Source organism: Aeromicrobium sp. SORGH_AS_0981 (assembly GCF_031453195.1).
Lineage (GTDB): Bacteria > Actinomycetota > Actinomycetes > Propionibacteriales > Nocardioidaceae > Aeromicrobium.
On record NZ_JAVIZD010000001.1, the window covers coordinates 392,347 to 445,502 of the forward strand.

The window sequence follows — 53,156 nt, forward strand, 5'->3', positions numbered from 1 at the left end:
ATGATCGCCTACGCCGGGCCCCACCCCAGCCCGGACGTCCCGGGCCGCACCTGGATGACGGACCTGTCCGGGTACGGCTACTACGACGAGCTCGAGGACGCCCGGTGCGAGGGGCACGAGTCGCTCGACGGCGCGCACATGGGCGAGAGCGTGTTCTGCGACGGCTCCTGCCAGGTGCGCCTGTGAGCGCGCAGGGGCGTGAGGGGACCCTCGTCGAGCTGCACGTCGTCGAGGCCGTAGACCACACCACGGTCGACGCCGTCCTCGTCCGGCACCGCGACGGGTCCATCGGGCACATGAGCTTCGAGACCGCCATCGCTGCGGGCATCGCGGCCAAGGCGCAGATCGACGCGAACGCGCTGGCCCAGATCGACCCCGCGACCACCGGTGCGGCGGTGCTGCCGTGAAGCGCCTCTTCCGCCGCTACGTCGACCTCGCCCGCGAGCGGAACGCCGCACGCCGCCCGCGCAGCTACGGCATCGACTCCGACCAGTGGGTCACCGTCCGCGCGGACGCGGTCCGGGAGGGCGACACGATCCGCGTCGCGTCGATCGCGACCGCGCGCGTCACATCCGTGACCACGAGGGCCTGGGACTCCGACGCCTGGCTCTGGCCCATCGTCACCAACCCTCGCGACGCGATCGTCGTGCGCGGCCTGGTCGGCTCCTCGAGGTACGTCCAGTACTTCAACCCCGACAGCCAGGTCGAGGTGATCCGAGCGTGAGCGCCCGTCGTCGCGCGCGCCTCGCGCTCACCCTCGCGTGGCTCGTCATCGTCCTCGCCGTTGCGGTGCTCGCCGCGGCCGTCCCGGCGACCTGCACCGTCGCCGCCGCGGGAGTCCACTCCCTGGCGCTGCTCGGCGCCTTCGCCTCCCTCACCGCCCTGCTCGTCGGCATCGCCGTCGCCGCATGGTCCATCACCACCCACACCCACAGGAGCAACTCATGAGCTCGAACACCACGACCAGCACCAAGGCCGCGAAGACCGACGACAAGAAGCCGACCGGCCGCCGCCGCCAGGTGGCGCACGTCCTGTACCGCGAGCACGAGACCGGCGTGGGCTACGCCGACGCCGTCTACTTCGGCAACGAGGACGCCGCCCTCCGCGCCCTCGCCCGCACCCACAAGGGCCGCGACGGCTGGGAGTACATCGACCTGGCCGCCGGCACCTCCCTCAGCGACGCCATCCAGGCCACCAAGGTGGCCTCATCGTGAGCGAGGCCCTCGACCTGTTCGCAGGCGCGGGCGGCTGGGACCTTGCTGCCCGCGCGCTCGGCATCGAAGCGCACGGGGTGGAGATCATGCCCGCCGCCCGGGCCACTCGAGACGCCGCTGGCCTGTCGACCATCCACGACGACGTCTGGACCCTCGGCGAGGTGCTTGACGCGCTCGAGCACGCGGACCCCGACAGCATCGCGTTCGCGCGTGCTCTGCAGATCGCCAGCCCGCCCTGCCAGACGTTCTCTCTCGCTGGCAAGGGCGCGGGCAGGAGGGCCCTCGTCGACGTGCTGAGTGCGATCGACGAGGAGCTTTACCTGGACATGGAGGCGCTGCGCGCGCTCGGCGCCGCCTCCGGCGACGAGCGGACGGCACTCGTGCTGACCCCCCTGCACTTCGCTCTGCGCTACCTGCCGACGTCGATCGCCTGGGAGCAGGTGCCCACCGTGCTGCCCGTTTGGGAGGCGTGCGCGATCGTGCTGCGTCGGTACGGCTACGACGTCTGGACCGGGGTCGCGCGATCCGAACAGTTCGGGGTACCTCAGAGCCGCCCGCGCGCCCTGCTCCTCGCCTCGCGACGACGCACCGTGAGCGCACCCGCACCGACGCACTCTCGCTACTACTCCCGTGCACCGCAGCGCCTCGACCCGGGCCTGCAGAAGTGGGTCAGCATGGACGAGGCTCTCGGCTGTCCACCCGGCCTGGTCGGCTTCCCTCGGCGTGCCGACAACGCCGACCGGGTCACCCTCAACGGCGTCGACTACCGAGCGCGCGACTTCCGGGCCACCGATCAACCGTCGTTCGCGGTCACCGAGAAGGCCCGGTCGTGGACGCGCTACGTCGTGACCGGGCAGAACAGCCGCCAGGGAGGTGGCCGAACCAAGCGCTACCAGCGTGCGACCGACCTCCCGGCGCCGACCGCCACCGGCCAGGCCCGGTCGTGGCGCATTGTCGACGTCGACACGTCCCAGAGCGTCCGCCTCGAGCTGCGAGAGGCGACGCTCTTGCAGACCTTCCCCGAGGACCATCCCTGGCAGGGAGGCCGCACCGCGCAGTTCCTGCAGGTCGGCAACGCCATCCCGTTCCTACTCGCGCTCCACTCGCTCGCCGAGGTGCTCGGCGTCAGCCTCACCGGACGGCTCGCGGCATGAGCGCCCCGGCGTGCGAGAAGTGCGGCACCACCCGCGACGGCAAGAGGCGTCGGGGCCGGTGCTGGCGCTGCTACACCGGCGCGATGCGGCGTGGCGAGCTCGTCCGCATCGAGCACCGGACCGCCGACGTCCTCGAGGAGCTCGAGCACCTCGGGTTCGACCGTCGCCTGCCCCGCAGACCGCAGTTCCGCGTCCTCGCGCCACGACTCGGCATGACCGTCGCCGCGCTGGAGCGGATGTGGCTGCGACACCAGGCCCGAGGGAGGAGCGCCGCATGAACCGCAACCTCAACCTCACGCCCGACCTCTCCGCCCAGCGTCGCCCGGCAGGCGAACCGATCATCACCGAGAGCGGCAACGTCATCCACGCCGGCAGGCTCGTCGGCAAGACGATCCGGCTCAAGTCTCGTCGGTGGGTGCATGCCCGGCCCGGTGGCCACTACAGCGGCTCCACCTACCCGACGCAGCTCGACGCCGCGCTCGCCCTCGTCGAGGAGGTGCAGCAGGAGTGAGCCGTTCACCCACCTTCGCCGCCGCCGTCGAGCAGTGGCGCGAGCTGAACACCGAGTGGCGCGACGTCATCGAGGCGCAGTTCGTGGCCGCCGAGGAAGCGACCCGCGGCAACCTCCTCAACCCCCGGGGGAAGGAGCGACGCGTCGACGCCTTCTCGCTGTTCTACGGGCCAGACGCCAGAGCCCGCGCCTACGCCTCCGAGGAGCTCATCGCGTTCTGGTCGACCACGCCCCGCGTCACGTTCGCCGACTACGAAGCGGCCGCCGGCGTCAGGCACGTCTGCCAGCACTGCGGAGAGGCCGCCAGCGCATGACCACCGACCACCCCACCCCAGCCCCCGGAACCCGCGTGCGGACCGCTGACGGCCGCGAGGGCGAGGTCTGGGCCGACGCACCCCGCAAGGCAGAGGTCTGGGTCCTGTTCGAGGACCGCACCACCGAACGCCACCACGCCATCACCCTCCGTCCCGCCGAGAGGAGCACCCCGTGAACGTCAACCCGTGCAAGCACTGCCGGCGCCCAATCTCCTGGGTCCGGCGCGCCACGAACCGGAAGTTCGTCCCCATCGACTCCGCCCCACTCAAGGGCCGGCGACCGCGTGGCGACTTCCTCATCGTCGACCGCGGCTACGGCTACACCCAGGACGCGATGACCGATCGCCTGCGCAACGCGCTCGCGATCGACCGCGAGCGGAAGACGGTCGACGACTTCCCCTGGCACACCATCCACGTCTGCCCCGCCAAGAAGGACCCCCGCTGATGCCGAAAATCCGAGGCGTCAAGCCCGACTTCTGGACCGACGACGCCATCGTCGAGCTGTCCGCCCACGCACGCCTGCTCTACATCGGCATGTGGAACTACGCGTGCGACAACGGCCACCTCGAGGACCGTCCCCGCCAGATCAAGATGCGCGTCCTCCCGGCCGACGACGTCTCGGTCGACGACCTGCTCGACGAGCTCACCGCGGGTGGACGTATCCACAGGGAGGACGGCTGGTTGACCGTCCCCAACCTCGCGATCCACAACCGGATCGACAAGCGCTACTTCACCACCTGCAACAAGCCCGGTTGCAACAAGCCCGCTGAGGTCGAAATCAGTGGTTCCAGGGCAGAACCACGTTCGCCCAAGGGGCGCACGACGGGTGCCCGTAGTGCGCACGCGGGGCGCTCGTTGGGGCCACTCGTTGATGGTGAGGGTGATGGTGATGGTGATGGTGAAACTGCTGCTGCCGCAGCAGAGACCCGCGGCGGCGGCAGCCAGGCCGACGACCTCCCCGGAGACCTCGCGGTGCTCCGCACCCGCATGGCGCACTACTCCGCGCTCTCCGCGCTCCGCTGGGACAGCCTCACCGCCGAGCAGACGCGCACCATCTCCGACCTGATCGCCCGCCACGGCGACCAGGCCCTGGTCGACTGCGCTCTGCGCACCTGCCGCGTCCAGCCGCCCACCTTCGTGGCCGCGTTCATCGGCACATGGAAGGCCCTCGGCGCACCCAAGGTCGTCGGCCCGCCCGAGCCCCGCTGCACCATCTGCGACCGCCGAGAGTCCGCCTGCAAGGCCGCCAACGACAACGCCCACGAGTCCGTCCGACACGAGTTCCAGGAGTCCGCATGACCGACCGCATCACCTACGCAGCGCTCGAGGACCGCGACTGGCTCCGCCCGTCCGTCGATCGACGCAACAGCCTGTTCTCCGCCGCCTGGTCCGACACGGCCAGCAAACTGTGCGCCGAGGTCGACGCGATCTCCGACGAGCGCGGTGGACTCATCACCATCGCCCTCGACGTCCTACCCGGCCAGCTCAAGGTCAACGGGACCGGCCTCAAGGCCAACCAGGCGCCCAGCACGCCCGCCGTCGAGGTCACGTTCGACACCCAGCACGGACCCGTCCGCTTCCGCGCCGACGCGTACACCCGCACATGGGGCCGCATCCCACCGTGGCGCGACAACGTCCGCGCCGTCGCGCTCACCCTCGAGTACCTCCGCGCCGTCGACCGGCACGGCGCCGCCGACCACGGCCAGCAGTATGGCGGCTTCCTCGCCCTCGAGGCCGGCACGGGCGCGGTCGCCACGGGTGGCATGACGCGCGACCAGGCCGAGCAGGTACTGACGGAGTGGTCTCACTTCTCTGGCGATCGACTGGACGTCAACCGTCTGCGCATCGCTCGACGGAACGCACACCCGGACCGGAACGGTGGCGACCAGTCCGGATGGGACCGCGTCGAGCAGGCCGCGCGCGTGCTGGGACTCGACTGATGACCGTCACCGAGCACACGCCCTGCGGCACCTGCGGCGTCCCGGCCGGCGAGCACGCCTCCGACGAGCGCGGACACCTCATCTGCCCCCACCGGCCCGCCACCGCGTTCCAGCCGGTCGAGCCGTGAACGACGACGACGAGTGGCGCTCCGCGCAGTACGCCGACCCCGGGCCTGAGCCACTCCCACCAGACCCAGCCGACTACCTACCCACCACCCGAACCCAGGGCCCTGGACGGGCCCCAACCCCACCGAGAGGAACGAACGATGAGCAGCACACTGGAAGCCCCCGTCAGCATGACAGCGATCGCCGGAGGGACTGAGGACGGCATCACCTGGGCGACGGTCAACGCGCCCATGTTCGGCGCCGTCAACGGCTACGTGAAGATCCCCACCGGCAACGTCCTCGCCGGCCTGTCCTACAGCGAGGTGCAGGACCGCCTCGACCTCGACGACCTCCTCGGCGGCGCGCGCGAGCTCACCTTCGGCAGCGACCAGTGGATCGGCTTCGACACGCTCCACTCCGGCGACTACTGGCCCGAGGCACCGGACCACTGGCGCACCGACTGGTCACTCGACTGGACAGCCGAGCTGGTTGCCGACCAGACCCGCGCACTCGCCCGCAAGGTCGCCGCCGCCCGCCTGGCCCGATACGTCTACGTCGCCTCCTCCTGGAGGAACCCGCTCCAGGACAGCGTGGTCCAGACGCTCCGGGCCCACGACGTCGACTGCTACGACTTCAAGAACCCTGACGGCGGGACCGGCTTCTCCTGGTCCCAGATCGATCCGAACTGGCAGGCGTGGAGCGCCGAAGAGTACGTCCGCCTCCTCGACCACCCCATCGCGCAGGCCGGCTACGACAGCGACTTCAACGCCATGGAGCGTGCCGACGCCTTCGTGCTCGTCCTGCCCTGCGGACGCTCCGCCCACCTCGAGCTCGGCTGGGCCGTGGGGAAGGGGAAGCGGACCTGCATCCTCACGCGCGACGGCGAAGAGCCCGAGCTCATGGCCAAGATGGTCGACCACATCGCCACCAGCGAGCAGGACCTCCTCGCCTGGCTCCGCGTCGACACCGTCGACCAGCCCGACGGCGCAACCCGATGAGCGTCACCGTCCGACGCGAGAGCAGCGTCCGAACCGACAAGCGCGCGAGGCTCACCGCCGGCCAGATCGCTCAGTGGGTCAAGGACGTCCCGGCCGACGCTCAGGTGTCGGCCATCAACACCGACACCGGCACCCAGCGAGACCCGTACATCACCACCGTGGGCCTGCGGGCCACATGGGAGGAGTCCCGATGACCACCGACCCCACCGCCCAGCCCACCCCCACGCGTGCACCTGCGGCGGTGCCGGAGGGAGGGTGGCGCGACGGGGACTGGTTCGTGACCACCGAAGGTCACCAAGTTCGACGGGACAGCGTCGATGAGGTCTGGCGCTGGTACGAACCACGGCCCTACGGTGCCCGCTGGACCGATGACGGAGCGACCGACTATGTCCGGTCCGGACGTGCCAAGATGCTGCTCCTCGTCCCCCGCCCCGAGCCCGTCACGGCCCCGCTGCCGAGCGAGGCGGTCGACGAGCGTGGCGCTCTCTCGGATGCGCTGGATGCCGAGATCCGGAGGACTCACCCGACCCTCGTGTACAGCGCAGGACTGGCGCATTGGCTGGCCGACGTCGTGCTGACGCTCGGCTACACGCTCCCCGCCGCCGACCAGCGTGCACGGGACGAGGGGACGGTGCGCCGGGCCGTGCTCGCCGCGATCGAGGACCCCGGGCGCGACGACGAGAACCCAGCCAGTCGTGAGCGCATCGCGGGCTGGCGGGCGTGCGCACAGGACGTGCGCGATGCCCTGGACAGCGTCGAGGACGACGAGGGGACGGTGCGGGAGGCGTACACCGTCGAGCAGATCCAGACCGCCTACGACAAGCACGCCAGCAAGGACGACTGGGGCGTGCCCGCGTTCTACGCCACGGGCCTCATCGCGGCCCTGCGCGGCGAGTACGACAAGGACGGCTCCCGATGACCGGCCGCGAGCAGGGCGTGCAGGTCGAGGCGCCGCAGACCGAGCGCAAGCTCACGAAGGAGCAGCGCACCGCCCTCGCGCTGCTGCAGGACATGCGACGGCGCTACCCCGAAGAGAGCTGGGACGGCGCCACCTGCAGTGAAGCCACCTGGCCGCACCTCGGTCAGACCTGGCCGGCGTTCATCAACTGGCGTACCGCCCGGTCCCTGCATCGCCTCGGCCTCGTCACGACCGAGTACGTCGGGCCGTATGAGGGCAGCACGATCACTCTCACGAAGGCGGGTGCGGAGGCATGAGCAGCGACCAGGTGCAGGTCGAGGAGTGGTACTGCGTCGACAGTGGCCGACCCGTGCGCGAGGGCGCTGGCGACCGGTGCAAGGCCCACGGATCTCGGTCGACGCCGTGCTACGCCGCCGTGCGGGACCCGCGCTGCACGCACCCGGACTGGCCGGAGCGGGCGAACGGCTCGGACCGGTGCCCAGAGTGCGGCGCCGACCTCGGCACCCTGACCGGCGGGGGTGCGTCGTCGTGAGCAGCCTCCGCGTCGCTGGCACGCTCCCCGGAGATGACCGCGACTACGACGCCATGGTCGGTGCCGACTCCATCGCTCTTCGAGTTGGCGACCGGGCGTGTCTCGCCGCGCCGAAGTGGATGACGAGCGAGCAGGCGCACGTCGTGATCGACCAGCTGACCGCCCTCTTCCCGCGACGGGAGGCCGTCCGGTGAGCGCCGCGGACGAGCAGGCGCGGGAGGTCGAGGAGCTCGTCGAGCAGGTACGCGAGCGACTGGACCCGGACGGCCACGGCTGGGCTGCGGGCGAGTGGCGCAGCAGAGCCCCCGACACCTCCCGGGACCAGCCGTGACGCCCCGGTGGCGCGAGTGGCTCGTCCTCGCTGTGTTCGCCCTCTGCCTCGCCACCGGCGCCTACCTCGCACTCGAGCAGAACGCCCAGCACCACCCGATTAGCCAGGAGAACTGACCATGCCCGCACCGGAGCTACGCCTACTGAACGGCGAGCACGTCCTGACGATCTACGCCGACATCGAGAGGGTGATCCGAGCGTTCGAGAGGATCCGCGCCTCCCTCGACGAGCTCTCCCAGCGGTGGCGCGACTTCGCTGACCCACCGTCGCGGGAGCGTCGCGAGCTACGGCTCATCGCCCGCGCCGAGCGCGCCGAGGCGCGCCTCTGGTGGGAGCAGCACAAGGCGACCGGTCGCCGGTGAGCGTCGTCTCCCACTCGCTCGACGTCTATGGCGTTGACCTTCACCTCGCCAACACCCGTCGGGACTGGTCCACGATCAGTCGGCGTCTGGGCGTGGACCGGAGCCTGAGCGAGTCCGCAGGCGGAACCGTCTTCCTCCGCTGGGAACCCGCCGGCGGCGGACGTTCGGTGCCGACCCTGGGGTTCTGGATCTCTCCCGACCTGAGCCCGCTGGATCACGTCGAGACCTGCGCCCACGAGGCCGCGCACGCCGCCACCCTGCTGCTCACGTGGGTAGGACACGACGTCCGCGGGACTGACGGTCATGACGAACCGTCCGCCTACCTGGCCGGATGGCTGACGCGATGGCTCTGGGAGAACACGGCCCCCGGGACGTCGCCGTGAGCCAGTCCGCGTTCAGCGACCAGTCACGCATGGCGATCTACACCGCCGGCGACCACCGGTGCATCGGCTGCGGTCGGCCCGACCTGACCGCGCAGCACCGTCACGCGCGCGGGATGGGCGGATCGCGAGACCGTCGCCTTGGCCTGCCGGCCAACGGCGTACCGCCGTGCGGCCACGGCACGGCGGGCTGTCACGGGTGGACCGAGCACCACCCGATCGGCGCCACCCTGCTCGGCTGGCGACTCGCCACCGGCCAGCCGCTCAAGGCCCCGTTCTGGACCCGCTTCGGGTGGCGACGCTGGACCAACGACGACGACCCCGACTTCTGGGCCGTCGCCTACGTCGACCACGACGACCTCGACAGCCTCGCCTCACGCCTGGCCGCCGTCGACACCTTCCGCGCCCGCGACACCTGCTGGCACTAGACGCGATGACCACCCGAGATCCGAGCGCCGGGACCGTGTCGGTCGGTCATGTCATCCTCAGCGCGACGAGCGAGCACGACCACGAAGGAGCCACCATGACGACCTACTGCTCCGAGCCCGACTGCGGCCGGCCCGCCTCCTCCACCACGCTCTGCGCGCAGCACAGCGACGAGCTCGAGGAGCTGCTGCTGCAGGTCGACTGGGTCATCGACCAACTGCGGGTCGCCCTCGCCCGGCAGGAGAACTTCAAGGCCACCCGCGGAGGCAGCAGCGGCGAGACACCGATCGCGTGGAACGACCGCGCCTCCCGCGCAGCCCGCGCCTACGTCGACGTCGTCACCACCTGGCAGGGCCGCGTCGCCGACCACATCGGCATCCCCGTCCGCTACCCCAACCCGCTCGCCGCAGCGACATGGCTCCTCGTCGCCCGACCCAGGCTCAACGCCTACGCCGACGCCGGCAAGATGCTCGCCGACCTCAGCGCCGCGCACGACACAGCCCTCGGCGTCATCAACCGCCCCGCCGACAGCTGGTACGCCGGCGTCTGCTCAGCCACCCGCCCCGACGACAGCGACTGCCCCCGCGACCTCTACGCCGACGACGAGTCCGGCGTCATCGTCTGCAGCCTCTGCGGCGCACGCCACGACATCCAGTCCCGCCGCGCCGCGCTCCTCGAGTACGCCATGGACCACCTCGCCACCGCCACCGAGATCGCCCGCGCCGTCGTCGTCTGGTCCGACTACGCCCGAGGAGAGAACCGCCTCGTCAAGCGGATCAGCACATGGGAATCTCGTGGCAGGCTGCACGCGCGTGGCACCGTCACGGTCAGCGGAAGGCCTCGCCAGACCTACCGAGTCGGCGACATCATCGACCTGCTCACGAACGACGGGACGCCGTCCCATCCGGCGACGGTCTGAGGCCCCGCGCAACGGTGAAGAAGTAGTAGAACATCGTGCCCACTCCCACGAAGTACGCCCCAAGAACAGCCACCCCGCCTGAATAACTGAGGCTCGCGGGCTCAGGAGTGAGGAGCAGCAACGACGGCACCGCGGTAAGGGCGAAGACTAGAAGCAGCCAAAGGATGCTCAGCTCCGCGCCGGACGGCTGTGCCACGCGAGTCAGTCTGGTCTGCGCAACGTGCATTTCGCTTTCGGCAAGGGCCGCGTCCTGCCGTGCGAACTCGAGCTCCCGCTGCGCCGAATCGACCACCTCGCCTCGGTTCAGATTTCGATCGGGATCGTCCACGAAGATCCGCGGCATTGGATTGATCGTGGGCCTTGGGAAACGAGCCGCCTCTCGACGGGCTTCCTCCTGCTTCTCGTACTTCGTTATGTGCCGATCCCGCTGATAGCTGAACCACGTGTACCAGAGCGCTTCGATGCCGAGAGGATGCGGAAGCTTCGGCCTGAACTCCGACCAGTCCGGCTGGTCGTGTTCAGACGCGACCTTGAAGGCGCTCCAAACGTCACTTGCGTGTACCCGTCGAGCCTCTTCAAGCCACTCTTCGTAGAGCGCAACGCGGTCGTCGGGGTTGAGATTCGACAGCTCCGCGATGTGCCGCATCGCTTCCGTGAGATCGCCGCTTTCACGGGTCGTCCCGGTCTCGGCATCGACAAGTACCCAGGCCCGAGCGTCCTCGGAGGAACGGAGACCGTACAGCGCTCCCGCACGATCTCGAACGAGACGAGCGTCGTTCACCCGCTTAACAGCCTTGGTGTGTCGGTCATTGGTTTCGCTGAGTAGCGCTTCGGCGCCGTCGATCTCGGACTGGATGGCCAGGTACCGGCTCAACGTGAAACCGGCGATGATGGCGACCATCGTGACCCCGGAGCCAGCGCACGTGACAAGCAGATCGGCGGAGTCGCCCGTTGTCGGGATCGAAGTCACGACCACGACCGTACCGCCCACCAGATTTCTTCGCGGAGGACCTCGCGTACTGCTACTGTGGAGTCCAACACGACAACGACCCCTGCCCGGGACCGGGACAGGGGTCGCTGCACGTTCACCCGAGACCACGGTCCGGCGAGTCAACGCAGACCCACGGCGTCCGCTCATGAGCGCTGGCGCGGTCGCGAAGGACGCCCACTCAAGCGCTGCTCACCTCCTTTCGTGCAGCGCGGCGCACCTGCTCGCCGGACTACCTGCATCCGTTCGGAAGGGACCGCAGTGGCCAAGCGCGTCTGCATCCAGTCCGGCTGCGGCAAGCTGATCGAGCCAGGCCGCAGCCGCTGCCACCTCCACGAGCGCGCACGCGACAAGGCGCGAGGCACCAGGCAGCAGCGAGGCTACGACGCCGAGCACGACGCAGCTCGAGCCGAGTGGGCGCCGATCGTCGCAACTGGCTCAGTCCCGTGCCGCCGCTGCCGGCACCTGATCGACGCAGGTTCGCCCTGGGATCTCGGCCACCCCGACGCCGACTGCCCCGCACCCCTGGCACCAGAGCACAGAGGATGCAACCGAGCCACCTCCGGCCGCCCCACCTGAGCCAGACGCGAGACCCGCTCGAGGCCTCGCTCACCCTCGGGGGGCACCCCCTGAGCGGCCCTCGGTCCAGGACCGCCGGGGAGGGCTGTAAACCATCCGGAGGGTTCAAAGATTTCGGCTCCTGCGCGAGGCAGGGGCCCAGCCGATGCGGCGCGATGCCGCTGAGGGAGTGACGACGTATGACGCGTGGCGGCCCCCGCAATAGGTCCGGACCGACGCCGAACGAGCAGTCCGCCCGCTCGGACTCTCGGGGCTTCTCGCTCAGCGCTCTTCCGGCTCACGGCTACCAGGGTGACGCGCCGCGGTTCCCGCTCATGCGCCGTCGTGTGCTCCGTTGGGAGTACGAGGAGAAGCGCCGGTTTCAGGTCACCGACGAGGAGGCGACGCAGGAGGTCGCTGACCGTGAGGCCGAGCTGTGGGCGTGGGCCTGGTCCACCCCGCAGGCGTGGGCTTGGGCGCAGCCGTCGGAGTCGTGGCGGATCCACACGATCGCGATGTGGGTGCGCACCTTCGTCATCTGCGAGAGCGACGAGGCCACCGCGGCGGACAAGTCGTCCCTGCACCGCTTCGCCGACCAGATCGGCTTCTCCACGGCGGGCCTCGCCGAGATGGGCTGGAAGATCGCGGTCGACCAGGTCGCCGAGAAGCGCGCCGAGAGCGAGCCGGTCAAGACGGAGGGCGAGGGCGAGCAGCCGAAGCGCCGCCGTCGACTGCAGCCGGTACCTGGCGAGGGCACTGGCTGATGGCCCGCCACAACAACATCGGGCACTGCCACGCGGTCCTCGAGGTCCGCTGGCGCTGGCTGCGAGTCCTCACGCCACGGGGCATGGACGTAGCCGTCTCGCGGCCATGGCGCGCGCTATGGCTGGTCGCCGCCCCTGTCTTGAATCGCGTCACCAGGACGCGGCTCGTCGCGGGCGGCTGCGACGAGTGCCGTGCGATCTACCGATGATCTCCGGCGCCGTCGGCGTCGTCGACTTCCCCACCCTCGGCCATCTGGGGGACGAGTGGATCACCCAGCACTGCCGGGTGCCCGACGGGTTCACGCGCGGCAAGCCGTTTCAGAAGGCCGACTGGCAGTTCTGGTGCACGGCGAACCGCTATCGGGTCCGCGAGGACGCAGTCTTCGTCCCGCCCGAGGATGTGGGTCCCGACTCGCCGCCCGTGCTGAACCAGGCCTTCGTCTACCGCCAGACGATGATCGTCGGGCCCCAGAAGACCGGCAAGGGACCGAACAGCGCCTCGGACACCGCGTATGAGGCTGCCGGCCCTTCGGTCTTCGCCGGGTGGGCCAAGAAGAACGACGTCTACGACTGTGCCCTGAACGGGTGTGACTGTGGCTGGTACTTCGAGTACGAGCCCGGCGAGCCGATGGGGATGCGTCACCCGTCGCCGCTCATCCAGTTGACGGCGACCTCCGAGGATCAGGTCGACAACATCTACCGGCCGCTGCGCGGGATGATCTCGCTCGGGCCGCTCAAGAACATGCTCGCCGTGCGCGAAGGGTTCATCCGCGTGCTGGGCCTGTCCGGCCTCGACGACCTCGACCGGATCGACCGCGTCACCTCTCAGGCGCGCTCCAAGCTCGGCAACCCGATCTCCGACGCCGAGCAGGACGAGGTCGGCCTCTACACGAAGTCCAACGGGCTCATCGAGGTCGCCGAGACCCAGCGCCGTGGCGCGGCCGGTATGGGTGGACGCACGCACGCCACGACGAACGCGTGGGACCCGACGGCCGACTCCTACGCCCAGCACGTCTACGAGTCCGGGTCTGACGACATCTTCGTCTTCTACCGCAACCCCGACCTCGAGCCGACGCTGCGCGGTCCGGACGGTCGCCCGCTGTCGTTCTCGATCAAGGCGAACCGGCGTCGGATCTTCGAGTTCGTCTACGAGGGGTCCTGGTGGGTCAACCTCGACTCGATCGAAGCTGAGGCGGCCGAGCTCATGAAGAAGGACCCCGCCCAGGCCGAACGATTCTTCGGGAACCGGCTCGTCCAGGGCGGCGGCGCGTGGCTTCCTGAGGGCCTGTGGGCGGCGGCGTATGCAGGGAAGTGAGAGCCTCTGGCTACCGAACCCGCCGAAGGGCACCAGCGTCTGCGGCGGCTTCGACGGGTCGGAGAACGACGACCACACCGTCATCAAGCTGGAGACCCGCGAGGGCTTCATCTTCACGCCCCGCTACGGCCCCGACCGGCGGCCCACCATCTGGAACCCCGCGGAGTGGGACGGCAAGATCCCTCGCCACGAGGTTAACGAGGCCTGGGCCGAGATCGCGCGCACCTTCCGCATCCTGCGCGTGTACGCCGACCCGGGGTTCTTCAACGAGACGGACTACCGCACCGAGATCGAGGACTGGGACCAGAAGTACGGACCCGACGTGTTCGTCGAGTGGCCCACCAACATCCTCGGCCGGATGTACCCGGCGCTGCGGCGCTTCGAGGCCGACCTCAAGAACGGTGCGATCACGCACGACGGATGCCCGCGCACCAACACGCACATGGCCAACGCCCGCAAGATCCCGAAGGGCGAGCGCTACTACCTCGGCAAGCCGGCTCAGCACCAGAAGATCGACGCCAGCATGGGCAGCGTCCTGACGCACGAGGCCGCGGCCGACATGCGCGCCGAGGGCTGGCCCGAGCCCGGCCGCGTCCCCGAAGGCGTCTCCACCCGCATGTACGGCTTCACCTGAGCACCGAGAGGACGGCATGGACCAGAGCACCGCCCTCGACCGCCTCATCATCGGAGCAGGCGAGATCTCCCGGAAGAAGACCGACTGGGAGCACCGAGACGGCTACTTCCACGGCACCAAGCAGCGCCTCCCGTTCGCCCCCGAGGGCGTCAGCCAGGAGTACATGGAGCTGCGAGAGCAGGCGCCGGCGAACTGGCTCGGCCTGGCGATGAACACGCCGGTGCAGCGCATCTCCGTCGAGGGCTTCAAGAAGCCCGGGCAGGCGCGGCCGGACAGCAAGTTCTGGGAGAACGCGTGGGTCGCGAACGGGATGCAGCGCGCGTTCCGGCTCGCCCTGCAGGCCATGATGGTCCACGACTTCGGCGTGCTGTCGGCCTGGGAGAACGTCGACAAGCGGTCCCAGCCGATCTCGCGTGTGGAGTCGGGATCTCGCATCCACCTCGAGCGCGACCCGCAGGACCCGACGCGCACGGCCTGGGCGGTGAAGACGTACACCGAGCGCATCCGGGCGAAGTCTCAGCTCGTCCTGCCGGCGAACCTCCAGGCCTCCGTCGCGCAGTCCCGCGAGTGGGGATTCGTCTACGACGACCACACCTGGTTCCGCTTCTACCGCGACAACGGCTCCGGCATGTGGGTGTACGCCGCCGACGGCGTCAACCCCCTCGGGGAGTGCCCGTTCACGCCCCTGAGCCTCAACGCTGACGCCAACGGCGACCTGTACCCGTCGATCGTGCCGCTGATCCCCCAGCAGGACGCCCTCAACACCATCCGGTTCAACACCCTGCTGGCCATGCAGTTCTCCGCCTACCGCCAGCGCGTGTTCACCGCCTACGACCCGGTGATCAAGGACGAGGACGGCAAGATCGTCTGGCAGAAGAACGCCGACGGCACGATCAAGCTCGACACGCAGGGCCAGCCGATGCCCCTCCTGTCGTCCCCGGGCCGCATCGGCGTCGACCGGGCGCTCGTCTTCCCCGGCAAGGACACGCGCGTGTTCGACCTGCCGGAGTCCGACCTCAACAACTACGTGGTCGTGCTGCAGGAGTTCCTCACCCAACTGTTCGCCACCGGTCAGATCCCGCCGCAGTACCTGCTGAACAAGATGGCGAACCTGTCGGGCGACGCGATGGCAGGCGCCGAGTCGACCCTGCAGGCGCTCATCTCCGACATCTGGCAGGTCGTCGACGACGCGCTGGTCGACCACGCGCGCAAGCTCACCCGCGCGGCCGGCCAGAGCGTCGGCAAGGGCCACACGGTCGTCCGCGGCGACGGGGAGGTCCGTTCGTTCGCGCAGATGATCGACGCGATCGTGAAGCTGGTCCAGGTCGGCCTGCCCCGCCAGTCCGCCTTCGAGATGGTTCCCGGCGCGACGCCGTGGGTCGTCGAGGACTGGATGAAGCTCGCCGAGCAGGAGGCGCGCAGCCCCTACCTGCAGACGCTGGACGCGAAGGACGCCGCGGATGCTGAGGCAGCCGCTGCCCTCGGCGGCGACTGACTACTCCCGCGCGCAGCGCCTCGAGATCCAGGCGGCTGTCGCCGCGGTGAACACCGAGTGGTCACGGATGGGCCCCAACTTCGACCTCGGATGGGCCCGCATCGGCGACACCGTCGAGGGCATCCTCCTCCGGGCGCAGACCCGGCTCGTGCGCGGCGCAGCCTCCTACGTCCCCGACGTGCTCGAGGACACCGCGCAGGTCGCGCTGATCGCTCCGGAGGCGGCGATCGACACCACGCAGCTCGTCGGGCTGACCGGCGCTGGCTACCCCGTGGGCTACGCCGCGGCGTTCGCGCCGATCAAGGCCAAGCAGGCCATCGCTGGCGGCGCGTCGATCCTGGAAGCGCTCAGCACCGCCGGCGACTGGCTCGAGGAGGCCGTCGGCACGATCCTGTCCGACACGGGCCGATCCACCGAGGCGCTCGGCATGTACACGCGGGACGTCCCCGGGTACGTCCGGATGCTCTCGCCACCGTCCTGCTCGCGCTGTGTGATCCTGGCCGGCGCGTACTACCGGATGGCGGAGCCGTTCGACCGCCACCCCGAGTGCGACTGCCGGCACATCCCGGCCGCGGAAGCTCTCGCGGGCGACCTGACCATCGACCCCCGGGCCTACTTCGACAGCCTCGACGAAGCCGGCCAGGTGAAGTTCGCCGGCTCGATCGCCAACCGCCAGGCCATCCTCGACGGCGCGAACATCAACCAGCTGGTCAACGCCTACCGTCGCAGCTCGGGCCTCTACGCGGCCCAGTCGCCGCTGTCGCGCCGCTACGGGTTGAAGTTCACCACCGCTGGCTCGACGGATCGCTCCTGGACCGCGCAGCAGCAGGTCGGCCTCGGGCTTCGCACCGCTCAGCGCGGCAGCAGTGTCCGGCCACGCCTCATGCCCGAGTCGATCTACGCCAACGCGGTCGACCGCGACGACGCGCTGCAGATGCTTCGTTCGAACGGCTGGATCGTCGACCTGGACGCCCGTGCCGCGGGACGCGCTGCTCTCGACGCCCAGGTTCGCAAGCGACGCGCTGCCAGCGCCGAAGCGCGTCGTCAGCGCCGCCGCGAGGAGCTGCGGCGCGCCGCCGGGCTCGCTCCCGCGCCGCTTCCCGACATGGACGTGCTGCGCGAGACCGTGCGCCGATCTCGCGAGCGACGCCGCACCCGATGACTTCTCGACCGCGCGAGGCGGTCGAGCCGATCCCCCGCGATGGAGGACCCCATGAAGAACACGCTCACCCACCCCTCGACCGGCTCCCGGTACGACGTCCCGCTCTACGTGACGAGGGATGGCCAGGCCCGCTACCTCATCGGTGGAGCGTCCGAGGACGGCAGTGGCGGCGACGGCAGCGGCGCTGGTGGTGGTGCTGGCGACGCCGGTGCTGGTGGTGCTGGTGGCGACGCCGGTGCTGGTGGCGATGCCCTCGGCGAGGCCGGCAAGAAGGCCATCGAGGCCGAGCGCGCCGCGCGCAAGGACGCCGACAAGCGCGCGAAGGCGGCCGAGGCCGAGGTCGAGAAGCTGCGCAACGCCAGCAAGAGCGCCGAGGAGAAGGCCCTCGAGGCCGCCCGCAAGGACGGCGAGACCACGGCCACCAAGGCCGCGAACACCCGAATCGTCTCCGCCGAGCTGCGCGCACTCGCAGCCACGGCGAAGATGCGCGACCCGCGCGATGCGGTCACGCAGCTCCGTTCCGACCTCGGCGAGATCGAGGTCGACGACAACGGCGAGGTCGACACCGGACGGCTCAAGAAGCTGCTCGACGACCTCAAGAAGGACAAGCCCTACCTGTTCGAGGACGCGCCGCCCTCCTCCTCCGCCAGCGACGCCGGGATCGGCGCGACCGGCGGCGGAGGCCGGCCCGACCCCGGACCGGGGCGTGCACGGATCCGCTCGGCGATCGAGGCATCCAGCAAGTAACACCGAGCCCGCAGCGACCGCAGCGGGTCCCGACCTGAACAAGGAGTTCCCACAATGGCTGTCACTCTTGCCCAGGCCGCTGTGCTGTCCCAGAACGACCTGCAGCGCGGCGTCCTCGAGACCTACGTCCAGGAGTCCCCGCTCCTGGACCGGCTGCCCCTCATGGACATCGAGGGCAACGCCTACGCGTACAACGAGGAGGCGACCCTGCCCGGTGTCGCGTTCCGATCGGTGAACGAGGCCTACGTCGAGTCCACCGGCACCGTCGTGCAGCGCACGGAGACGCTGTCGATCCTCGGTGGCGACGCCGACGTCGACCGCTTCATCGTGAAGACGCGCGGCAACCTCAACGACCAGCGCGCGACGCAGCTCGCCATGAAGATCAAGGCGTCGTCCTACAAGTTCCAGGACACGTTCATCAACGGCGACATCACCGTCGACCCGAAGGGCTTCGACGGCCTGCGCAAGCGGCTCGTCGGCAACCAGGTCATCGATGCCGCGACCAACGGCATGGGAGTCGTCTCCGGTGGGCACGACTTCTTCGACGTCCTCGACGCGGCCATCGCCCGCGTGCCCGGCATCAACGGCCAGAACGGCGCGATCTACGCCAACTCCGGCATCGTCGCGCGCGTCCTGTCCTCGGGCCGCCGCCTCGGTGGCGCGGAGCTCGTCAAGGAGGACCTCACCGGCAAGCGGGTCGCCGTCTACAACGGCATCCCGGTCCTGGACATCGGCCTCACCGCGGCCGGCGCGAACATCATCCCGCAGACCGAGACGCAGGGCTCCTCGAGCGCCGCGTCCTCGATCTACGTCGTGAAGTTCGGCGAGGACGAGGGCGACCAGGCCGTCACCGGACTGACCAACGGCGGCGTCGACGCCTACGACCTCGGAGAGATCTCCGAGAAGCCCGTCTACCGTCACCGGCTCGAGTTCTACTGCGGCCTCGCCACCTTCGGCGGCAAGGCCGCGGCCCGCATCCGCGGCGTCCTCAACAGCTGACCCGCCACCCGCCGCCGGCCGCGCACCAGCGCGGCCGGCGGCGATCGCACCGCCCGCGCACGACCCTCGACACCCGTTCCTGAGGAGGAACCATGTCCGACCAGAAGCTCACCGGCGCCGACCTCGAGAAGGCGCTCACCGACCGAGGCCTGCCCATCACCGGCACGGCCGACGAGAAGCGCGCCGCCGTCGCCGAGTACGACGCCGCGCACAGCCCGGCCCCGACGGCCGGCGACGGTGACGGCGGCGCTGGTGGCGGCGAGCAGACGCCGACTCCCACGCCGACGAGCACCACGCTCGACTCCCACACCGACGCGCCGTCGACGACCGCCCCCGGCGACGGGCCGGCCGACACGACCGACCCGAACGAGATCGCCTCCACGGTGAGCCCCGACAAGGCCGCCGCGGCGCAGGCCGGCCACGGCACCGTCAACGGCGTCGTGAAGACCGGCGAGGTGGCCACGGCGCAGGTGCCGCCGAAGGAGGACCAGCGGGTCGAGACCTACACGTCGACCAAGCCCGACGGCACCAAGGTGCTCGTCACGCACAACCTCGACACCGGCGCCACCACGGCGACGCCGGTCGACTGACGCGCGCCAGAGAGGAGGTGAGGGCCCGATGAGCAGCCCCTACGCCGGACCGAAGGACGTCGTCGTCCGCTACCGGGCCCTCACCGCCTCCGAGGCAGGCATCGTTCCCCACCTCATCGAGGACGCGAGCTCCCAGCTGGAGGCCGACGTCGTCGCGCTCGCCGAGCGGTTCGACGCCGGCACCCCCAGCTTCCGATCCCTCGTGACCGCGACCATCGCGCACTCGATCATCCGAGTGCTGCGCAACCCCAACGGCTGGCGACAGTTCGAGCTCGACGAAGGGTCCTTCACGCGCGACAGCGTGCTGTCCAGCGGCCTGTTGAAGTTCGAAGACCACGAGATCGCCCGCCTGCAGCCCCGCGTCGCCCTCGGCGGCATCTACACCGTCCCCCTGGGCTGATGCTCGACCTGTCCGCCGAGCTCGCCGAAGGTCGAGCAACCGCAGCCGCCCTGCTCGCCTCCACCTGCAAGATCACTCGTGCCAGCAGCGAGCGCGGACCACTGAATCCGGACACGCTCAAGTACGACGAGCTCGCCCCCCAGCTCGTGTACGAGGGGCCCTGTCGAGTCCAGATCGCTCGCGACAGCGACCGATCCGACGAGGTTGGCGACCGCACCGCGCGCATCGGTGACCGCGAACTGCAGCTTCCCGTCGACGGCACCGGCTCGGTGTCGACCGGCGACGTCGTCACCATCCTGACCAACCCCGCCGACAGAGCGCTCGTCGGCCGCGTCTACACGGTCACAAGCCGGCACGAGAAGACGCACGCGATCACCCGCCGACTCGCGGTGCAGGAGGTGACCGGCTGATGGCGCACTGGGACACCGACGAGCTCGACCGTCTGATCGTCGACATGTCCGGCGCGCCGGGCCGAATCCAGCGGTCGGCGCCGAAGGCCTTCGAGGTCGCCGCCAACAAGATCAAGAAGGGGCTCATCGCCGACGCAACCGGCCACGGGCACCTCCCCCAGCTCCCTCGGTACGTCTCCTACGACCGCCTCGCACTTCTGCGCTACGAGATCGGGTTTGAGAAGGACGGACAGGGCAACCTCGGGAACGTCGCGGCGATCGGCACATCCAACAACGCGCCCGTGCTCGACCACCGTGCATCCACCCGCCGTGAGCTCCCCCACCTGGAGCGCGCGCTCGGCGACATCGGCGAGAACGCCGTCCTCGGGGAGGAGCGGTGAGCGACGCCGACGTGCTCGCTCTGCTGCGGGACGTGCCGCACCTCAACGTGCACGACGGCCAGGTCGACGTCGACGAGACGAACAAGGTCATCCTCGTCGAGCTGCCCTACGTCGTGTTCTGGTCGACGTCCTCCCGCGACCGCGTCGTCGGGTTCAGCGGCGGCGCCCGCGGGCGTGTCGAGCAGTTCCAGCTCACCGGAGTCGGTGAGACCCGCGAGCAGGCCAAGGCTGTCCTCGAGAAGGCCCGCGCCGTCCTGAACCGTCGTCGCATCGCTGGCGGCCTGTGCAAGCGCGACGACGACAACCCGAGTGTGCGCCGAGACGACATCTACACCCGCCCCGGGGGCGGGCCCGTCTTCTACGGCGCCGACCGCTACACGCTCCCCACCTAGCCAGGAGGCACCCATGTCCGAAGGACCGTTCCGCGTCAAGCACCCGATCTTCGGCGAGTACAGCGAGTACCGCCCCGACCCGAACGTCGTCGAGATCCTCGACGCGCCCGCAGCCGACGCCAGCGGCAACCTGCTGCCGCCCAAGCCGCTCGAGGCCGACCCGCCCGAGAAGCTCACGGGCAAGGCGCTCGAGCAGGCGCTCACCGACCGAGGCCTGCCCATCACCGGCACGGCCGACGAGAAGCGCGCCGCCGTCGCCGATCACGACGCCGCGCGCGTCGCCGACCCCACCAACGGCGGAAGCGCCACCGAGACCACGGAGGTCTGACCCATGACCCTCACCATCCCCGAGTCCGCGATCGCGGAGGGCAACGTCTACGGCGTGTACGTGCCGACGCTCGCGACCGACAGCGCCGCCACCCTCATCGCCGGCATCAACCTCTCCAACTTCCTCATGCCCGACTGGGACGGCGCCACGCCGAACCAGAACACCGGTGAGGACCGCCGGTTCTCCTCGCGTCAGACGTGGGCGAAGTTCGGTCGCACGTCCTGGGAGATCGCGCCCCTGGTCTACACCTACCTGCCGCAGCAGCTCGGCACCCCCGGGCACGCGGCCAACAAGGTGTACGAGGGGCTCGCGCCGGGGAACAAGGGCTGGCTCGGCCTCGGCTACGGCATCCTGCCCACGAAGACGCTCGCCGCGAACGACATCTTCGACTTCTTCCCCGTGGAGTGCGGCGTGCAGGGAAAGCAGGCGCGCGGCCAGGACGAGTTCTCGCCGCTCACGGTCACCCAGCGCCTCATCGTGACCGGCCCGGCGCGTCTGGACCGCAAGCTCGTCGCCTGACCGGACGGGGTGGGCGGCACTTCCCGCCGCCCACCCCGGCCCCCCGAGCCGTCGCCACCCTGAGGAGGACCATGACCACGCACCGCCGCGCCGTGAGCGTCCCGCTGTACCCCGGCGAGTACGAACAGCGGCTCGCTGAGGCGTTCGCCGACTTCGAGAACGAAGCCCGCAAGTCGGCCAGCGCCGGCCAGGCGCGCTTCGGCCAGCGGTCCGCTGTGGCGCGCGCCGCGCGGACGTTCGATGACCTGCGTGAGCACCCGCCGGAGCCCGTCGCGTCCGTCACCCTCCACCAGGTGGGATACCTCGACTGGGACGACCTGGTCGAGCGTCACCCGGCTCGGGACGGGAACGCCGAGGACGCGATCAACGGCGTGGACATGAGCGTCTTCCCCCGAGCGCTCCTGCACCTGTCCCTCGTCTCCCCGGACGACACCCGAGACATCGGCGACCGGCTCGCAGCGGGAGAGCAGCAGCTCCGCACCCTGTCGCCGTCGCACGTGCACTACCGCAAGCTCGTCGGAGCCTCCTGGAACGTGAACAACGAGGCGCTCGACCTCCCAAAAGAGTCGCTCGCTTCGCTGCTGATCCAGCAGCGCAGCGACGGCTCCGAGCAGCAGAACTAGCCGGCGTCACTCTCCGCGTCTTCGACGGTTGGGCAGCGACCGAGCTCCACACTCACCGCGACGCGGAGGGCAACGTCACCGGCACCACGACCGTCACCCGCGAGCCGGAGTTCGACGAACGGCTCCGCGCCGAGTACCTCGCCGCCGCCACCTACCGCGCCTCCTGCTGCAGCCGGTGCGGCAACTACGACACTCTCGTCGAGCTGCCCCGCGGCCGGCGGAACGTCGTCTGGCACGAGCACGACTCCCGCGCGATCGACGTCAAGCAGTACGTCTGCCTAGCCTGCGGTGCGGGCGCCCTGGTCGAGCGCACGTTCACCGAGGCCCACAAGGACCGCCCGGTGCTGCCGGGTCAGGCTGCACCGAGCGACGGCAACGTCTTCGTGGCCACGCCGCTCTCAGCCGATGGGTGACCCGACCGCCTGACAGGACTCCGCCAGGCCGTCGAGGACGGTGAGCTCCTGGCGCAGCGCGGCGACGGCCTCGTCCCCCGGCTCCGCTTCGGCCCGCTGGCTCCAGGCATCGCGCAGCGTCGACAGCGCCGCCACCGCGGTCGGGTCTGCCTCGGAGATCAGCTCGTCCAGATCGTCGGTCATCGCCCGGTACTCCTCGCTGCTGACGGCGCCCGTGCTGCTCAGCTCCGCCACCCGGACGCACGCGTCCGCGAGCGACACCTGAGGCGTCGCTGACGCCTCCGCCTCGCCCGATGACTCATCGGGCGCGGAACACGCGCCCAGCCACAGCAGACACGTCAACAGGATCGCGGTCCTTCTCATCCCCGCAGCCTACGGCTGCGCGAGCCAGCGCGGGAGGTCGTCGTGCGAGATCGCGTCGTGAAGGTCGTCCTCGACGGTGACGTGTCGAAGTTCAACCGCTCGGTCCTGAGCGGCGTGGCCACGGCGAAGATGTTCAGCAAGGAGCTCGACACCTCGACCGACCGGGCCGCGAACCTCGCCCAGTCCGTCCTGGCGATCGGCCCAGCGCTCGTCCCGCTGGCTACCGCCGGCGTACCCGCCCTGGCCGGGCTGTCGAACCAGCTCGCGCTGACGGCCGGCGCGGCCGGCGTCGCCGTGATCGCGTTCTCCGGCGTGGGCGAGGCCCTCAAGGCGGTCAACGACTTCCAGATCGACCCGACTGCGGCGAACTTCAAGAAGCTGCAGGAGTCCATGGAGACGCTCGGTCCCGCCGGGCGTGACTTCGTGGTCTACCTGCAGTCCCTGCGGCCCGAACTGCAGCGCCTGCAGGACATCAGCCAGGCGGGCATCTTCCCCGGCTTCCAGGTCGGCATCGACGAGGCGATGACCAAGCTGCCGCAGGCGGAGCGGATCGTCGAGCAGATCTCCTCGGCCATCGGCATGCTGGCAGCCGAGGGGGGCACCGAGCTCGCCGGACCGCGGTGGCAGGAGTTCTTCGACTTCCTCGAGGCCGAGGCCAAGCCGACCCTCATGGACCTGGGCCGCACCGTCGGCAACCTCACCGACGGCTTCGCTCAGCTCTGGATAGCTTTCGCCCCGACGAGCGCCAGCTTCTCTGACTCGTTCCTTCGCATGTCCCGTGACTTCTCGCAGTGGGCGTCCGCAGTTGATGAGACCGAGGGGTTCCAGGACTTCCTGACGTACATCAACGAAACTGGGCCGGAGGTGTGGGACACCCTCGGCGCCCTCGGGAATGCGCTGCTGCAGGTCGGTGAGGCTGCCGCGCCCGTCGGCGCGTTGGCGCTGCCCATTCTTGAGTCGCTCGCCGACACTGTTGCCGTGATCGCCGACTCCGACGTCGGGCCGGTTCTCATTGGCACTGCGGCGGGGATCTCCGCGATCTCCCGGGCCATCGCTCTCTACAACGTGGCGAATGGGTCCGCACTCGCCGCACTGCTCACCGACACGCGAGTGGGCGCCGCCTGGAAGTCCGGGGTGCCAGCCGTCAGCGAGTTCGGGACGGTCCTGTTTCGCATGGGCCAGCGTGCCGAATACGCCGACGAGAAGACCAGGGCTGCACGCGAGTCAGTCGCACGCTATCGGCCAGTTCTCGCTGGCATCGCGGGCACGGCCGGCGTCGTCGCGGCTTCGATGCTCGACCTTGATGACGCCTTCGGCGTAAACGCCGCCACCTACGCCCTTGCAGGGTCCGCCCTGGGGCCTTGGGGCACCGCTGCCGGAGCGGCTATTGGCATCACCCAGGATCTCTCGGCCTCGACCAACCGACTGACTGACGCGATCGACGCCGCGAACCGTGCCGCAGACGGCGGAACGATCGAGCAGCGGAACGCCGCGATGGCGGCGCTGCGCGAGGAGGTCGAGAAGGCCGCCGCTGGCGAGGCTGGGTTCGGTCAGAGGATCGCCGAGTGGGCCGAGTACAGCCAGCACGGCGGCGACGCGATGGCCGGCGTCGCGGCGATCGTCGACAGGTTCACGACGTCCTCGAGCGAGGCCGGCGAGCAGCTCGCCGAGCTCGAGACCCGCCACGCGGCGGCACGTCGCGAGGCGCAGGACCAGGCGTTCACCGAGGCCGGCCTGGGCGACGCCATGATCGGTGCGTCAGACGCGGCACGCGAGCAGACCGCTGCGCTGCTGGAGAACGCGGACGCGAAGAACGCGGCGAAGGACGAGGCGCTCAAGGCGCTGGACGCCGAGCTGGCCTACGAGGCCGCAATCGACGCCGCAGCCAAGGCGGCGCGCGAGAACGCGAACGGCGTCGACAGCAACACCGAGGCCGGCCGGAAGAACCTCGCTCTGCTGTCGGACCTCGCCTCGGGATGGAACAACCTCAGCCCGGCGCAGCAGAACGCCACCGGGGCCGCCGACCGCGCTCGACGTGCGTTCATCCGTGCCGCCGAGGGTATGGGCGCTTCGAGGACGCAGGCGCGGCAGCTCGCGGACCAGCTGCTGCGGGTGCCGACGTCGGTGCAGACGAAGGTGCGGGTCGACGGGATCGACTACGGGCTCCGTGCGCTGCGCGCGCTGCAGGACGGCCTCAACAACCTGAGCCCGTTCAAGGACGTGACGATCCGCACCACGCGCGAGAACATCACCCGGGACATCAAGGTGCAGGGCGGCACGCAGAAGGCGATGGCCGACGGCGGGCGGGTAGAGGGCCCCGGCGGTCCGCGTGACGACCTCATCCCGGCGCTGCTGTCGAACGGCGAGTTCGTCGTCAACGCGCGCGCCACCGCAGCGAACCTGCCCCTGCTCGAGCGCATGAACAACGCGACCCGCTTCGCCGACGGCGGCCTGGCCGCACGCCCACTGCGCGCGACCGACATCGCCGGGGCGGCCGTGACGGCGCGCGCCGTATCCCCGGGGCCGCGAGTGCTCTCGGCCAGCCTCGCCGGCGCGCGCGTCGAGATCGGCGCCGACGGTCTGGGGCGGTTCGTCGACGGGCGGATCGACGTCGCCTTCGCCGCTGACGACGACTTCGAAGACGCAAACCGAAGGGCAGGTCGCTGATGACGACGCACGTTCTCACGGTCGTCACCGACGCGCACGTGTTCTCTGGCAACTCCGACCAGAACTACGGCGGCATGGCGCGCCTCGCGATCGCCGACGCGACCCGCTCGGGCTACGTCTACTTCAACCGGCCGTTCCCGCTCAAGGTGAGCATCGTCAGCGCCACGTTGCGGATCTACCAGTACGGTCCCGCGACCGGCGGGAACCGCACGGTGACCGTGCAGCGGGCCAACGGCCCCTGGAGTGAGACGGGCCTGACCTTCCAGAATCGCCCCGGAGCGACCGGACCCGCCGCGACGCGCACGCAGGGCGACAGCACCCAGGACGGGCGTCCGTGGACCTTCAACGTTCAGCCAGCGATGCAGCAGGTCGCCGACGGCGCCGACTGGTGGGGCTTCCGGATCATCGCCAGCCTGGCCGCGCCGATCTTCTTCTACTCCAAGAACGCGAACGTCGGCGGGTTCATGGCCACGCTCGAGGTCGAGTGGTCCGACGCGCCCGACGCGCCCACCGAGTGCAGCCCGACCGGCAACCAGGCCGTCGGCATCGTCCGTCCGACGTTCCGCATGGACTACACCGACCCCTCCGGTGAGGACGGCGTGCAGGGCGTGCAGGTGCAGGTCTACGAGTACGACCCGGTCGCGCAGCAGACCAACCTCGTCGTCGACTCCGGCCAGGTGGCGACCGACCTTCCCGAGTGGGCGTCGACGCAGGACATCGCCGCGACGGCCCGGGTCCTCTCCTGGCGCGGGCGGGTGCAGGACACCGCCGGCAACTGGTCGCCCTACTCCGCCCTGCAGTACTTCCTGCGCATCGACAAGGCGGCGCTCACGCTCACCAACCCGAGCGCGACGGTCTACACGCCCACCCCTTCGTGGTCGTGGACGTGGGAGCCGGCCGTCTCGACGGACACCCAGCGCGCGTTCCAGATCCTCGTGGTCGACCCGGACAACCCGACCGACGTCGTGTGGACGTCCGGGAAGCAGATGACCGGCGCCACCGCGTTCGCCATGCCGGCCGCTGACCGGCTCGTGCTCGTCCCGGGCAAGCAGTACCTGACGATCCTGCGCGCCTGGGGCACGGTCCTGCGTGGCGCGACCCCGGGCGACACGACCTACGTCGAGGTGTCGCGCCTGTTCACGGTCGCCACGACGGGCACGTCGACCGTCTCGAGCCTGTCGGTCAAGGCCGGGCAGCCGTTCCCTTCCCTCGAGTGGCAGACGCCGTCGGGCTCTACGCCCGAGGAGTTCGTCATCTACCGCAACGGGCGCACCATCGCGATCGAGGACGCGGCCACCCTGCGGGTCTCGGGGACCACCTACCGGTACGAGGACCGCACGGCCGCGCCGGGCACCACCCACACGTGGGGCGTCGCGACGAAGACCGGCGCCACGACGGCGAACCCCGTCGCCGTCACTGGCTCCGTGCTCGTCGAGGGCGTCTGGCTCTACAGCCTCAAGAACTCTGACGTCGCCTTCCAGCTCTCCGGCGGCGCGGCCGACCCCGAGCCGATGAGCTTCGAGCCCGACGAGGACGTCGCCATCGTCACTGGCTACGGCGCCTCGGTGCCCGTCATGATCGCCACGGCCGGCGGAGTGCGCGAGCCGCGGCGTCGCCTGCGGGCGATGCTCAAGGCGTCGGACCTGGACGCGTGGAAGCTGTTCACCGCGCCCCGGGCGCGGACGGTCGGGCTCATGCTCATCACGACCGTGCTCAAGGTCCAGATCTACAACGTGGTCACCGAGGACCGCGAGGATCTCGGCGACACGATCCCGGTCAGCTTCGACATGATCGTGGTCGGCTAGATGCTCTCGCTGGGCCTCAGCCGGGCGCAGTACCGCGAGTACCGGCGCACGCTCACCCGCTCGCACACGATGAAGGTGACCTGCCACCTCCTCACGCCCGAGCACCGCCTGGTGCGGACCATCCGCCACTCGCTGTCCGCCGGCCAGATCGACGTCACCACGCCGCGCCTCGACGGCGACTCGGTGGAGATCTCCCGCACCGCGTCGCTGAGGTTCTTCGACCCGGTCCAGAGCCTGTCCCTGGACGACTCGACGCCCGTCGACAACGCGTTCTACCTCAACCGGATGGTGCGCGTCATCTACAGCGTGCAGTGCTCGTTCGGGTGGGTCGACGTGCCCGTGTTCACCGGCCCGATCGTCAGCGTCGATCGCGATGGGGACGAAGTGGCTGTCGAGTGCCAGGGCAAGGAGGTGTGGGCGCTCGGCTCGGCTGTGCGCAACGCGATCCTCAAGGGCGACCGCGACGACGTCACCCGCCGCATCCTGTTCCGGGCCGGCGAGTCCAGCCGCTACATGCAGATCCCGCCCGGGGGCGGGAAGGCGCAGGCGACCATCGGTCCGCAGACGAAGCTGTGGCTCAAGGCGTGGAAGGCCCAGGCCGCCGCAGGGCGGGTCCTGTTCTACGACGGGCGCGGGATCGTGAAGGCGAAGCGCAAGCCGAGCAAGACCGCCCTCGTGCTCCGCGGCGGCGACAGCGGGCTGCTGTGGAGCGAGCCGCGGGTCTCCTACCGCGTCGACTCCTCGATCATCAACTACTGCAAGGTCGTCGGCCGCAAGCCCTCCAAGGGCAAGAAGACGCGCCCCTCGGCTGAGGTCGTCGCGCCGCGCGGCCACACGCTCTCGCCATGGAAGCTCGGCCGCAACGGGGAGCCGCTCTACCTGACCGGCGACGGTCGCGCGTTCATCGAGAACCCCGACCTCAAGACCAACGCCGCGTGCCGGCGTCTGGCCGAGCGCACCATCCAGGACTCGCTGCTGCAGCACGTCGAGGTCACCTGCGAGACGTTCCCGATTCCCGACCTCGAGCCGTGGGACATCCTGCACGTCGCCACCCGGGGCGTGTCGGTCCGCTTCCGCGTCGACGAGTTCACGCTCCCGCTGGTGCAGCGCGGCGACGGAGAGTCCATGTCGATCGGCGCCCGCAAGCCCACCAAGCGCTTCACCTACGCGTCCGAGCGGCGCATGCGCAAGCCCCGGCGGAGGAGGTGACCATGGAGGTCGTCGGCAAGATCGTCAACGTCGTCACGCTGGGCGTCGGCACCGCCCTCACGGTCGACCACACCGCTGGCGCCACGGCCCTCACCGTGTTCGACGGCTTCGAGTTCGACGAGGACGGCGGGCTGCTCGAGCTCGGCGACGACCTACTCGCCTACACCGGCTTCACGACCGACGAGGAGGAAGCCGGCCAGCCCGACACGATCCTGCTCGCCACTCCCCTGGCAGCCGACTACGAAGCTGGCACCCGGGCCCTGGTGTGGCCCTATTCCAACGCCACCACGGCGGCCGTCGTGATCGAGGAGACCGGCGAGGCGCTCGAGGTCGCCGTGCCGCAGCAGCTCGTGCCCACCCTCAAGGACGGCATGCGCGGCGACAACGGCGAGACCGTCACTGTCGCCGATGACGGCGGGGACTGGCAGATCGTGTCCGTCGAGAAGGACAAGGTGCTCCTCGACGGCGCAAGCATCGACCCTGAGTCGACCGTCCCGCCGGCCGCGCTCACCGACGGCAAGCCGCCCACGCACTCGCCCGAGCCGACCGTCACGTCCTTCCTCGGCGTGCTCGTCGCTAGGTGGCCCGCACTCGACGTCGCCGAGAACCCTGACCCCACCAGCTACGAGATCCACGCCTCCCCGGACGCGAACTTCGTCCCCTCGGCCGCCACCCTTGCCGACGACACCCCGGGCCTGCTGTCCTACATCCGGTCGACCGTCGGCGGCGGGCCGCTGGCCTACGACACCGACTACTACGTGCGCATCGTGGCCAAGGATGCCGACGGCGCTGCCGCGCCCTCCGCGCCCATCATCGGGCGCGCCAGCAAGGTCGGGCTCGCCGACATCATGGCCGGCGCCGTCACCGCCGAGATGCTCGAGGCCGTGCTGGTGCTGGTCTCCACGATCAAGCTCGGCAGCCTCATCGACATCTCCGTGCCCACCACCGACGCCGAGGGCCGACCCGTCGGCGGCATCGTCGTGCGAGACCCCGCCAACCCCACCGGGGTGCCCCTGGTCCAGCTCCACCCCCTCGGCTGCCGGTTCAAGGGCGAGCTCGTCACCGACCTGCTCACCATCCTCGAGCGGGCGGTCATCAACAGCCAGCTCATCCTCGGCCCCGGCTCGGTCACCGAGCTGCAGCAGGGCATCCCCGACCCCAGCGAGGCGCCCGACGTCAAGACGGGCCCCGAGGCGCGCACCGCCTGGCCGGCCGTCCCGACCGGCTCGGTCGAGCGAGGCATCACCTGGGACGCCACCACCTCGACCTGGTGGCGGCTGCTGTGGAACGCCACCCAGAAGGCGATCGCCGTACAGGCGGTCAACGCCGCCGGCGAGGTCACCTCCAACGTCGCGATCACCACCAGCGGCCTGGACTTCGTCAGCGAGGTCTCCTCCATCGTCCGCGCCGGCGACGGGTTCGCGCTCATGGTGCTCGAGGCGTTTGCCGACGGCTCCCGCTACTGGCGGATCGCCCGCTACGCGCTCGGCAACAACGGCGCCCGACTCGCGGTCACCACCTACTGCCCCCAGGCCGACGTCGCCGGGACCCCGGCTGTCGGCCGACACGAGGGCACCAGCGACCTCGTCGTCTCCCGCCTCACCGCCAGCAACCGGCGCATCTACGCCCGCCCGGTCATCGGCAACGACCTGCAGCTCGGGAACAAGGCCATCGAGATCTCCACGACCTTCCCGGCCGGGACCACGATGGACGGGCGCGCCACGCAGATCGGCTCCTTCGACTTCGGTTCGGCGACGTTCTGGTTCGCCGCCAGCGACCGCAACTACTTCGCCGCGTTCCCCGGATGGCCCGCCGACGGCTCCGCCACCTCGGTGGCCGAGAAGACGACCGCCGCGTTCCCCACCGACGCGACCATCAGCAACGGCGGCGCCGCGTGGAAGCCGCTCACCAGCGGGGCAGGTGACCGGTTCTACTCCACCTCCGCCGACCAGATCCTCACCCAGTGGAGCGCCTACGCGGGCGTCAACGACCAGTCCTGGTCGATCCTCTACGCCGACACCAACGCCAGCGGCTCCACCGCCGCGTCCCCGGTCCGCACGCTGACCGTGCCACGCCGCCGGGCCGTGACCGTGACCCTCCCGCCGCCGGCCAAGGGAGTCACCGGCGCGGCCGTGTGGGTCGGGTACGCCGCCTCCGGCGTCGCGACCACGTTCTACCGCCGCAGCGAGGCACTCAGCGCCTCGCGATCCATGATCCTGCTCGGCAAGTCCACCAGCGGGTCGACATCGGTGCCCAGCACCAACACCATGGGCGGCACCGCCGCCCTCCTGCGCTCGCAGCGCCAGAGCGCGGCGCTCGGCTGGGAGATGGACGCCTCCGGCATGATGCGCCGGCGCACGCCCGTCACCGACGACGCCGACGTCGCGAACAAGCAGTACGTCGACCGCGATGCCCCTGCCAACCACTCCGCCTGGTACCGCGCGGCGGGACAGAGCATCGGCGACAGCAGCGACACCGCCTACCTGGACATCGCGGGCACGTCGGCCGACACCACCGGCGCATGGACCAAGGCGTCCGCCTCTCCGTTCGGCTTCACGTGCCAGCAGGCCGGGGTCTACGACATCGTCGTCTCGATCAACTGGGACGCCGCCAGCGCCGGCCGCCGCTCGCTCGTGTGGGAGCTCGGCGGCGTCGTCCAGCCCGAGCGCACCGACATGGCCCCGACCGGGTCCTTCATCGTCGGCCAGCAGGTCGTCATCTCCCGCCGCTTCACCGCCGGGGAGGTCGTCGCGTTCCGCGCGTTCCAGACCTCCGGTGCGACCCGAAGCGTCAGCAAGCAGCGCGTCACCTTCACCCGAAAGGCAGCCTGATGCCCACCACCCAGCCCGAGCAGTTCATCGAACGCCGCGACACGTGCCAGGCGATGCTCCTGACCGAGGACAACGGCGCCGAGGTCGCCGCCTGGTGCGACGGGAACGTCATCCAGGGACCCGGGGGAGACCCGGCGCGCCAGGCCGTGACCTGGTGGGCGGGCGACACCCCGATCACCGCCCGCGTCGGCGACCGCGTCGTGCTGCGCCCCGGCGCGGACTTCGTGCGCATCCCGGCCGCGGAGTTCGACGCGCAGTGGATGCCGAACGCATGAGCACCGACCTGTACGTCCTGCGCGACGGCCGCCACCCGGTCGTCCTCGGCATTCTCGTGTTCCTCGCCCTGGTATCGCTCTACAGCCTGGTCATCGACCCGCCCAGCCGGAACATCGACCTCGCCTTCGACTACCCCCAGCGGGCCATCTGGTCCGCGCAGGTGCTCACTGCCGCGCTCGTCACCCTCACCGGCCTGCACCTCAAGGACCGGATCCTCGGCGCGCTCGTCGAGCGCGTCGGCTGGGGCCTGATGGTCGTCGGCGTCGGCACCTACCTCACGATCCTGGCGACCTACTCTACCTGGAGCGCCGCGGGCATCGTCTTCGCGATCTCGGCCGGCGTCGTCGTCGGATCGGCGCTGCGCATCCGCCAGATCACCCGGGACCTGCACGACCTCCGCCGCACGAGCCGAGCACTCGATGCCTGACTGGTTCGGGAACCTGCTCATCGGAGCCGTCAGCGCCTCCTTCGGCGGCGGCCTCGCGACCCTCATCCTGGCCCCGCGCCAGCGCCGCAAGCTCAAGGCCGAGACCGACGCCACCGACGCGGACGCCGCCAAGGTCATCACCGACACCGCTATGCAGCTCCTCAACCCGCTGCGGGAGCAGGTCGCGGCGACGCAGACCCAGCTCGAGGAGACACAGACCCAGCTCGACGCGACCCGCACTCAGCTCGACGAGACGCAGACCGAGCTCGCCGGCACCCGCGCCGAGGCAGCCGCGCTCACCCGCGAGCTCGCCTGCATCCGCGAGGAGTACGAGCTGTACCGCGCGACGCACCCGCCCGCGCGCTGACTCACCCACCAGCCCACCCGCCGGCACCTCGCCGCGCGGGCAACTCCACCTGTCCAAGGAAGGACATCAACATGGCGAAGCTCTACGGGATGCCGACGTGCCGATGCGTCGAGATCTGGCTGCCCACGTTCCTGCGACTGCTCGCGCGCTACGGCATCACGGCCCGCGCCACCCAGCTCACGGGTGACTACGGACCCAGCGGCGGCACGCACGGCGGCGGCGGAGCGATCGACCTCGTCATCCAGAGCACGGGCGGTCGGACCCTGGCTGCGGCCTACTGGCTGGTGATCAAGCTCGCCCGCATCGCCGGCGCCGATCCCTCGTGGCACCGCCCCGCGGGCTGGAACAACGGCACGGGCATCAACCACGCGCACATCACCCTGCGCGGCTGCAAGCACCGTGCCGACGCGGCGATCGACCAGGAGTTCGACGTCGACGCGAGGCTGAACGGGCTGGCGAACAACGCCCCCGACCCCGGGTACAGGCCGCTGTCTCACCGCTCCTGGGCCGCCGGCGTGCGCTGGATGCGCTGGAAGCTGCTCCCGAGCCTGCCCGGTCTGCGCGTCGTCACGGCCGAGCAGGGCCTGCCGGTGCGCACCGCACGCGGCACCAAGGGTCCGATCGTGAAGACGCTGCGCAAGGGCGAGAAGTTCCGCATCCGCGGGCGCGACCCGCACAACCGCGAGTGGTTCATCACGACCAAGGGGAACCGCGTGAGCGCGTCCTCGAAGTACTCGAGGAAGGCCTGAGCCATGCGCCGCGCTCTCGTCCTGCTGCTCGCCGCGCTGCGGTCGGCCGGCGTGTGGGTGAACGCCCGCCGGAAGGCCGTCGTCGCGTTCGTCATGCCCGGGCTCGTGATCCTCGCCCCGACGCTGCTCGCCGGCGACGTGCCGACGGCGGGGGAGGTCCGGGTCGCGCTCGTGACGTGCGTCCTGACCGCCCTCGGCGTCGAGCGGATCTCGAACCGTCGCCCCGTCTCGAGCGGGCGGCACTGACTCGGCGGACCCGGCCCACCGGGGCCGGGTCCGCCTTCTGGTCGTCTCTCGCGACCGACTGCACGGACTCCCGACGGAGGCGCCAAGCCCCGTTGCCACCCTGGGGAAGGGACTGACCCATGACCACCCGCACTGTGCAGATCCGCACCAGCGTCCCGGGGCTCGACGGCCCCGTCCCGCTGGGCCCGGACGCCGAGGTCGACATCAAGCCCAGCCGAGCCTGGACCGTCGGCGACGCGATGCTGCTCCCCGAGCCTGTCACCGCCGCGGCCGGCACCGACGTGGCACTCGAGGTCACCCCCGCAGGCTGCGCCTACGAGGTCAGCATCGGCACACCCGACGGCTTCCACGGACCGATCTACGTCGTCGTGAACCCCGGCGGCCCGATCGCGCTCGTCAACCTGCCTGTCGTCGATCCCGAGACGCTCGACGCCGTCGACCCGGGCCCCGCCTGGTGGGCGGTCGCCGACGACATCGTCGCGGCGCGTGACGCCGCGCAGGCTGCGGCGATCTCGGCCGACCAGTCCGCGACCGCCGCAGCGCAGTCGGCCACGGCCGCCGATGGGTCGGCGACGACCGCAAGCACGAAGGCCGGCCAGGCAGCAGGGTCGGCGTCGGCCGCGGCGGGCTCGGCGAGCACCGCCAGCACGAAGGCCGGCGAGGCGTCGACCAGCGCGACGAGCGCCAGCAACTCCGCGACGTCGGCAGACACGGCTCGAGCGGCGGCCGTGGCCGCTCGCGACCAGGCCCTCGCGCAGACCTTCGGCGGCGCCGACCTGGGCACCAGCGACCTCAACACCATCACCACCCCCGGCATCTACAAGCAGGGTGTCGGGACCAACGCGACCGCGGCCTCGAACTACCCCGCGACCCGCGGCGGCACGCTCGAGGTCCGCTGGCTCGGGAACGCGTCGAACGTCCTGCAGACCTACACGGTGGAGAACTCGGGACGCCCGCTGAGCTGGGTGCGGTGGCGCTGGGCGGGCAACTGGCAGCCTTGGAGGTCTGCGACGGCACCCCGCGTGGTGCAGCCGTCTGGACAGCCCGGCACCGAGGTGCTCGCGATGGACGACGTCAACAACCGCGAGCAGGGCCTCATGGCGTTCGGCTACGACCTCGGCACTGCCGACCTCAACGTCGTCACGACGCCGGGCATCTACTCACAGCTCAACGCGGCGAACGCGCTCACCGCCTCGAACTATCCAGTGGCCGAGCGCTGCACCGTCGAGGTGGTGCCCACGGGGGCGTCGACCGTCGACGGCAGGTTCATCACCCAGCGCGTCACCGTCGTCGCCGGCGTGAACCGGCACCGCGACCAGTGGGTGCGCCGCGGCCAGCTCGTGTCCGGTTCGTGGTCGTGGGAGACCTGGCGGCGTGGCTCTGGCACCAGCGTGACGGCGGCTGCCGGTCAGCCGGGCAACAACCTGCTCCTGTGGGACGACGTCGCCGCCGCCAATGTGCAGGTGCCGCTCACGAACGTTGCACTCGGCAACGTCAACCTGAACGCCATCACCGTCCCGGGCACCTACGGCCAGGCGACCGTGGGCAACGCCACGGTGGACAACAACTACCCGCCTGTGCCCAATCGCGCGTGGATCATCGAGGTATCCCAGGCGGCCAGCGGCGCCACCGTGCAGCGCGCCACCATCCACTCTGGCGGGTCCGGTGCGACGCGCGGGTTCTGGCAGCGGCGCCTCATCGGCGGGTCGTGGGACTCCTGGTACTACACGCCCGCGCAGCGCTCCGTCCTGCCGACGTCCGGCGCGCCGGGCGTCGAGGTGTACACCCACGAGGAGGTCAGCGGCACCGAGCGGCAGCTCCACGTCACCAACATCGACCTTGGCACCGCAGACCTCAACGCGATCACGGTTCCCGGCACGTATCGCCAGTCCACCGGTTCGAACGCCACTCTCGCCGCTAACTACCCTGTCGCGGTAGGCGGCACCCTCGAGGTTCTGCCCGTCAACGGGTCGACCCGATTCCTTCAGCGGTACACGCCTCACACCGGCAGCAGCTCCACCGGCATGAGGGTGCGCTACGAGCGCGAGAACGCAAACGGCGCGTGGTCTGTCTGGCGGCCCTACTCCTCGCAGCGCACCGACAAGTCCGCCGGCATCGCCATCTACGCGTGGGACGAAGTCGCCGGCCGCGAGCAGCTCGTCTACGGCGACACCGGCCTGCGGGACATCAGCTCTCTGCTCGACACGAACCTCTTCGCCTCGGGCAGTGTGCTCTTCGTGCGCCGCAGGACCTACGAGGTGACGTTGCAGGGTGCGGTCATCGTGAACGCCGACATGACGACGGAGAACAACCTCATCCCGAGCACGCCGGGCTGGCCCTCCGGGTTCAGCATCCAGGCGCAGATCGTGACCCGCACCCCGTTCCGCATGTCGGCTGCTGCCGTCAACCACTACCTCCGCTACACGCAGGGTGTCGCGCAGGTCAGCCCGCTGGGCACCCTGACGCCCGGCCAAGGGTCCTTCGCCTTCCTCGTGAAGTACGACACGGCCTCGGCCTGGCCGACCTCCCTGCCGGGCAACCCGTCCGGCACCATCCCGAACGCCTGACCGAAGGAGCACGACCATGGCACTGCCCGCGATCGAGAACTACACCGACGAGAAGCTCGACGAGCTCCTGAACGCGATCCTCGCGCTGAAGGAGAAGCGCGAGCGACTGCGTCGCGTGCCCGAGCAGCTCGCCGAGCAGGCGCGCACGTTCGTTGCCGACGGCGGCGACGCCGAGACGCTGCGCACCGCGCTCGACGTCGCGCTCGAGCCCACGCCGGCCGACGTCGAGGAGACGCCGTCGTGATCGTCCGGCGCGACTCCGGGGGCGGCCTGTGGCTGTGGTGCCCCGGCTGCGAGGAGGCGCACCGGGTCTCCGTCGACGGTCACGCCGCATGGGAGTGGGACCACGACGAGGAGCGTCCGACCATCTCCCCGTCGCTCCTGGTCCGTGGCACGCAGTCGGCCGAGGGCGAGGACTTCCACAAGCCTCACCACCCGGACGTGGCCGCGGGCGGACCGATCGTCTGCCACTCCTTCGTCCGGGCGGGTCGGTGGGAGTTCCTGGCCGACAGCACACACCTCCTCGCCGGCCAGACCGTCGACGTCGTGCCGCTGCCCGACTGGCTCGCCCGACCCACCGCCTGACCCACCCAGCACGGCCTACGCGCCCCTCTCGCCACCACGGCGGGAGGGGCGCTTTCGCTGTCTGGCTCAGCCCTTCTTCGGGAGGCCCATCTCATCGAGACCTGCCGAGGCAAGAGCCTCCTGGTCATCTCGCTCGCTGTTCGCGAAGTGGAACACCAGCCTGGCGCGCAGACGGGCGCGAGCTTGCGGCGTCATGCGCGCCTGACGAAAGTTCGTGAGCCACTGCAGATCCTCGAGGTTCTTCTCGCCAATCGAAACACGCTCAACCAGCTCCACTACCCAAACCTTGTTCGGCTTGTCCGCGAGAGCGTCCGTAGGCTCAAGCAAGTGGAAGTACTTCGAGTACGACACTCCTTCTGAGGGCGCGTCAGTTCTGAGCGAGACCATCAGCTGGTGGTCGTCGGGTAGCCGCCGCACTTCTCCAATCCGGCCGAGCAGCACGGTGTGCTTCTGCTCGACAGTGCAGCACTGATCCAGCACCACTGCGTTCCTCGACGCGTAGACGCTGGCCCGCAACTCCTCGGTCGTGAGCTCCATGGTGCCTCGACGGGGAAACGGCATGCCGCAGAGCAAGTCACCCTGCCGAAGAGCGTCTTGAACTCCCGGCTTGGTCGTCTCCCACACCCTACGCGTCGCTGGTGTAGAACGCCGAGTAGTCCAGTTCGTCCGGGTGGGCGCTGAGTGCGGCCCGCATCATCGAGATATCCGCAGCCGTCAGGGTTTCGAAGTCGGCCTCGCTCAGTTCACGGACCGGCTCCAGGTGCAGTGGACGGTTCAGGTTGATGACTTCCGGCCCACCCATCGACAGCGTGCGGACCTCGAACGCAGTGTCCGACACCAAGGAGCGACCCATGGCCACAGCCGGCGGGGAAACAATCGAAGCAGCAAGGAGCACGCTGAGACCCATCGTCTTCACGTCAGACATGGCGCACCCCTTCCGAGTTCATGATGTTGTCGTACTGATCGATCGACCCTTGCAGGATAGCGACAAGTTCTGCGGCGCGGTCACGCGAGAACAAGAAGAGCCCTCGCCCCTGAACCTTCAGTTCTCCACCCAGAGCGGTCAACTGGGCTCTGACCTCATCCTCGGTCCCCAAGAGGATGGGCGGGAGGGCGTGGCCGAGGTAAATCAGGATGCCGTCCGGAACTCCCCCGCCGGCGGGCGGAGCGAGGCTCACCGCGACCTGGTTGATCGGGTGCAGCGTGAGGTCGTCTACAGACCACGACGGAGTCATCTGGATCTCGGTCATAGACCGAGTCTCGCATGAGCCCACCCGTGCTGCCTAGGTGGCGTACTTGACTGGCAGAACTGACCGTCCTTTCCAACCACGCGTTTCGTCGCTGGTGCGACCTACGCTCGCGCCCATGGCACGCAGCAGGCTGACCGACGACCAGCACCTCGAGATCCGACTCAGCTCGACAGCCCGCCGGCTCGCACGCGCCTATGTAGATCGAGCCGTCGCCGTGGCCGAGCTGCAGGAGCTCGCCGGCGGCCGCGGGGATCTCCTCGCGCTCGCGGCTGGTCGCGCGCTCGGCGACTTCCTCGCCCGGCCCACTGCGCAGTTCCCCGGCGACCTGCACGTCTCGGCGCTGCTGCTCGAGGCGGGCGCCGACCCTCGGCTCGTCGTCGTGCACACCGACGAGACGCGAGAGTACGTCGGCCGCGGCCACCACAGCACCGCGACGACGGGCGGTCCACCGAACGGCGGCTACCAGCCCTAGGGGCCGGTCACTGTCGCTGGTACTTTCCGCCGGATCCGCTGTAGGCGGTTGACCTCCACAGGGTGCGCGGCGAGCGCCTCGGGCATGTCGATCAGCTCGTTGAGCCGCTGCGCTGCTCGGGTCACCGAGAGCCCGGTGACCTCCATGACCTTCGCGTTGCGCATGCCCGGGTACCGCCACGCTTGAGACCAGATCTTGATGAGCTCGTGGTCGGACTCGGTGATCACGTCACGCGGGCGCGACGTCGGCTCGACGTCCTGGGTCTCGTCGACGGCGTCCTCGGCGGTCATGCGATCCATCATGCTCGCGTCCTCCGACATCGCAGACCGTCGTGGGGCAGCACGTGGGGCAGCGTCAGGTGTCATGACGTCACGCCGCGTCATAGGACTACCCCGCGAAAGCCTGCAATCGCGGGCAGAACAGCCACCGCATCATGCTGGGTCACAGTCCGTCATCATCCGCAGGACTCACTTTTAATCCGCGGGTTGTGGGTTCGAGTCCCACGGGGCCTACCTACCAGGGTTGTGGTTCGTGTCGAGCTGCGGACACATCCGGGTCACGACCGATCGATGCTCGACCGTCGCCGACGGATCTACTGCACCTGCGACCAGTCCATGGCGAGGACGTCGTCGATCACCGCGCCGTACTGGGAGCGGTCGAAGCGGGCGGACCAGACCTCGGCGTTGTAGCCGGCGAACGGCTCGTACGTGACCTGCCAGCCGATCTCGCGCCACTCGACCACGTCGTCGTCGACGACGACCTCGGTCGTCAGCGCTCCGCAGTCCAGGTCCCCGCAGGGGCACTCGAGGAGCACGACGCGACCGTCCTCGAACGCGGCCCCGAAGGGGGCCCACGGAGTCCCGCTCCGCCCGAGCAGCCGGTCGAGCCGGGTGCGTTCGAAGCGCGGGACGAACGTCGGCAGATCCGTGCGGTCGCCCCGCAGACGGAGCAACAGCTCGCGCCGCTGGTCCTCGTCCGCTCCGGCGTAGAGGGGCGGCATCGAGGTGGGGTCGTCGACGATCTCCCGGAGCGGGACGCCGTTGATCGTCCACTCCACCGCTGCCACCGACGACTCGGCCTGCCGCAACCTCTGGTCGCCGCCGAAGAGTGCGACGCGCGTCGTCTGCACGCCCAGCCGGTCCATGACCGAAGCCTAGGGGCCGCGGGACGCATCACCGACCGGGCATCGGGGCAGGGACCCGTGGCCCTCGCGGACCGTCCGTGGCGGTGGACAGGTCGCCCGAAGCTCGTCAGAATGGTCGGTTGCCTCGGCCGAGGGAACGGCGCGCGACCGACCGTCACCCGCCCTCATCTCGTGAACGAGGTCGACCCATGTCCTGGAGAACTCGCCGGCGGGCGCGCCGCCAACCGACGTACGTCCCGCCCCTGCGGTTCTGGATCGGTCCCGACGGGGAGATCGGCTACCCGCCCGAGCTGCTGGAATGGCCCTTGCCGCTCTCGCGCGGTCCGGCGCGCCCCACCCTCCCCCGCACCGAGGTCACCGGCGTCGACGCAGCGTCGCTGGCCGAGGCTGCGGCCAGCGGAGACCTTGCCGACCTCCTCCTGCCCGACGGCAACCGGCTGTACACCCACCACATCCGCATCGAGCACTTCGGCTACGCGTTCGCGCCCCTCCCCACCCTGACGCTGGTCCTGCCCTCCCCGTTCGACGATGGGCCGTCGACTCGGGTCCGGTTCGAGGACGCGGTCGTGACGGACTGGACGACCGAGGCGGGCTACTCGGCTGACCACCCGAACGACGAGCTGTGCGAGCTGCGGTGGGACGGCTGGCGCACCTTCCTCCTCGACTTCCTGAGCTTCAAGATCATCGTCCTCGCGAGCCGTCTCGACGTCGAGGTGCTTGAGTGAGGCCCGGGCGATCGGGCGCAGTCGCGAGACCGTCGACCGAGCTGCTCGCGGATCCTCGAGCGTCGAAGACACTCACGACCTCTCGCGCAGGTCGGGTTCGAAAGCCAGCGCCATCCCAAGAAGCTGATGCGCCTCAGTCGCGCCTCGGCATCGCCACCACCGTTCGGGCAACACTCCTCTCGCCATCCCCCACCCGGCTGAGTGCCGTAGCTACTCAGCCGGCTCGGGTGCGGCGGGAGCTGGCGTGTCGGGTCCTGAGGGTGCGGTGGGTCTGGTGGGTGTGGGGGTCGATGGTGAAGAACCCTTGGTGCACGGCCGCATGGCATCTCGGGCACAACCCGATGAGGTTGTGCAGGTCGGTGGTGCCGCCGTCGGACCAGTAGGTGATGTGGTGGACGTGGACGACGGGTCCTCTGCAGCCGGGTCCGGCGCAGGTGCCGTCTTGTCGGTTGACGACGGCCTTGCGCTGAGCCGGGGTGGCGAGGCGGTGGGTGCGGCCGACGTCGAGGACGGTGTGTCTGCCGGCGGTCAGGATGGGGGTGAGGTCGGCGTCGCAGAGCATCTGCTGCAGCTGGCCGGGGCCGATGGTCCCGAACCCGGCGAGCTCGCCGGTGGTTCGGTCGGGGTCCTGGGCGATCTGGGCGAGGTCGGCGGTCAGGTCCACGTGGGGGCGCACGCCTCTGTCCTGCGGCAGGCCCGAGGCGAGGATGCCGGACAGGAGCTGGTCGAGGGCGGTGACGCGGCGTTCGGCGACGGGTCGGTCGTCCTCGGCGCAGGTGGGGGCGGACAGTGACTGCAGGATCGTCTTGAGCTTGGTGCCGGTGTCGAAGGGCAGGAACCCGGTCACGGCCACGCCGTCACCGACGACGGAGACCTTGATGTCGTGCCGGTCCATCCCTTTGATCCAGGCCTCGTCGAGGTCGTCGGGGTGGGCGGTCGCGCGCAGCTTCTTGACGGCCTTGCGGATCTGGACCGGCTCGGCCCGCTCGGCCAGGCGCAGCATCCAGCCCATCGAGTGCTCCACGACCATCGGGTCGATGTGCCTGGCGGCGTAGCCGAACGCGTCCACATGGTCCAGGGAGACGGCGCCCTCGACGGCGAGTGACTCCAGGTCGGGCATGTCCCGCAGCGTCCGGCCGGAGCGGACCAGCTGGCCCGCCTGTCTGCCGTCGAGGTGCAGCTGGTCACGCAGCCAGTTCTTCAGGCTCGAGCAGCCCTCGGCCTCGAAGTCCCGGTGCTCGTCCACCTCCGCGACCAGGGCCACCTTCTCCGCGTCGATCGCGTTCGAGAGTCCCTGCAGGATCCGCAGCGCGTCGGTGGGCGTCGGGAAGGCGCGCAGCTCAGCGACGGCGACCTCGAGCCGGTCGGCGAGCTGCGTGCTGGACATGACTCCATGATACCGAACAGATGTTCGAGAAACAACCCTCAGTTCGACTTTTTGTCCTACAATTCCAGGGTTTGTCGCGTCGACCTCGAGGGGCGACCTCGTCCGCCCCGCGAGGCTCCGCTCGTGGCGGACGGCCTGCGGAGACCGCTCCGCCGAGGCTCGGAGCAGCAGGCGTGCGCGGCCATCCGCCCGGTGTGGCACAGCAGAGCCGCCGAGGGTCAGGACCAGTCGTGGTTCACCCCATCCAGCCTCACCGTCGCCTCAGCAGAAGACTCAGTGCTTGAGCGGGTTCAGCGACCGCCCCATCAGGTACTGCAGGCGGAACGGCACCGGGCGCATCGCGTGCGACAGCACCTTGTTCACGCGACCCGCGACGCAGACCGGCTTGCCCGTCTCGACGGCCGCCCAGCCCTCGCGCGCGACGGCGTCGGCCTCCTGCCAGAGGAGAGCGGGGAGCCGGTTGGCGGCCTCGGCGCTGCCCATCGTCGCGTGGAACTCGCTGCGGGTGAAGCCGGGGCAGAGCGCCGTCACGTGGACGCCGCGCGGCTTGAGCTCCATGTCGAGCGCCTGCGACATGTCGAGCACGTAGCTCTTGATGCCGGTGTACAGCAGGCTCTCGCCGGGCGGGGCGAACGCCGCGAGCGAGGAGACGTTGACGATGCGACCGTGGCCGCGCTGCTTCATGCCGGGCGCGAGGAGGTGGGCGAGCTCGGTCACGGCCGTCACCATCACCTGGATCTCCGCCGCGAGCGCCGACCACGGCGTCTCCGTGAAGGCCGCGTCGCCGGACAGGCCCGCGTTGTTGACGAGCACGTCGACCTCGAGACCCAGCTCCTGCACGGCCTCCACGACCGCGCGGGGCGCCGCGGGATCGCTCAGGTCGGCGGCGACGACCTCGACCCGCACGCCGCGCCGGTCGCGCAGCTCCTGCGCGAGCTCGTCGAGCTTCTCCTGACGGCGGGCCACGAGGACGAGGTCGAGACCGTCGTCCGCGAGGACGCGGGCGAACGCGGCGCCGATGCCGGAGGAGGCGCCGGTGACGAGGGCGGTACGGGACTGGCTCATGCAGGGTCCTTCGGGTGGGGCGGGACGTGGATGGTGAGGAACTCGAGCTGCTCCGCGACGACGGCGTCGAAGAGCGGCGCGACGTACGGGTCGAAGTGGCCACCGTCGTGCACGCGGACGGTGGACCGCGGGATCCGGGCCGCCGCCCGTTCGGCGACCCTCCGCGGCGTGATGGCGTCGCGCGTGACGATCTGGACGAGGACCGGGCAGGGGATCTGCGCGGCCCGGCGTCCGGGCGAGTAGAGACCGATGCGCAACGCGATGCGGGCCGCGACCGTGCGCGGGTAGACGTCCTCCCCCAGCCCCGACTCGCGGAACAGGGGCGTCATGCCGGGGTAGGCGTCCGGCGTCGTCATCATCCCGGTGCCGCCCGGACGGGCGACGCTGTCGACGAGCACCGGCGGCCGACCACGACGGGCCGCGACCAGGTCGCGCAGCGCCGGGACGGCCAGCCGGAGCGCGGCGCGTGCACCGGTGGCCCTCACGGCCGCCGGTCCGCTGACGTGCGGCACCTGCGCGACGACCGCGGCGAGCGGCTCCCCCTGGCTCGCCATCGTCAGCACGTGGCCGCCGGCGAACGACGTCCCCCACGCCACGACGCCGTCGGGGTCGACGTCCTCGAGCGACCGCGCGAAGCGGAGGGCCGCGCGCCAGTCGTCGTGCTGCATGGCGATGTCGAGGACCTGACGGGGCTCGCCCTCGCTGTCGCCGAAGCCGCGGTAGTCGAAGACGACCACGACGTACCCGGCGGCGGCGAAGCGCTCGGCGTACGCGTAGAGCCGCAGCGCCCGGACCGCGCCGAACCCGTGAGCCATCACCACCACGGGCGACGCCCCGTGCCGGCCCGCCGGCCGGTGGACGCGGGCGGCGCACCGGGTGCCGCCGGAGACGAACCACTCGTCCGACGTCGCGACGCTGCTGGTGACCGGCTCGGTCATGGCGCACTCCCCTTCGTGGGCGGCGTGGTCCCGTCGACACACTCTTGAGCGTCGTTCAAGAAAAGGTAGGGGCCTCTTGAACGTCGTGCAAGATAAGGTGACGTGTGCCTCGTAACCGCCGCGCCCAGGGCCGGGAGGAGAAGTCCGCCGAGATCGTCGCCGCAGCAGCCGCCCTGTTCGCCGACGTCGGGTACGAGAAGACCTCGATGGCACGGGTGGCCCGCGCCGCCGACGTCACCACGACGACCATCTACTGGTACTTCGCCGACAAGGAGGCACTGCTCGTCGGCGTGCTCGACCACCTCCTCGGCGACCTCGTGGCCGGTCTGGAGAGCCAGGCCGAGCAGCCGCCCGTCGACCGTCTGCTCTGGGTGGTGGAGCAGCTGCAGCAGCGCAGCAAGCTCGTGACGACCGTCCACGCGCTCGCCGCCACGTCGGCGACGGTGGCCACCTGGCACGACGCGTTCCACGCGCTCACCGACGCGATGCTGGCCGACGAGCTGCGTCTGCTGGGCGTGCCCGAGGACCAGGTGCCGGCGACGACCCGCCTGGGCGTCTTCGCCGTCGAGGGCCTGCTCGTGCACGACCTGCCGCGCGAGGAGCAGCGCGCGGTGCTGGAGCTGCTGTCAGGCCGCCGCTGACGGCACGGCGCGCGCCCTGGCCGCAGCCGCCCTGCGCTCGCGCACCCGCCGAGCGGTCACCGCGTCGTAGACCGTGCCGACGACGGTTCCGAGGATCGGCGGGACCAACGGCCCCACGAAGCACCACAGCATGATGATGATCCCGGTCGCGTCCATGGTGTGACCTCCGTCATAGGCAGACCCCCAGGCTCGACGCTTCGCGAGGACCTGTCGTCAGGTCGGCGCACCAAAGACCGCTGCGATCGCCGTCGCCCCAGACCAAGGGCGACGCGTCCGCGGAAGGACGACTCAGACCAACACCGCCGCGCCCAGCCACCGGCACGCGACCAGGGCGAGCTCGAGGTCGAACCGGTCGTCCTCGATCGGCCGACCGCGCAGCTCCACCGCCTTGTCGACCCGGTACTTCACCGTGTTCTTGTGCAGGTGCACCTTCTCCGCCGTCGCGACGAAGCTGCGGTTCTCGCGCAGGAAGACCGTCAGCGTCTCGCGCAGCCGCGCCGCCGTGTCGTCGTCGCGCGCCAGGTCGCCGAGCATCGAGGCCACGAGGTCGCGGGCGACCGGAAGGTCACCGGCGAGGACGGCCGCAGCCCGCACGCCGGCGTCGTCGTACGCGGTGACCTGCGCCCGCCCGATCGGCCGCCACGACGGCGACCTGGTGCGCCCGCAGCGCTGCCCGGTGCGTCGACCGGAAGCCCTCCAGCCCTGCCCCGACGGCGCCGACCGCCACCCTCACGTCGTCCCCGACCTCGCGCAGGACGCGGGCCAGCCGGTCGGGGTCCGGCGAGCCACCACCCTGCACCGGCACCCAGGCCCACCCGAGGGAGTGGTCCTGGGGCACGAACAACGGCGCCGCGTCGGAGCCGACCTCGTGGCCGATCGCGGTGACGAGGTGCCCCAGCCGCTGCAACGGTCCCGCCGACGCCGCCGGCTCCTCGACCCAGAGGACGAGCCCGAGGTGACCCTGCCGCAGGCGGTAGCCGAGCACGCGCTCGCCGGCGGCCACGTCGGTCTCCTCCCCCGCCAGCAGCGCCGCGAGCGTCGCGGAACGGATCGTGCTGCGGTTCGCGAGCCAGCGCTCCCGCTCCGTCTCGTACTCCTCGACGACCTGCTCTGACACCCGGTCGATGTACGCGAACGCGGCGTCCTGCAGCAGCTGCAGGGCGGCGAAGCAGACACGCGCGTCGGGCTCGACGGCACCGAGCTCACCGGCCACCCAGTCCAGGACCCGCCGCTGGCCGAGCCGGTACGCGCGCAGCAGGGCGTTCGAGGAGATCTCGCGCTGGGCCAGCCGCCGCGCGTACTCCACCGCAGGACGCGGCGCCTCCACCGCGTCGAGCGCGAGACCGTACTGCGCCCGGTGGAAGAAGACCTTGACGTTGCTCTCCACGCTCGCGTAGAGCAGGTCGAGCATCAGCCGGTCGCCGCGCAGCTCGGGGATCGACTCGGCGAGCTCGACCTGCAGCATCCGCGCGACGTCGTCGAGCTGGGAGCTCGTCGACCCGGCGATGTCGGCCACCCTCGCCGCGGCCCGCTCGGCGACATCGTCAGCCTCGGGTCCCGTCATGCCTCGTCCTCCCTCAGATAGGTCCGAGAGCACAACCGCACTGGACGTGCACCGATGATGCTCACCGGCACGACGGCGATCATCGCTCCCCCGGGACAAAGCGGGCGGGAACTTTCGTGCTCGGAGCACAGTGTTCCACGTCTCACCCGCGCCTAGGGTCGGGGCGTCCCGGCGCCGACCGGGTCAGGACCCACCCCGAGGAGCACGTGCCATGGGATTCATCAACCCGTCCCCGCCGCCGGTCGAGCCGGCCACCTTCGTCCGCCTGCCCCTGCGCGAGCGGGTGCGGATCCTCAGCACGCACTGGGCCGACGACGGCTTCGGCACCCCGCGCGTCCTGCACGTCGTGTACGTCCTGAAGATGCTCGGGCTGTACTTCGGCGTCGGCATCTGGATCGCGTCGGCGACGTCGGGCATCGCGTTCACCGACGTGGGCTCCTGGTACGACAACATCGTCGTCTACCAGAAGCTCGCCGTCTGGCTGATGCTGCTGGAGGTGATCGGCCTCGGCGGCGCCTTCGGCCCGTTGTGCGGCCACTTCCGCCCGATGGTGGGCAACATCAGGTACTGGATCCGTCCCGGCACGATCCGCATGGCGCCGTGGGGCCGGCGCGTGCCGTTCACCGGCGGCGACGAGCGCACCTGGTTCGACGTCGCCCTCTACGTGGGCGTCCTCGCCAGCCTCGTCTACCCGCTCGCCGCCCAGGCCGAGCCCGTCCCGAGCCAGTTCCTCCCCGCAGGCACGGGCGCCCAGGAGCTGGTGCCCCCGCAGTACTTCGTCCCGATCCTCGTGCTCATGCCCCTCATGGGCCTGCGCGACAAGGTCGTCTTCCTCGCCGCACGGTCCGAGCAGTACCTGCCGATCATGCTGTTCTCCGCCCTGTTCGGCACGATCGCCAGCACCGCCGACTTCGTCGACCTCGTCGTGGTGTTCAAGGTGGTCATCTGCGTCGTCTGGATCGGTGCCGGCGTCTCCAAGCTGGGCGCCCACTTCGAGAACGTCATCCCGCCGATGGTGTCCAACAGCCCCGCGATGCCGGGTCGGTGGATCAAGCGACTGCACTACCGCGACGCCCCCCACGACCTGCGGCCCTCGCGCGTCGCCTGGTTCATGGCGCACGTCGGCGGCACCGCGGTCGAGATCATCGTGCCCGTCACGCTGCTGCTGACCACCAACGCCACGGTCGCGCTCGTCGGTGCGCTCGTCATGCTGGCCTTCCACCTCTTCATCACCTCGACCTTCCCGCTCGCGGTGCCCCTGGAGTGGAACGTCTTCTTCGGCTTCATCGCCATCGTCCTGTGGGTCGGGTTCGACCCCGGCACCTACAACATCTGGAGCTTCTCCGAGCCCTGGCTGCTCGTTCCGGTCTTCGCCCTGCTGACGTTCGGCCCGATCCTCGGCAACCTGCGCCCCGACCTCGTCTCCTTCCTGCCGTCGATGCGGCAGTACGCCGGCAACTGGGCCTCGGCGGTGTGGGCCATGAAGCCCGGTGTCGAGGAGCGGCTGAACGAGCTGCCGGGCGTGGAGAACCAGATCGACCAGCTCCAGCGCATGCTCCCGACGCCGTACGAGCGCGACGACGCCGACCTCACCCTGCAGAAGACGATCGCCTGGCGGGCGATGCACAGCCAGGGTCGCGGCCTGTTCTCGCTCCTCTACACGCACCTCGACGACATCGAGAGCCGCACCGTCCGCGAGGGCGAGCTGATGTGCACCACGATCCTCGGCTTCAACTTCGGCGACGGCCACCTGCACGACGCGCGCCTCATCGCCGCGGTGCAGAAGCGGCTCGGCCTCGAGCCCGGCGACCTCGTCGTCATGTGGGTCGAGTCCCAGCCCATCCACCGGCGCACCCAGGAGTACCAGGTGATCGACGCCGCCCTGGGCGTCGTGGAGCGCGGGACGTGGAACGTCGCCGACTGCGTGGCCCAGCAGCCCTGGCTGCCCGACGGACCGGTCCCCGTGCAGGCGACCTGGACGGCCGAGGGCTACGTGCGCCGCCGGACCCTCGGCGTCGCACCCGAGCAGCTCGACGGGTCAAGCGTCTGACCGCGTCCGCTCGGGCCACGCCAGGCCTGCCCCACCACCGCCCCTCTCCCAGGAAGGAAGATCCGTGCACCTCGCCACGCTGCCCGCCACCCGAGCCGAGCAGGCCCCGACCGCACCGTGCCTGACCGACGACGTCCTCGGCACCCTCACCAACGCCGACCTCGCCCGTCGCGTCGACGCCGTCGCCGCCTCGCTGGCCTCGCTCGGCGTGGGCCACGGCGACGTCGTAGCGGTGCGACTCGCCAACCGCACCGACCTGGTCGTCACGCTGTTCGCGGGGTGGCGCCTCGGTGCCGCGGTCACGCCGGTCAACCCGGCCCTCGCCGTCGGGGAGGTCGAGTACCAGGTCGGCGACGCCGGCGCGAAGGTGCTCGTCACCCACGACGGGCTGGCCCTCGAGGGGGTCACCACCGTCGCCCCCGAGGACCTGGTGCCGTCCACGGCGTCGGCGCCGGTGGCCGGGCTCGTGCCCGACCTCGACGACCTGGCCCTGCTCGTCTACACGAGCGGGACGACCGGGCGGCCGAAGGGCGTGGAGCTCACGCACGCCAACCTCGACGCGATGACGGCGACGATGGTGACGTCCATGGCCCTCGACGAACGCGACCACAGCCTGCTCGTCCTGCCGCTGTTCCACGTGAACGGCATCGTCGTCAGCATCCTGTCGCCGCTGCGGGCGGGCGGACAGGCCACCATCGCCGGCCGCTTCGACCCGCGCACGTTCTTCGCGACGCTCGAGGCGGTGCGCCCCACCTACTTCTCGGGCGTCCCGGCGATCTACACGATGCTCGCCAACCTGCCGGCCGAGGTCGAGCCCGACACCAGCTCGCTGCGCTTCGTCGTGTGCGGCGCGGCGCCGATGCCCGCCGCGCTGATCGGCCAGGTCGAGCAGCGCTTCGGCGTGGTGCTCGTCGAGGGCTACGGACTGTCGGAGACCACCTGCGCGTCGACGAGCAACCCGCTCGACGGCGTCCGCAAGCCCGGTACCGTCGGCGTCGCGCTCCCCGGCCAGCGGGTCGCGATCATGGCCGCCGATGGCTCGTTGCTGCCGACCGGCGAGCGCGGCGAGGTCGTCGTCCAGGGACCCACCGTGATGCGCGGCTACCTGAACAAGCCGGATGAGACCGCCAGGACGATCCGGGACGGCTGGCTGCACACCGGCGACGTCGGCATCCTCGACGAGGACGGCTACCTGCGGATCGTCGACCGCGTGAAGGACATGATCATCCGCGGCGGGGAGAACATCTACCCGCAGGAGATCGAGCACGCCATCCACGAACACCCGTCGGTGCTCGAGGCCGCGGTCGTGGGTCGGCCGCACCCGGTGATGGGCGAGGAGCCCGTCGCGTTCGTCGTCCTGAAGGACGGGGCGACGCTCCAGCGGGAGGAGCTGCTCGCGTTCCTGACCGAGCGCATCGCGAAGTTCAAGCTGCCCACCGAGGTCAGCTTCATCGACGAGGTGCCGAAGAACCCGGTCGGCAAGTTCGACAAGCCCCGGCTGCGCAGCACGCTCACCGCCGCGGGCGCCTGATCCGTGCGGGGCGAGGAGGTGACGTCGTGACGCGTGCCGTGGTCGTCGGCAGCGGACCCAACGGGCTGGCTGCGGCACTCGTGCTGGCCGACGCCGGCATGTCCGTGGAGGTGGTCGAGGCCATCGACACCCTCGGCGGAGGGACCCGTTCGGCGGAGCTGACGCTGCCCGGGCTCGTCCACGACGTGTGCGCGGCGATCCACCCGTTGGCGATCGCCACCCGGTTCTCGCAGGCGTTCGACCTCGCCGAGCACGGGCTGTCCTGGGTCGAGCCGGAGGTGCAGTACTCCCACCCGCTCGACGCCGGGCGCGGGGCCGCCGCGTACCGGTCGGTCGAGGAGACGGCCCGCCAGCTGGGTGGGCGCGACGGCCGCACGTGGGCCCGCGTCTTCGGCTCGCTGACCGACCGCTTCGACACGATCGCCGACGAGTTCCTCCAGCCCGTGCTGCACGTGCCGAGACATCCGGCCCACCTCGGACGCTTCGGCCTCTACGCGGGGCAGCCCGCCTCGCTGCTGGCACGGCGGTGGCGTGACGACGAGGCTCGGGCCCTGCTCGCCGGGCTCGCGGCCCACGCGTTCCGGCCGCTCGGGTCGCTCGCGTCGTCGGCGATCGGCGTGGCCCTCGGCACGGCCGCGCACCGCTACGGGTGGGGCGCAGCCGTCGGCGGGTCGGCCGCGATCTCCACGGCGATGGTCGCCGCCGCGAAGCAGCGTGGCGTGCTCTTCGAGACCGGCCGGACGGTCACCGGCCTCGACGAGCTCGGTCCTGCCGACGTCGTCATGCTCGACACCGCCCCCGGCGCGGCGGCCGACATCGTCGGCGACCGGCTCCCCCGGCACGTCGCCCGGGCGTACCGCCGCTACCGCCACGGACCGGGTGCGTTCAAGGTCGACTTCGCCGTCGAGGGCGGCGTGCCGTGGTCGCACGAGCCGAGCCGACGCGCGGGCACCGTCCACGTCGGGGGGACGTTCGAGGAGGTCGCGGCGGCCGAGGCGAGCGTCGCGCGCGGGCAGATGCCGGCGCGGCCGTTCGTGCTGGCCGCACAGCAGTACGTGGCCGACCCGACCCGCTCCGTCGGCGACGTGCACCCGTTCTACACCTACGCGCACGTGCCGGCGGGCTACACCGGCGACGCGACCGAGGCGATCGTCGCGCAGGTCGAGCGCTTCGCGCCCGGGTTCCGCGACCGCATCCGCGCCACGGCCGTCTGCAGCACGACGGAGATGTCGCGGAAGAACGCGAACTACGTCGGCGGCGACATCGTGTCGGGCGCGAACGACCCCCTGCAGCTCGTGTTCCGCCCCCGCGTCACCCTCCACCCGTACGCCACCGGCGTCGACGGCGTCCTCCTCTGCTCGGCTGCGACACCCCCGGGCGCCGGTGCGCACGGGATGTCGGGCTACTGGGCGGCGCAGGCGGCGCTGCGGTCGGTCGCACGAGGCTGACGAGGGTCTGACGACTCCAGCGCCCGTGACCGTCCCGACGGAGCAGGGGATGGACGTCGACGACGAGGTCGCCCGCCGCACCGCCCGCTGAGCCGTTGCCGGGTGGTCTCGATACGCAGGGACCTCACAAGCTCGTCCCTGCTACTCGACCAGCGGCATCCTCCGCTGGTCGAGTGCCTCCACGAGCGCCAGCGAGGGGAGGCGTATCGAGACCACTCTGGGCTCTCGCTGGGGGTTGGCTCGCGCTGGACCGCTGCCGGATGGTCTCGATACGCAGTGACCTCGCAAGCTCGTCCCTGCTACTCGACCAGCGGAAGGTCCCGCTCTCGTGGCGGGTGGCCGGCGTCAGGCGGTCACCAGCACGTCGTCGGTGAGGTGGTCGGGGGTGCCGAAGCGGTGGGCGGTGATGCTGACGGCCTGCTCGAGGACGTACGGCAGCCGCTCGACGCGGCCTGACTCGACGACGGGGTGGTCGAAGACGGCCACGTCGGGCCGACCGTCGAGCGCCTGGGCGACGACGGAGGCCGGCGCGCCGACGAGGCGGATGCGCTGGTGCCCGGCGTTCGGCAGACCCGCGGCCCACGCGGCGTCGTCCTCCACCACGACCTCGACACCGACGGACGCGAGCGCCGGCAGGTCGACCGCGGACGACACGGTGAGGTCGGCGTCGGCGGCCAGGGCCGCCGCGACCGTGCGCAGCAGGTCGGCCGGGTCCCCCGCCTCGGCCAGCCGCACGTGCACCGTGGCCGGCAGGTAGCGGAACACGTTGCGCTCGGCCATCAGCGCCGACACGTCGGACGCGGCGAACACGTCGCGCGACGCCGCGGCGTCGCTGCGCAGCGCGCGCTCCAGACGAGCGTCGCCGCCCGCCGTCTCGAGCAGCCGACGCCCGGGGGACAGCGGCTCGGCGTCCGCGTGCGCCACGGCCGACGTCCAGCTGCCGAGGCCCACGAGGTAGTTCGGCCCGCCCGCCTTGTGGCCGGCGCCGACGGCCGACTTCTTCCAGCCGCCGAACGGCTGGCGTCGCACGATCGCACCCGTGATGCCGCGGTTGACGTACAGGTTGCCCGCGTGGACGCCGTCGAGCCAGCGTCCGATCTCGTCGGGGTCGAGGGAGTGCAGGCCCGCGGTCAGCCCGTAGTCGACCTGGTTCTGGATCTCGACGGCCTCCTCCAGGGTCGCCGCCGTCATCACGCCGAGCACCGGGCCGAAGAACTCCACCAGGTGGGTGGTCGACCCGCGCCGGACCCCGGTGCGGATGCCGGGGGTCCACTGCCGTCCGGCCGCGTCGAGGGCACGCGGCTCGACGAGCCACTCCTCGCCGGGGTCGAGGGTCGTGAGCGCCGTCAGGAGCTTGCCGTGCGCCGGCTCGACCAGCGGCCCCACCTGTGACGTCGGGTCGTCCGGGAGCCCCACGACCAGCGACGTCACGGCGTCGACGAGCTGGGCGCGGAAGCGCTCCGACGTCGCCACGCTGCCGACGAGGATCACGAGCGAGGCGGCCGAGCACTTCTGTCCGGCGTGGGCGAACGCCCGAGTGCGCGACGTCGCGCGCCGCGAGGTCGAGGTCGGCGCTCGGGGTGACGACGATGGCGTTCTTCCCGCTCGTCTCGGCGAGCAGCGGCAGGTCGGGACGGAACGAGCGGAACAGCGCCGCCGTCTCGTAGGCGCCGGTCAGGACCAGCCGGTCCACGCGCGGGTCCGACACCAGCCGGCGCCCGACCTCGTCCTCCGGCACGTGCACGAGGTGCAGGACGTCGCGCGGGACGCCCGCCTCCCACAGCGCCTCGACCATGACCGAGCCGCAGCGCGCCGCCTGCGGCGCGGGCTTGACGACCACGGCCGACCCCGCCGCGAGTGCGGCGAGCGTCGACCCCGCGGGGATCGCGACGGGGAAGTTCCAGGGCGGGGTCACGACCGTCAGCGCCGACGGGACGAACGTCGCCCCGTCGACGGTGTCGAGCTCACGGGCCAGCTGCGCGTAGTAGCGGGCGAAGTCGATCGCCTCCGACACCTCGGGGTCGGACT

The 53,156-nt window shown here is 70.7% G+C and carries 71 protein-coding genes and 1 pseudogene (2 of these 72 only partly in view); 58 read left to right on the forward strand and 14 right to left on the reverse strand.

What is annotated here, in order from left to right:
- The 25 genes from QE370_RS02095 to QE370_RS02215 all read left to right on the forward strand — a co-directional run.
- A protein-coding gene (locus QE370_RS02095; protein WP_309633227.1) for a hypothetical protein crosses the window boundary here: on the forward strand, positions 1-186 show its final stretch. 255 nt of this gene lie to the left of the window's left edge; the window shows 186 of its 441 coding nt (coding positions 256-441); its start codon lies off the left edge, out of view; its stop codon occupies positions 184-186.
- A complete protein-coding gene (locus QE370_RS02100; RefSeq protein ID WP_309633228.1) occupies positions 183-407 on the forward strand; it encodes a hypothetical protein in 225 nt (74 codons plus the stop codon). Before QE370_RS02095 ends, QE370_RS02100 begins: the two co-directional genes overlap by 4 nt.
- A complete protein-coding gene (locus tag QE370_RS02105) occupies positions 404-724 on the forward strand; it encodes a hypothetical protein (protein ID WP_309633229.1) in 321 nt (106 codons plus the stop codon). Before QE370_RS02100 ends, QE370_RS02105 begins: the two co-directional genes overlap by 4 nt.
- Positions 721-948 (forward strand): hypothetical protein, encoded by a 228-nt coding sequence (locus QE370_RS02110; RefSeq protein WP_309633230.1) that lies wholly within the window; start codon positions 721-723, stop codon positions 946-948. The genes QE370_RS02105 and QE370_RS02110 overlap by 4 nt, the downstream gene beginning before the upstream one ends.
- Positions 945-1,214 carry a hypothetical protein gene (locus QE370_RS02115; RefSeq protein WP_309633231.1) on the forward strand — a complete coding sequence of 90 codons (270 nt, stop codon included), beginning with the start codon at positions 945-947 and terminating at the stop codon, positions 1,212-1,214. The genes QE370_RS02110 and QE370_RS02115 overlap by 4 nt, the downstream gene beginning before the upstream one ends.
- Positions 1,211-2,368, forward strand: a complete 1,158-nt coding sequence (locus QE370_RS02120) for a DNA cytosine methyltransferase (RefSeq protein ID WP_309633232.1) — start codon at positions 1,211-1,213, stop codon at positions 2,366-2,368. Before QE370_RS02115 ends, QE370_RS02120 begins: the two co-directional genes overlap by 4 nt.
- On the forward strand, positions 2,365-2,646 hold the full coding sequence (locus QE370_RS02125; RefSeq protein ID WP_309633233.1) for a hypothetical protein: 282 nt from the start codon (positions 2,365-2,367) through the stop codon (positions 2,644-2,646). Before QE370_RS02120 ends, QE370_RS02125 begins: the two co-directional genes overlap by 4 nt.
- Positions 2,643-2,879: a hypothetical protein gene (locus QE370_RS02130; protein ID WP_309633234.1), complete on the forward strand. Its 237-nt coding sequence runs from the start codon at positions 2,643-2,645 to the stop codon at positions 2,877-2,879. The genes QE370_RS02125 and QE370_RS02130 overlap by 4 nt, the downstream gene beginning before the upstream one ends.
- Positions 2,876-3,193: a hypothetical protein gene (locus tag QE370_RS02135; RefSeq protein WP_309633235.1), complete on the forward strand. Its 318-nt coding sequence runs from the start codon at positions 2,876-2,878 to the stop codon at positions 3,191-3,193. The genes QE370_RS02130 and QE370_RS02135 overlap by 4 nt, the downstream gene beginning before the upstream one ends.
- Complete coding sequence (locus QE370_RS02140) at positions 3,190-3,369, forward strand: hypothetical protein (protein ID WP_309633236.1); 180 nt, start codon at positions 3,190-3,192, stop codon at positions 3,367-3,369. Before QE370_RS02135 ends, QE370_RS02140 begins: the two co-directional genes overlap by 4 nt.
- Positions 3,366-3,638: a hypothetical protein gene (locus tag QE370_RS02145; RefSeq protein WP_309633237.1), complete on the forward strand. Its 273-nt coding sequence runs from the start codon at positions 3,366-3,368 to the stop codon at positions 3,636-3,638. Before QE370_RS02140 ends, QE370_RS02145 begins: the two co-directional genes overlap by 4 nt.
- Positions 3,638-4,492, forward strand: coding sequence for a hypothetical protein (locus QE370_RS02150; RefSeq protein WP_309633238.1), 855 nt, complete (start codon positions 3,638-3,640; stop codon positions 4,490-4,492). Before QE370_RS02145 ends, QE370_RS02150 begins: the two co-directional genes overlap by 1 nt.
- Positions 4,489-5,133, forward strand: a complete 645-nt coding sequence (locus tag QE370_RS02155) for a hypothetical protein (RefSeq protein WP_309633239.1) — start codon at positions 4,489-4,491, stop codon at positions 5,131-5,133. Before QE370_RS02150 ends, QE370_RS02155 begins: the two co-directional genes overlap by 4 nt.
- Positions 5,133-5,261 (forward strand): hypothetical protein, encoded by a 129-nt coding sequence (locus tag QE370_RS02160; RefSeq protein ID WP_309633240.1) that lies wholly within the window; start codon positions 5,133-5,135, stop codon positions 5,259-5,261. Before QE370_RS02155 ends, QE370_RS02160 begins: the two co-directional genes overlap by 1 nt.
- Before the next feature lie 138 nt (positions 5,262-5,399).
- On the forward strand, positions 5,400-6,236 hold the full coding sequence (locus tag QE370_RS02165) for a hypothetical protein (RefSeq protein ID WP_309633241.1): 837 nt from the start codon (positions 5,400-5,402) through the stop codon (positions 6,234-6,236).
- Positions 6,233-6,430 carry a hypothetical protein gene (locus tag QE370_RS02170; protein WP_309633242.1) on the forward strand — a complete coding sequence of 66 codons (198 nt, stop codon included), beginning with the start codon at positions 6,233-6,235 and terminating at the stop codon, positions 6,428-6,430. Before QE370_RS02165 ends, QE370_RS02170 begins: the two co-directional genes overlap by 4 nt.
- A gap of 215 nt (positions 6,431-6,645) precedes the next feature.
- A complete protein-coding gene (locus QE370_RS02175; protein ID WP_309633243.1) occupies positions 6,646-7,155 on the forward strand; it encodes a hypothetical protein in 510 nt (169 codons plus the stop codon).
- Complete coding sequence (locus QE370_RS02180) at positions 7,152-7,451, forward strand: hypothetical protein (RefSeq protein WP_309633244.1); 300 nt, start codon at positions 7,152-7,154, stop codon at positions 7,449-7,451. Before QE370_RS02175 ends, QE370_RS02180 begins: the two co-directional genes overlap by 4 nt.
- Positions 7,448-7,687, forward strand: coding sequence for a hypothetical protein (locus tag QE370_RS02185; RefSeq protein ID WP_309633245.1), 240 nt, complete (start codon positions 7,448-7,450; stop codon positions 7,685-7,687). The genes QE370_RS02180 and QE370_RS02185 overlap by 4 nt, the downstream gene beginning before the upstream one ends.
- A complete protein-coding gene (locus QE370_RS02190; protein ID WP_309633246.1) occupies positions 7,684-7,881 on the forward strand; it encodes a hypothetical protein in 198 nt (65 codons plus the stop codon). The genes QE370_RS02185 and QE370_RS02190 overlap by 4 nt, the downstream gene beginning before the upstream one ends.
- Positions 7,878-8,018, forward strand: coding sequence for a hypothetical protein (locus QE370_RS02195; RefSeq protein ID WP_309633247.1), 141 nt, complete (start codon positions 7,878-7,880; stop codon positions 8,016-8,018). Before QE370_RS02190 ends, QE370_RS02195 begins: the two co-directional genes overlap by 4 nt.
- Before the next feature lie 118 nt (positions 8,019-8,136).
- Complete coding sequence (locus QE370_RS02200; protein ID WP_309633248.1) at positions 8,137-8,379, forward strand: hypothetical protein; 243 nt, start codon at positions 8,137-8,139, stop codon at positions 8,377-8,379.
- The gene (locus QE370_RS02205; protein WP_309633249.1) at positions 8,376-8,762 is read left to right on the forward strand and encodes a hypothetical protein; all 387 of its coding nucleotides are present in this window, start codon (positions 8,376-8,378) and stop codon (positions 8,760-8,762) included. Before QE370_RS02200 ends, QE370_RS02205 begins: the two co-directional genes overlap by 4 nt.
- A gap of 29 nt (positions 8,763-8,791) precedes the next feature.
- Positions 8,792-9,187, forward strand: a complete 396-nt coding sequence (locus QE370_RS02210; protein ID WP_309633250.1) for a hypothetical protein — start codon at positions 8,792-8,794, stop codon at positions 9,185-9,187.
- Between the two features lie 95 nt (positions 9,188-9,282).
- Positions 9,283-10,104 (forward strand): hypothetical protein, encoded by an 822-nt coding sequence (locus QE370_RS02215; RefSeq protein ID WP_309633251.1) that lies wholly within the window; start codon positions 9,283-9,285, stop codon positions 10,102-10,104.
- Here QE370_RS02215 and QE370_RS02220 read toward each other — a convergent pair.
- Positions 10,064-11,074 (reverse strand): hypothetical protein, encoded by a 1,011-nt coding sequence (locus QE370_RS02220; protein ID WP_309633252.1) that lies wholly within the window; start codon positions 11,072-11,074, stop codon positions 10,064-10,066. The genes QE370_RS02215 and QE370_RS02220 overlap by 41 nt on opposite strands.
- 911 nt (positions 11,075-11,985) lie before the next feature.
- Between QE370_RS02220 and QE370_RS02225 the strand changes: the two genes are divergently transcribed.
- The 15 genes from QE370_RS02225 to QE370_RS02295 all read left to right on the forward strand — a co-directional run bounded on the left by QE370_RS02225 (position 11,986) and on the right by QE370_RS02295 (position 22,408).
- Positions 11,986-12,414 carry a hypothetical protein gene (locus tag QE370_RS02225; RefSeq protein ID WP_309633253.1) on the forward strand — a complete coding sequence of 143 codons (429 nt, stop codon included), beginning with the start codon at positions 11,986-11,988 and terminating at the stop codon, positions 12,412-12,414.
- A gap of 205 nt (positions 12,415-12,619) precedes the next feature.
- Positions 12,620-13,729, forward strand: a complete 1,110-nt coding sequence (locus QE370_RS02230) for a terminase (RefSeq protein ID WP_309633254.1) — start codon at positions 12,620-12,622, stop codon at positions 13,727-13,729.
- Positions 13,716-14,363: a terminase gene (locus tag QE370_RS02235; protein ID WP_309633255.1), complete on the forward strand. Its 648-nt coding sequence runs from the start codon at positions 13,716-13,718 to the stop codon at positions 14,361-14,363. Before QE370_RS02230 ends, QE370_RS02235 begins: the two co-directional genes overlap by 14 nt.
- 16 nt (positions 14,364-14,379) lie before the next feature.
- Positions 14,380-15,858 carry a phage portal protein gene (locus QE370_RS02240; RefSeq protein ID WP_309633256.1) on the forward strand — a complete coding sequence of 493 codons (1,479 nt, stop codon included), beginning with the start codon at positions 14,380-14,382 and terminating at the stop codon, positions 15,856-15,858.
- Positions 15,824-17,020 (forward strand): hypothetical protein, encoded by a 1,197-nt coding sequence (locus tag QE370_RS02245; RefSeq protein WP_309633257.1) that lies wholly within the window; start codon positions 15,824-15,826, stop codon positions 17,018-17,020. The genes QE370_RS02240 and QE370_RS02245 overlap by 35 nt, the downstream gene beginning before the upstream one ends.
- A gap of 51 nt (positions 17,021-17,071) precedes the next feature.
- A complete protein-coding gene (locus tag QE370_RS02250) occupies positions 17,072-17,767 on the forward strand; it encodes a hypothetical protein (RefSeq protein WP_309633258.1) in 696 nt (231 codons plus the stop codon).
- Between the two features lie 54 nt (positions 17,768-17,821).
- On the forward strand, positions 17,822-18,766 hold the full coding sequence (locus QE370_RS02255; RefSeq protein WP_309633259.1) for a major capsid protein: 945 nt from the start codon (positions 17,822-17,824) through the stop codon (positions 18,764-18,766).
- 92 nt (positions 18,767-18,858) lie between these two features.
- Complete coding sequence (locus tag QE370_RS02260; protein ID WP_309633260.1) at positions 18,859-19,356, forward strand: hypothetical protein; 498 nt, start codon at positions 18,859-18,861, stop codon at positions 19,354-19,356.
- Positions 19,357-19,384: 28 nt separating this feature from the next.
- Positions 19,385-19,756: a hypothetical protein gene (locus tag QE370_RS02265; RefSeq protein WP_309633261.1), complete on the forward strand. Its 372-nt coding sequence runs from the start codon at positions 19,385-19,387 to the stop codon at positions 19,754-19,756.
- Positions 19,756-20,166, forward strand: coding sequence for a DUF6093 family protein (locus QE370_RS02270; protein ID WP_309633262.1), 411 nt, complete (start codon positions 19,756-19,758; stop codon positions 20,164-20,166). Before QE370_RS02265 ends, QE370_RS02270 begins: the two co-directional genes overlap by 1 nt.
- Complete coding sequence (locus QE370_RS02275) at positions 20,166-20,546, forward strand: hypothetical protein (RefSeq protein WP_309633263.1); 381 nt, start codon at positions 20,166-20,168, stop codon at positions 20,544-20,546. The genes QE370_RS02270 and QE370_RS02275 overlap by 1 nt, the downstream gene beginning before the upstream one ends.
- On the forward strand, positions 20,543-20,938 hold the full coding sequence (locus QE370_RS02280; protein ID WP_309633264.1) for a hypothetical protein: 396 nt from the start codon (positions 20,543-20,545) through the stop codon (positions 20,936-20,938). Before QE370_RS02275 ends, QE370_RS02280 begins: the two co-directional genes overlap by 4 nt.
- Before the next feature lie 13 nt (positions 20,939-20,951).
- Entirely contained in the window at positions 20,952-21,266 is a 315-nt protein-coding gene (locus QE370_RS02285) for a hypothetical protein (RefSeq protein WP_309633265.1), read from the forward strand.
- Between the two features lie 3 nt (positions 21,267-21,269).
- Positions 21,270-21,785 (forward strand): hypothetical protein, encoded by a 516-nt coding sequence (locus QE370_RS02290; protein ID WP_309633266.1) that lies wholly within the window; start codon positions 21,270-21,272, stop codon positions 21,783-21,785.
- 71 nt (positions 21,786-21,856) lie between these two features.
- Positions 21,857-22,408 (forward strand): hypothetical protein, encoded by a 552-nt coding sequence (locus tag QE370_RS02295; RefSeq protein ID WP_309633267.1) that lies wholly within the window; start codon positions 21,857-21,859, stop codon positions 22,406-22,408.
- Between the two features lie 398 nt (positions 22,409-22,806).
- On the opposite strand, the gene QE370_RS02300 is transcribed toward QE370_RS02295, so the two are convergent.
- Positions 22,807-23,184, reverse strand: a complete 378-nt coding sequence (locus QE370_RS02300; RefSeq protein ID WP_309633268.1) for a hypothetical protein — start codon at positions 23,182-23,184, stop codon at positions 22,807-22,809.
- A 57-nt stretch (positions 23,185-23,241) separates the two neighbouring features.
- Here QE370_RS02300 and QE370_RS02305 point away from each other — a divergent pair, with 57 nt between their 5' ends.
- From QE370_RS02305 to QE370_RS02360, 12 genes are all read left to right on the forward strand, one after another.
- On the forward strand, positions 23,242-25,851 hold the full coding sequence (locus QE370_RS02305; RefSeq protein ID WP_309633269.1) for a hypothetical protein: 2,610 nt from the start codon (positions 23,242-23,244) through the stop codon (positions 25,849-25,851).
- Positions 25,851-27,656 carry a DNRLRE domain-containing protein gene (locus tag QE370_RS02310; protein ID WP_309633270.1) on the forward strand — a complete coding sequence of 602 codons (1,806 nt, stop codon included), beginning with the start codon at positions 25,851-25,853 and terminating at the stop codon, positions 27,654-27,656. The genes QE370_RS02305 and QE370_RS02310 overlap by 1 nt, the downstream gene beginning before the upstream one ends.
- Positions 27,657-28,865 carry a hypothetical protein gene (locus QE370_RS02315; RefSeq protein WP_309633271.1) on the forward strand — a complete coding sequence of 403 codons (1,209 nt, stop codon included), beginning with the start codon at positions 27,657-27,659 and terminating at the stop codon, positions 28,863-28,865.
- Between the two features lie 2 nt (positions 28,866-28,867).
- Positions 28,868-31,696: a hypothetical protein gene (locus tag QE370_RS02320; RefSeq protein WP_309633272.1), complete on the forward strand. Its 2,829-nt coding sequence runs from the start codon at positions 28,868-28,870 to the stop codon at positions 31,694-31,696.
- Positions 31,696-31,971 (forward strand): hypothetical protein, encoded by a 276-nt coding sequence (locus QE370_RS02325; protein ID WP_309633273.1) that lies wholly within the window; start codon positions 31,696-31,698, stop codon positions 31,969-31,971. The genes QE370_RS02320 and QE370_RS02325 overlap by 1 nt, the downstream gene beginning before the upstream one ends.
- Complete coding sequence (locus QE370_RS02330; protein WP_309633274.1) at positions 31,968-32,399, forward strand: hypothetical protein; 432 nt, start codon at positions 31,968-31,970, stop codon at positions 32,397-32,399. Before QE370_RS02325 ends, QE370_RS02330 begins: the two co-directional genes overlap by 4 nt.
- On the forward strand, positions 32,392-32,766 hold the full coding sequence (locus QE370_RS02335) for a hypothetical protein (protein WP_309633275.1): 375 nt from the start codon (positions 32,392-32,394) through the stop codon (positions 32,764-32,766). Before QE370_RS02330 ends, QE370_RS02335 begins: the two co-directional genes overlap by 8 nt.
- 71 nt (positions 32,767-32,837) lie before the next feature.
- A complete protein-coding gene (locus QE370_RS02340; protein ID WP_309633276.1) occupies positions 32,838-33,515 on the forward strand; it encodes a hypothetical protein in 678 nt (225 codons plus the stop codon).
- Between the two features lie 3 nt (positions 33,516-33,518).
- Entirely contained in the window at positions 33,519-33,761 is a 243-nt protein-coding gene (locus QE370_RS02345; protein ID WP_309633277.1) for a hypothetical protein, read from the forward strand.
- A 119-nt stretch (positions 33,762-33,880) separates the two neighbouring features.
- Positions 33,881-36,328 carry a pyocin knob domain-containing protein gene (locus tag QE370_RS02350; protein ID WP_309633278.1) on the forward strand — a complete coding sequence of 816 codons (2,448 nt, stop codon included), beginning with the start codon at positions 33,881-33,883 and terminating at the stop codon, positions 36,326-36,328.
- Between the two features lie 16 nt (positions 36,329-36,344).
- Positions 36,345-36,572 carry a hypothetical protein gene (locus QE370_RS02355; protein WP_309633279.1) on the forward strand — a complete coding sequence of 76 codons (228 nt, stop codon included), beginning with the start codon at positions 36,345-36,347 and terminating at the stop codon, positions 36,570-36,572.
- Positions 36,569-36,913 (forward strand): DUF6527 family protein, encoded by a 345-nt coding sequence (locus QE370_RS02360; RefSeq protein ID WP_309633280.1) that lies wholly within the window; start codon positions 36,569-36,571, stop codon positions 36,911-36,913. The genes QE370_RS02355 and QE370_RS02360 overlap by 4 nt, the downstream gene beginning before the upstream one ends.
- Before the next feature lie 66 nt (positions 36,914-36,979).
- Here QE370_RS02360 and QE370_RS02365 read toward each other — a convergent pair whose 3' ends face one another.
- From QE370_RS02365 to QE370_RS02375, 3 genes are all read right to left on the reverse strand, one after another.
- The gene (locus tag QE370_RS02365) at positions 36,980-37,450 is read right to left on the reverse strand and encodes a hypothetical protein (protein WP_309633281.1); all 471 of its coding nucleotides are present in this window, start codon (positions 37,448-37,450) and stop codon (positions 36,980-36,982) included.
- Positions 37,451-37,538: 88 nt separating this feature from the next.
- Complete coding sequence (locus QE370_RS02370) at positions 37,539-37,838, reverse strand: hypothetical protein (RefSeq protein WP_309633282.1); 300 nt, start codon at positions 37,836-37,838, stop codon at positions 37,539-37,541.
- On the reverse strand, positions 37,831-38,163 hold the full coding sequence (locus QE370_RS02375; protein WP_309633283.1) for a hypothetical protein: 333 nt from the start codon (positions 38,161-38,163) through the stop codon (positions 37,831-37,833). The genes QE370_RS02370 and QE370_RS02375 overlap by 8 nt, the downstream gene beginning before the upstream one ends.
- Positions 38,164-38,278: 115 nt before the next feature.
- Here QE370_RS02375 and QE370_RS02380 point away from each other — a divergent pair, with 115 nt between their 5' ends.
- Positions 38,279-38,635 (forward strand): hypothetical protein, encoded by a 357-nt coding sequence (locus QE370_RS02380; RefSeq protein ID WP_309633284.1) that lies wholly within the window; start codon positions 38,279-38,281, stop codon positions 38,633-38,635.
- On the opposite strand, the gene QE370_RS02385 is transcribed toward QE370_RS02380, so the two are convergent.
- Both QE370_RS02385 and QE370_RS02390 read right to left on the reverse strand, forming a co-directional pair.
- Positions 38,632-38,925: a DUF3263 domain-containing protein gene (locus tag QE370_RS02385; RefSeq protein WP_309633285.1), complete on the reverse strand. Its 294-nt coding sequence runs from the start codon at positions 38,923-38,925 to the stop codon at positions 38,632-38,634. The genes QE370_RS02380 and QE370_RS02385 overlap by 4 nt on opposite strands.
- A 302-nt stretch (positions 38,926-39,227) precedes the next feature.
- The gene (locus QE370_RS02390; RefSeq protein ID WP_309633286.1) at positions 39,228-39,779 is read right to left on the reverse strand and encodes a hypothetical protein; all 552 of its coding nucleotides are present in this window, start codon (positions 39,777-39,779) and stop codon (positions 39,228-39,230) included.
- A gap of 188 nt (positions 39,780-39,967) precedes the next feature.
- Here QE370_RS02390 and QE370_RS02395 point away from each other — a divergent pair, with 188 nt between their 5' ends.
- Positions 39,968-40,504 (forward strand): hypothetical protein, encoded by a 537-nt coding sequence (locus QE370_RS02395; RefSeq protein ID WP_253024924.1) that lies wholly within the window; start codon positions 39,968-39,970, stop codon positions 40,502-40,504.
- A 214-nt stretch (positions 40,505-40,718) separates the two neighbouring features.
- Here the strand turns inward: QE370_RS02395 and QE370_RS02400 are convergent, their stop codons facing one another.
- The 3 genes from QE370_RS02400 to QE370_RS02410 form a co-directional block, all read right to left on the reverse strand.
- Positions 40,719-41,891: a DUF222 domain-containing protein gene (locus QE370_RS02400; RefSeq protein ID WP_309633287.1), complete on the reverse strand. Its 1,173-nt coding sequence runs from the start codon at positions 41,889-41,891 to the stop codon at positions 40,719-40,721.
- Positions 41,892-42,164: 273 nt separating this feature from the next.
- On the reverse strand, positions 42,165-42,956 hold the full coding sequence (locus QE370_RS02405) for an SDR family oxidoreductase (RefSeq protein ID WP_309633288.1): 792 nt from the start codon (positions 42,954-42,956) through the stop codon (positions 42,165-42,167).
- The gene (locus tag QE370_RS02410) at positions 42,953-43,894 is read right to left on the reverse strand and encodes an alpha/beta hydrolase (protein ID WP_309633289.1); all 942 of its coding nucleotides are present in this window, start codon (positions 43,892-43,894) and stop codon (positions 42,953-42,955) included. Before QE370_RS02410 ends, QE370_RS02405 begins: the two co-directional genes overlap by 4 nt.
- Positions 43,895-43,998: 104 nt before the next feature.
- Between QE370_RS02410 and QE370_RS02415 the strand changes: the two genes are divergently transcribed.
- Positions 43,999-44,535: a TetR/AcrR family transcriptional regulator gene (locus QE370_RS02415; RefSeq protein ID WP_309633290.1), complete on the forward strand. Its 537-nt coding sequence runs from the start codon at positions 43,999-44,001 to the stop codon at positions 44,533-44,535.
- Here the strand turns inward: QE370_RS02415 and QE370_RS02420 are convergent.
- From QE370_RS02420 to QE370_RS02430, 3 genes are all read right to left on the reverse strand, one after another.
- Positions 44,521-44,691, reverse strand: coding sequence for a hypothetical protein (locus tag QE370_RS02420; RefSeq protein WP_253024916.1), 171 nt, complete (start codon positions 44,689-44,691; stop codon positions 44,521-44,523). The two genes, QE370_RS02415 and QE370_RS02420, sit on opposite strands and share 15 nt — an antisense overlap.
- Before the next feature lie 132 nt (positions 44,692-44,823).
- Complete coding sequence (locus QE370_RS02425; RefSeq protein WP_309633291.1) at positions 44,824-45,129, reverse strand: helix-turn-helix domain-containing protein; 306 nt, start codon at positions 45,127-45,129, stop codon at positions 44,824-44,826.
- Complete coding sequence (locus QE370_RS02430; protein WP_309633292.1) at positions 45,101-46,099, reverse strand: hypothetical protein; 999 nt, start codon at positions 46,097-46,099, stop codon at positions 45,101-45,103. Before QE370_RS02430 ends, QE370_RS02425 begins: the two co-directional genes overlap by 29 nt.
- A gap of 211 nt (positions 46,100-46,310) precedes the next feature.
- Between QE370_RS02430 and QE370_RS02435 the strand changes: the two genes are divergently transcribed.
- The 3 genes from QE370_RS02435 to QE370_RS02445 all read left to right on the forward strand — a co-directional run bounded on the left by QE370_RS02435 (position 46,311) and on the right by QE370_RS02445 (position 51,128).
- Positions 46,311-48,149 carry a DUF3556 domain-containing protein gene (locus QE370_RS02435; RefSeq protein WP_309633293.1) on the forward strand — a complete coding sequence of 613 codons (1,839 nt, stop codon included), beginning with the start codon at positions 46,311-46,313 and terminating at the stop codon, positions 48,147-48,149.
- Between the two features lie 64 nt (positions 48,150-48,213).
- A complete protein-coding gene (locus tag QE370_RS02440; RefSeq protein WP_309633294.1) occupies positions 48,214-49,680 on the forward strand; it encodes an AMP-binding protein in 1,467 nt (488 codons plus the stop codon).
- Positions 49,681-49,706: 26 nt separating this feature from the next.
- Positions 49,707-51,128 carry an NAD(P)/FAD-dependent oxidoreductase gene (locus tag QE370_RS02445; protein WP_309633295.1) on the forward strand — a complete coding sequence of 474 codons (1,422 nt, stop codon included), beginning with the start codon at positions 49,707-49,709 and terminating at the stop codon, positions 51,126-51,128.
- Between the two features lie 345 nt (positions 51,129-51,473).
- On the opposite strand, the pseudogene QE370_RS18125 reads toward QE370_RS02445, so the two are convergent.
- Positions 51,474-53,156 (reverse strand): annotated as a pseudogene (locus QE370_RS18125) (proline dehydrogenase family protein) (it continues 1,720 nt past the right edge of the window).

Excerpts from the sequence above, each read along its gene's own strand:
- QE370_RS02270 (WP_309633262.1), top strand. The coding sequence starts at position 19,756 with ATGCTCGACCTGTCCGCCGAGCTCGCCGAAGGTCGAGCAACCGCAGCC.
- QE370_RS02235 (WP_309633255.1), top strand. The coding sequence starts at position 13,716 with ATGCAGGGAAGTGAGAGCCTCTGGCTACCGAACCCGCCGAAGGGCACC.
- QE370_RS02310 (WP_309633270.1), top strand. The coding sequence starts at position 25,851 with ATGACGACGCACGTTCTCACGGTCGTCACCGACGCGCACGTGTTCTCT.
- QE370_RS02160 (WP_309633240.1), top strand. The coding sequence starts at position 5,133 with ATGACCGTCACCGAGCACACGCCCTGCGGCACCTGCGGCGTCCCGGCC.
- QE370_RS02370 (WP_309633282.1), bottom strand. The coding sequence starts at position 37,838 with ATGTCTGACGTGAAGACGATGGGTCTCAGCGTGCTCCTTGCTGCTTCG.
- QE370_RS02350 (WP_309633278.1), top strand. The coding sequence starts at position 33,881 with ATGACCACCCGCACTGTGCAGATCCGCACCAGCGTCCCGGGGCTCGAC.
- QE370_RS02395 (WP_253024924.1), top strand. The coding sequence starts at position 39,968 with ATGTCCTGGAGAACTCGCCGGCGGGCGCGCCGCCAACCGACGTACGTC.
- QE370_RS02330 (WP_309633274.1), top strand. The coding sequence starts at position 31,968 with ATGAGCACCGACCTGTACGTCCTGCGCGACGGCCGCCACCCGGTCGTC.
- QE370_RS02295 (WP_309633267.1), top strand. The coding sequence starts at position 21,857 with ATGACCACGCACCGCCGCGCCGTGAGCGTCCCGCTGTACCCCGGCGAG.
- QE370_RS02320 (WP_309633272.1), top strand. The coding sequence starts at position 28,868 with ATGGAGGTCGTCGGCAAGATCGTCAACGTCGTCACGCTGGGCGTCGGC.
- QE370_RS02420 (WP_253024916.1), bottom strand. The coding sequence starts at position 44,691 with ATGGACGCGACCGGGATCATCATCATGCTGTGGTGCTTCGTGGGGCCG.
- QE370_RS02250 (WP_309633258.1), top strand. The coding sequence starts at position 17,072 with ATGAAGAACACGCTCACCCACCCCTCGACCGGCTCCCGGTACGACGTC.
- QE370_RS02430 (WP_309633292.1), bottom strand. The coding sequence starts at position 46,099 with ATGACGGGACCCGAGGCTGACGATGTCGCCGAGCGGGCCGCGGCGAGG.
- QE370_RS02255 (WP_309633259.1), top strand. The coding sequence starts at position 17,822 with ATGGCTGTCACTCTTGCCCAGGCCGCTGTGCTGTCCCAGAACGACCTG.
- QE370_RS02315 (WP_309633271.1), top strand. The coding sequence starts at position 27,657 with ATGCTCTCGCTGGGCCTCAGCCGGGCGCAGTACCGCGAGTACCGGCGC.
- QE370_RS02165 (WP_309633241.1), top strand. The coding sequence starts at position 5,400 with ATGAGCAGCACACTGGAAGCCCCCGTCAGCATGACAGCGATCGCCGGA.
- QE370_RS02300 (WP_309633268.1), bottom strand. The coding sequence starts at position 23,184 with ATGAGAAGGACCGCGATCCTGTTGACGTGTCTGCTGTGGCTGGGCGCG.
- QE370_RS02375 (WP_309633283.1), bottom strand. The coding sequence starts at position 38,163 with ATGACCGAGATCCAGATGACTCCGTCGTGGTCTGTAGACGACCTCACG.
- QE370_RS02260 (WP_309633260.1), top strand. The coding sequence starts at position 18,859 with ATGTCCGACCAGAAGCTCACCGGCGCCGACCTCGAGAAGGCGCTCACC.
- QE370_RS02130 (WP_309633234.1), top strand. The coding sequence starts at position 2,643 with ATGAACCGCAACCTCAACCTCACGCCCGACCTCTCCGCCCAGCGTCGC.
- QE370_RS02200 (WP_309633248.1), top strand. The coding sequence starts at position 8,137 with ATGCCCGCACCGGAGCTACGCCTACTGAACGGCGAGCACGTCCTGACG.
- QE370_RS02290 (WP_309633266.1), top strand. The coding sequence starts at position 21,270 with ATGACCCTCACCATCCCCGAGTCCGCGATCGCGGAGGGCAACGTCTAC.
- QE370_RS02335 (WP_309633275.1), top strand. The coding sequence starts at position 32,392 with ATGCCTGACTGGTTCGGGAACCTGCTCATCGGAGCCGTCAGCGCCTCC.
- QE370_RS02390 (WP_309633286.1), bottom strand. The coding sequence starts at position 39,779 with ATGGACCGGCTGGGCGTGCAGACGACGCGCGTCGCACTCTTCGGCGGC.
- QE370_RS02325 (WP_309633273.1), top strand. The coding sequence starts at position 31,696 with ATGCCCACCACCCAGCCCGAGCAGTTCATCGAACGCCGCGACACGTGC.
- QE370_RS02265 (WP_309633261.1), top strand. The coding sequence starts at position 19,385 with ATGAGCAGCCCCTACGCCGGACCGAAGGACGTCGTCGTCCGCTACCGG.
- QE370_RS02365 (WP_309633281.1), bottom strand. The coding sequence starts at position 37,450 with ATGGAGCTCACGACCGAGGAGTTGCGGGCCAGCGTCTACGCGTCGAGG.
- QE370_RS02185 (WP_309633245.1), top strand. The coding sequence starts at position 7,448 with ATGAGCAGCGACCAGGTGCAGGTCGAGGAGTGGTACTGCGTCGACAGT.
- QE370_RS02115 (WP_309633231.1), top strand. The coding sequence starts at position 945 with ATGAGCTCGAACACCACGACCAGCACCAAGGCCGCGAAGACCGACGAC.
- QE370_RS02340 (WP_309633276.1), top strand. The coding sequence starts at position 32,838 with ATGGCGAAGCTCTACGGGATGCCGACGTGCCGATGCGTCGAGATCTGG.
- QE370_RS02225 (WP_309633253.1), top strand. The coding sequence starts at position 11,986 with ATGCGCCGTCGTGTGCTCCGTTGGGAGTACGAGGAGAAGCGCCGGTTT.
- QE370_RS02285 (WP_309633265.1), top strand. The coding sequence starts at position 20,952 with ATGTCCGAAGGACCGTTCCGCGTCAAGCACCCGATCTTCGGCGAGTAC.
- QE370_RS02125 (WP_309633233.1), top strand. The coding sequence starts at position 2,365 with ATGAGCGCCCCGGCGTGCGAGAAGTGCGGCACCACCCGCGACGGCAAG.
- QE370_RS02345 (WP_309633277.1), top strand. The coding sequence starts at position 33,519 with ATGCGCCGCGCTCTCGTCCTGCTGCTCGCCGCGCTGCGGTCGGCCGGC.
- QE370_RS02400 (WP_309633287.1), bottom strand. The coding sequence starts at position 41,891 with ATGTCCAGCACGCAGCTCGCCGACCGGCTCGAGGTCGCCGTCGCTGAG.
- QE370_RS02150 (WP_309633238.1), top strand. The coding sequence starts at position 3,638 with ATGCCGAAAATCCGAGGCGTCAAGCCCGACTTCTGGACCGACGACGCC.
- QE370_RS02210 (WP_309633250.1), top strand. The coding sequence starts at position 8,792 with ATGGCGATCTACACCGCCGGCGACCACCGGTGCATCGGCTGCGGTCGG.
- QE370_RS02245 (WP_309633257.1), top strand. The coding sequence starts at position 15,824 with ATGCTGAGGCAGCCGCTGCCCTCGGCGGCGACTGACTACTCCCGCGCG.
- QE370_RS02435 (WP_309633293.1), top strand. The coding sequence starts at position 46,311 with ATGGGATTCATCAACCCGTCCCCGCCGCCGGTCGAGCCGGCCACCTTC.
- QE370_RS02240 (WP_309633256.1), top strand. The coding sequence starts at position 14,380 with ATGGACCAGAGCACCGCCCTCGACCGCCTCATCATCGGAGCAGGCGAG.
- QE370_RS02355 (WP_309633279.1), top strand. The coding sequence starts at position 36,345 with ATGGCACTGCCCGCGATCGAGAACTACACCGACGAGAAGCTCGACGAG.
- QE370_RS02405 (WP_309633288.1), bottom strand. The coding sequence starts at position 42,956 with ATGAGCCAGTCCCGTACCGCCCTCGTCACCGGCGCCTCCTCCGGCATC.
- QE370_RS02155 (WP_309633239.1), top strand. The coding sequence starts at position 4,489 with ATGACCGACCGCATCACCTACGCAGCGCTCGAGGACCGCGACTGGCTC.
- QE370_RS02215 (WP_309633251.1), top strand. The coding sequence starts at position 9,283 with ATGACGACCTACTGCTCCGAGCCCGACTGCGGCCGGCCCGCCTCCTCC.
- QE370_RS02140 (WP_309633236.1), top strand. The coding sequence starts at position 3,190 with ATGACCACCGACCACCCCACCCCAGCCCCCGGAACCCGCGTGCGGACC.
- QE370_RS02410 (WP_309633289.1), bottom strand. The coding sequence starts at position 43,894 with ATGACCGAGCCGGTCACCAGCAGCGTCGCGACGTCGGACGAGTGGTTC.
- QE370_RS02180 (WP_309633244.1), top strand. The coding sequence starts at position 7,152 with ATGACCGGCCGCGAGCAGGGCGTGCAGGTCGAGGCGCCGCAGACCGAG.
- QE370_RS02385 (WP_309633285.1), bottom strand. The coding sequence starts at position 38,925 with ATGACCGCCGAGGACGCCGTCGACGAGACCCAGGACGTCGAGCCGACG.
- QE370_RS02175 (WP_309633243.1), top strand. The coding sequence starts at position 6,646 with ATGCTGCTCCTCGTCCCCCGCCCCGAGCCCGTCACGGCCCCGCTGCCG.
- QE370_RS02380 (WP_309633284.1), top strand. The coding sequence starts at position 38,279 with ATGGCACGCAGCAGGCTGACCGACGACCAGCACCTCGAGATCCGACTC.
- QE370_RS02170 (WP_309633242.1), top strand. The coding sequence starts at position 6,233 with ATGAGCGTCACCGTCCGACGCGAGAGCAGCGTCCGAACCGACAAGCGC.
- QE370_RS02275 (WP_309633263.1), top strand. The coding sequence starts at position 20,166 with ATGGCGCACTGGGACACCGACGAGCTCGACCGTCTGATCGTCGACATG.
- QE370_RS02230 (WP_309633254.1), top strand. The coding sequence starts at position 12,620 with ATGATCTCCGGCGCCGTCGGCGTCGTCGACTTCCCCACCCTCGGCCAT.